Source organism: Polaromonas sp. P1_H6, from assembly GCF_056405195.1.
The window spans coordinates 1-56236 of the sequence record NZ_JBFUCN010000004.1 but is presented as its reverse complement, the minus strand read 5'-3'; the positions used below and the strand labels follow the sequence as shown (position 1 = coordinate 56236).

53 protein-coding genes and 1 tRNA gene (1 of these 54 cut by a window edge) are annotated in these 56236 nt (G+C 65.0%); 42 read left to right on the top strand and 12 right to left on the bottom strand.

Annotated elements, in window-relative coordinates:
• A protein-coding gene (gene nadA / locus AC1D1F_RS05025) for a quinolinate synthase NadA (protein WP_477677612.1) crosses the window boundary here: on the top strand, positions 1–296 show its 3' portion. The gene continues 820 nt to the left of window position 1, outside the view; the window shows 296 of its 1116 coding nt (coding positions 821–1116); its start codon lies off the left edge, out of view; it ends in the stop codon at positions 294–296.
• Between the two features lie 6 nt (positions 297–302).
• Positions 303–2051 carry an aminodeoxychorismate synthase component I gene (gene pabB / locus AC1D1F_RS05020; RefSeq protein ID WP_477677611.1) on the top strand — a complete coding sequence of 583 codons (1749 nt, stop codon included), beginning with the start codon at positions 303–305 and terminating at the stop codon, positions 2049–2051.
• A 12-nt stretch (positions 2052–2063) separates the two neighbouring features.
• On the opposite strand, the gene AC1D1F_RS05015 is transcribed toward pabB, so the two are convergent.
• The 4 genes from AC1D1F_RS05015 to AC1D1F_RS05000 are packed head-to-tail and all read right to left on the bottom strand — an operon-like array spanning position 2064 to position 5252.
• The gene (locus AC1D1F_RS05015; protein ID WP_477696344.1) at positions 2064–2423 is read right to left on the bottom strand and encodes a 5-carboxymethyl-2-hydroxymuconate Delta-isomerase; all 360 of its coding nucleotides are present in this window, start codon (positions 2421–2423) and stop codon (positions 2064–2066) included.
• A 40-nt stretch (positions 2424–2463) separates the two neighbouring features.
• Complete coding sequence (nadB, locus tag AC1D1F_RS05010; protein WP_477700663.1) at positions 2464–4077, bottom strand: L-aspartate oxidase; 1614 nt, start codon at positions 4075–4077, stop codon at positions 2464–2466.
• Positions 4078–4098: 21 nt separating this feature from the next.
• On the bottom strand, positions 4099–4980 hold the full coding sequence (locus AC1D1F_RS05005) for a segregation and condensation protein A (RefSeq protein ID WP_477677608.1): 882 nt from the start codon (positions 4978–4980) through the stop codon (positions 4099–4101).
• A 44-nt stretch (positions 4981–5024) separates the two neighbouring features.
• Complete coding sequence (locus AC1D1F_RS05000; RefSeq protein WP_477677607.1) at positions 5025–5252, bottom strand: DUF3460 family protein; 228 nt, start codon at positions 5250–5252, stop codon at positions 5025–5027.
• Positions 5253–5394: 142 nt separating this feature from the next.
• Between AC1D1F_RS05000 and bamE the strand changes: the two genes are divergently transcribed.
• Positions 5395–5916, top strand: coding sequence for an outer membrane protein assembly factor BamE domain-containing protein (bamE, locus tag AC1D1F_RS04995; RefSeq protein ID WP_477677606.1), 522 nt, complete (start codon positions 5395–5397; stop codon positions 5914–5916).
• 109 nt (positions 5917–6025) lie between these two features.
• Here the strand turns inward: bamE and AC1D1F_RS04990 are convergent, their stop codons facing one another.
• Positions 6026–7696, bottom strand: coding sequence for a SulP family inorganic anion transporter (locus tag AC1D1F_RS04990; RefSeq protein ID WP_477678460.1), 1671 nt, complete (start codon positions 7694–7696; stop codon positions 6026–6028).
• A 243-nt stretch (positions 7697–7939) separates the two neighbouring features.
• Between AC1D1F_RS04990 and AC1D1F_RS04985 the strand changes: the two genes are divergently transcribed.
• Entirely contained in the window at positions 7940–9709 is a 1770-nt protein-coding gene (locus tag AC1D1F_RS04985; RefSeq protein WP_477678459.1) for a sensor domain-containing diguanylate cyclase, read from the top strand.
• A 38-nt stretch (positions 9710–9747) separates the two neighbouring features.
• Here the strand turns inward: AC1D1F_RS04985 and metG are convergent, their stop codons facing one another.
• Entirely contained in the window at positions 9748–11826 is a 2079-nt protein-coding gene (gene metG, locus AC1D1F_RS04980; RefSeq protein ID WP_477678458.1) for a methionine--tRNA ligase, read from the bottom strand.
• 456 nt (positions 11827–12282) lie between these two features.
• Between metG and apbC the strand changes: the two genes are divergently transcribed.
• From apbC to AC1D1F_RS04885, 19 genes are all read left to right on the top strand, one after another.
• The gene (gene apbC / locus AC1D1F_RS04975) at positions 12283–13374 is read left to right on the top strand and encodes an iron-sulfur cluster carrier protein ApbC (RefSeq protein ID WP_477677848.1); all 1092 of its coding nucleotides are present in this window, start codon (positions 12283–12285) and stop codon (positions 13372–13374) included.
• A gap of 28 nt (positions 13375–13402) precedes the next feature.
• On the top strand, positions 13403–14344 hold the full coding sequence (locus AC1D1F_RS04970) for a LysR family transcriptional regulator (protein ID WP_477677847.1): 942 nt from the start codon (positions 13403–13405) through the stop codon (positions 14342–14344).
• Positions 14345–14625: 281 nt separating this feature from the next.
• A complete protein-coding gene (locus tag AC1D1F_RS04965) occupies positions 14626–16263 on the top strand; it encodes an OFA family MFS transporter (protein ID WP_477696342.1) in 1638 nt (545 codons plus the stop codon).
• 87 nt (positions 16264–16350) lie between these two features.
• Positions 16351–18174, top strand: a complete 1824-nt coding sequence (locus AC1D1F_RS04960; RefSeq protein WP_477696341.1) for an NADH-ubiquinone oxidoreductase-F iron-sulfur binding region domain-containing protein — start codon at positions 16351–16353, stop codon at positions 18172–18174.
• On the top strand, positions 18171–21041 hold the full coding sequence (gene fdhF, locus AC1D1F_RS04955) for a formate dehydrogenase subunit alpha (RefSeq protein WP_477696340.1): 2871 nt from the start codon (positions 18171–18173) through the stop codon (positions 21039–21041). The genes AC1D1F_RS04960 and fdhF overlap by 4 nt, the downstream gene beginning before the upstream one ends.
• Before the next feature lie 46 nt (positions 21042–21087).
• On the top strand, positions 21088–21675 hold the full coding sequence (locus tag AC1D1F_RS04950; RefSeq protein ID WP_477677843.1) for a DUF3305 domain-containing protein: 588 nt from the start codon (positions 21088–21090) through the stop codon (positions 21673–21675).
• On the top strand, positions 21668–22360 hold the full coding sequence (locus AC1D1F_RS04945; RefSeq protein ID WP_477677842.1) for a DUF3306 domain-containing protein: 693 nt from the start codon (positions 21668–21670) through the stop codon (positions 22358–22360). The genes AC1D1F_RS04950 and AC1D1F_RS04945 overlap by 8 nt, the downstream gene beginning before the upstream one ends.
• On the top strand, positions 22287–24416 hold the full coding sequence (locus tag AC1D1F_RS04940; RefSeq protein ID WP_477677841.1) for a 4Fe-4S binding protein: 2130 nt from the start codon (positions 22287–22289) through the stop codon (positions 24414–24416). Before AC1D1F_RS04945 ends, AC1D1F_RS04940 begins: the two co-directional genes overlap by 74 nt.
• A gap of 29 nt (positions 24417–24445) precedes the next feature.
• Positions 24446–25063, top strand: coding sequence for a TorD/DmsD family molecular chaperone (locus AC1D1F_RS04935; RefSeq protein ID WP_477677840.1), 618 nt, complete (start codon positions 24446–24448; stop codon positions 25061–25063).
• Positions 25064–25262: 199 nt separating this feature from the next.
• On the top strand, positions 25263–25469 hold the full coding sequence (locus tag AC1D1F_RS04930; RefSeq protein ID WP_477696339.1) for a formate dehydrogenase: 207 nt from the start codon (positions 25263–25265) through the stop codon (positions 25467–25469).
• A 59-nt stretch (positions 25470–25528) separates the two neighbouring features.
• Positions 25529–28504, top strand: coding sequence for a formate dehydrogenase subunit alpha (locus AC1D1F_RS04925; protein ID WP_477696338.1), 2976 nt, complete (start codon positions 25529–25531; stop codon positions 28502–28504).
• Between the two features lie 12 nt (positions 28505–28516).
• A complete protein-coding gene (gene fdh3B, locus AC1D1F_RS04920) occupies positions 28517–29137 on the top strand; it encodes a formate dehydrogenase FDH3 subunit beta (RefSeq protein ID WP_007873612.1) in 621 nt (206 codons plus the stop codon).
• Positions 29134–29364 (top strand): hypothetical protein, encoded by a 231-nt coding sequence (locus AC1D1F_RS04915; RefSeq protein WP_477677509.1) that lies wholly within the window; start codon positions 29134–29136, stop codon positions 29362–29364. Before fdh3B ends, AC1D1F_RS04915 begins: the two co-directional genes overlap by 4 nt.
• 14 nt (positions 29365–29378) lie before the next feature.
• Positions 29379–30566, top strand: coding sequence for a formate dehydrogenase subunit gamma (locus AC1D1F_RS04910; protein ID WP_477677510.1), 1188 nt, complete (start codon positions 29379–29381; stop codon positions 30564–30566).
• A 13-nt stretch (positions 30567–30579) separates the two neighbouring features.
• Entirely contained in the window at positions 30580–30966 is a 387-nt protein-coding gene (locus AC1D1F_RS04905) for a hypothetical protein (protein WP_477677511.1), read from the top strand.
• A gap of 63 nt (positions 30967–31029) precedes the next feature.
• Positions 31030–32013, top strand: coding sequence for a formate dehydrogenase accessory sulfurtransferase FdhD (locus tag AC1D1F_RS04900; RefSeq protein WP_477677512.1), 984 nt, complete (start codon positions 31030–31032; stop codon positions 32011–32013).
• The gene (locus AC1D1F_RS04895) at positions 32010–33539 is read left to right on the top strand and encodes a C13 family peptidase (protein ID WP_477677513.1); all 1530 of its coding nucleotides are present in this window, start codon (positions 32010–32012) and stop codon (positions 33537–33539) included. Before AC1D1F_RS04900 ends, AC1D1F_RS04895 begins: the two co-directional genes overlap by 4 nt.
• Before the next feature lie 57 nt (positions 33540–33596).
• A complete protein-coding gene (locus AC1D1F_RS04890; RefSeq protein ID WP_477696337.1) occupies positions 33597–36158 on the top strand; it encodes an ABC transporter permease in 2562 nt (853 codons plus the stop codon).
• A gap of 689 nt (positions 36159–36847) precedes the next feature.
• A complete protein-coding gene (locus tag AC1D1F_RS04885; protein WP_477696362.1) occupies positions 36848–37279 on the top strand; it encodes a group II truncated hemoglobin in 432 nt (143 codons plus the stop codon).
• An 11-nt stretch (positions 37280–37290) separates the two neighbouring features.
• On the opposite strand, the gene AC1D1F_RS04880 is transcribed toward AC1D1F_RS04885, so the two are convergent.
• The gene (locus tag AC1D1F_RS04880; protein ID WP_477679010.1) at positions 37291–37947 is read right to left on the bottom strand and encodes a Smr/MutS family protein; all 657 of its coding nucleotides are present in this window, start codon (positions 37945–37947) and stop codon (positions 37291–37293) included.
• A 9-nt stretch (positions 37948–37956) separates the two neighbouring features.
• Positions 37957–38634 carry a RadC family protein gene (gene radC, locus AC1D1F_RS04875; protein WP_477679011.1) on the bottom strand — a complete coding sequence of 226 codons (678 nt, stop codon included), beginning with the start codon at positions 38632–38634 and terminating at the stop codon, positions 37957–37959.
• Positions 38635–38797: 163 nt separating this feature from the next.
• Here radC and AC1D1F_RS04870 point away from each other — a divergent pair, with 163 nt between their 5' ends.
• The 13 genes from AC1D1F_RS04870 (at position 38798) to AC1D1F_RS04810 (ending at position 47578) form a co-directional block, all read left to right on the top strand.
• Positions 38798–39289 carry an FKBP-type peptidyl-prolyl cis-trans isomerase gene (locus AC1D1F_RS04870; protein ID WP_477679012.1) on the top strand — a complete coding sequence of 164 codons (492 nt, stop codon included), beginning with the start codon at positions 38798–38800 and terminating at the stop codon, positions 39287–39289.
• Positions 39286–40287, top strand: a complete 1002-nt coding sequence (gene ispH, locus AC1D1F_RS04865) for a 4-hydroxy-3-methylbut-2-enyl diphosphate reductase (RefSeq protein WP_477684508.1) — start codon at positions 39286–39288, stop codon at positions 40285–40287. Before AC1D1F_RS04870 ends, ispH begins: the two co-directional genes overlap by 4 nt.
• Positions 40288–40299: 12 nt before the next feature.
• Entirely contained in the window at positions 40300–41241 is a 942-nt protein-coding gene (locus AC1D1F_RS04860; protein ID WP_477679013.1) for a threonine/serine dehydratase, read from the top strand.
• A gap of 47 nt (positions 41242–41288) precedes the next feature.
• Positions 41289–42629 (top strand): serine--tRNA ligase, encoded by a 1341-nt coding sequence (serS, locus tag AC1D1F_RS04855; protein ID WP_477696363.1) that lies wholly within the window; start codon positions 41289–41291, stop codon positions 42627–42629.
• Positions 42630–42664: 35 nt separating this feature from the next.
• Positions 42665–42752: transfer RNA gene (locus AC1D1F_RS04850), tRNA-Ser, on the top strand.
• Positions 42753–43213: 461 nt separating this feature from the next.
• Entirely contained in the window at positions 43214–43594 is a 381-nt protein-coding gene (locus AC1D1F_RS04845; protein ID WP_477677962.1) for a hypothetical protein, read from the top strand.
• Between the two features lie 5 nt (positions 43595–43599).
• Entirely contained in the window at positions 43600–44070 is a 471-nt protein-coding gene (locus tag AC1D1F_RS04840) for a hypothetical protein (protein ID WP_477677963.1), read from the top strand.
• A gap of 86 nt (positions 44071–44156) precedes the next feature.
• Entirely contained in the window at positions 44157–44510 is a 354-nt protein-coding gene (locus AC1D1F_RS04835; protein WP_477677964.1) for a hypothetical protein, read from the top strand.
• A 90-nt stretch (positions 44511–44600) separates the two neighbouring features.
• Positions 44601–44990, top strand: coding sequence for a hypothetical protein (locus AC1D1F_RS04830; protein WP_477677965.1), 390 nt, complete (start codon positions 44601–44603; stop codon positions 44988–44990).
• A gap of 69 nt (positions 44991–45059) precedes the next feature.
• Positions 45060–45407, top strand: coding sequence for a DUF2185 domain-containing protein (locus AC1D1F_RS04825; RefSeq protein ID WP_477677966.1), 348 nt, complete (start codon positions 45060–45062; stop codon positions 45405–45407).
• A 659-nt stretch (positions 45408–46066) separates the two neighbouring features.
• Complete coding sequence (locus tag AC1D1F_RS04820; RefSeq protein ID WP_477677967.1) at positions 46067–46480, top strand: hypothetical protein; 414 nt, start codon at positions 46067–46069, stop codon at positions 46478–46480.
• Positions 46481–46564: 84 nt separating this feature from the next.
• Entirely contained in the window at positions 46565–46993 is a 429-nt protein-coding gene (locus AC1D1F_RS04815) for an ACT domain-containing protein (protein ID WP_477677968.1), read from the top strand.
• Positions 46994–47182: 189 nt separating this feature from the next.
• Positions 47183–47578 (top strand): YkvA family protein, encoded by a 396-nt coding sequence (locus AC1D1F_RS04810; RefSeq protein WP_477677972.1) that lies wholly within the window; start codon positions 47183–47185, stop codon positions 47576–47578.
• Positions 47579–47619: 41 nt separating this feature from the next.
• Here the strand turns inward: AC1D1F_RS04810 and AC1D1F_RS04805 are convergent, their stop codons facing one another.
• On the bottom strand, positions 47620–48858 hold the full coding sequence (locus tag AC1D1F_RS04805; protein ID WP_477677969.1) for an O-antigen ligase family protein: 1239 nt from the start codon (positions 48856–48858) through the stop codon (positions 47620–47622).
• A gap of 182 nt (positions 48859–49040) precedes the next feature.
• Positions 49041–49982: a LysR substrate-binding domain-containing protein gene (locus AC1D1F_RS04800; protein WP_477677970.1), complete on the bottom strand. Its 942-nt coding sequence runs from the start codon at positions 49980–49982 to the stop codon at positions 49041–49043.
• A 132-nt stretch (positions 49983–50114) separates the two neighbouring features.
• Here AC1D1F_RS04800 and AC1D1F_RS04795 point away from each other — a divergent pair, with 132 nt between their 5' ends.
• The 4 genes from AC1D1F_RS04795 to AC1D1F_RS04780 all read left to right on the top strand — a co-directional run bounded on the left by AC1D1F_RS04795 (position 50115) and on the right by AC1D1F_RS04780 (position 52977).
• The gene (locus AC1D1F_RS04795) at positions 50115–50897 is read left to right on the top strand and encodes a maleate cis-trans isomerase family protein (RefSeq protein ID WP_477696365.1); all 783 of its coding nucleotides are present in this window, start codon (positions 50115–50117) and stop codon (positions 50895–50897) included.
• Positions 50898–50978: 81 nt separating this feature from the next.
• Positions 50979–51974, top strand: coding sequence for a Bug family tripartite tricarboxylate transporter substrate binding protein (locus AC1D1F_RS04790; RefSeq protein WP_477679289.1), 996 nt, complete (start codon positions 50979–50981; stop codon positions 51972–51974).
• Between the two features lie 224 nt (positions 51975–52198).
• Positions 52199–52549 (top strand): hypothetical protein, encoded by a 351-nt coding sequence (locus AC1D1F_RS04785; RefSeq protein WP_477696366.1) that lies wholly within the window; start codon positions 52199–52201, stop codon positions 52547–52549.
• Between the two features lie 209 nt (positions 52550–52758).
• Complete coding sequence (locus tag AC1D1F_RS04780) at positions 52759–52977, top strand: hypothetical protein (RefSeq protein ID WP_477678858.1); 219 nt, start codon at positions 52759–52761, stop codon at positions 52975–52977.
• A 22-nt stretch (positions 52978–52999) separates the two neighbouring features.
• Here the strand turns inward: AC1D1F_RS04780 and AC1D1F_RS04775 are convergent, their stop codons facing one another.
• Positions 53000–53173 (bottom strand): hypothetical protein, encoded by a 174-nt coding sequence (locus AC1D1F_RS04775; protein ID WP_477678857.1) that lies wholly within the window; start codon positions 53171–53173, stop codon positions 53000–53002.
• A 15-nt stretch (positions 53174–53188) separates the two neighbouring features.
• Positions 53189–53503 carry a helix-turn-helix domain-containing protein gene (locus AC1D1F_RS04770; RefSeq protein WP_477678856.1) on the bottom strand — a complete coding sequence of 105 codons (315 nt, stop codon included), beginning with the start codon at positions 53501–53503 and terminating at the stop codon, positions 53189–53191.
• A gap of 144 nt (positions 53504–53647) precedes the next feature.
• Between AC1D1F_RS04770 and AC1D1F_RS04765 the strand changes: the two genes are divergently transcribed.
• Positions 53648–54499 (top strand): XRE family transcriptional regulator, encoded by an 852-nt coding sequence (locus tag AC1D1F_RS04765; RefSeq protein WP_477696367.1) that lies wholly within the window; start codon positions 53648–53650, stop codon positions 54497–54499.
• Positions 54500–54615: 116 nt separating this feature from the next.
• Positions 54616–55977, top strand: a complete 1362-nt coding sequence (locus AC1D1F_RS04760) for a sensor histidine kinase (RefSeq protein ID WP_477678854.1) — start codon at positions 54616–54618, stop codon at positions 55975–55977.
• Positions 55978–56236 lie beyond the last annotated feature (259 nt).

The following is a 56236-nucleotide window of genomic DNA, read 5'->3' as shown; positions in this document are numbered from 1 at the left end:
CCGACAACGGCATGCTGCACAAGCTGCGCACGCTGAACCCCGGCAAGACCTTTATCGAAGCGCCCACCGCCGGCAACAGCGCCACCTGCAAAAGCTGCGCGCACTGCCCCTGGATGGCCATGAACGGCCTGGCCGGGCTGGCGCAGGTGCTGGAGACCGGCACGAATGAAATCACCGTCGATGCGGCGCTGGGCCAACGCGCCCGTTTGCCGATTGACCGCATGCTGGCCTTTACCGAAGCCCTCAAGGCGGGGCGGCCGGTGGCGGGGCTGGTGCCGCACATAGGCGCGGCCTGATCTGACGTGACCGGCAGCCTCTCCGCCCTTATCGATTTCGCCGATCCCCAGCAGTCCGACGGGCCGCGCCTGCGGCAGGCCTTCGGCGCGCCGCGCGAAGTACTGGTGGCACATCGGCCCGAAGAGGTGCGCGCGGTGCTCGATGCCGCGCAGGCGGCGGCGCAGCGCGGCGCCTGGTGTGTGGGCTACCTGCGCTACGAGGCCGCCCCCGCTTTTGATGCCGCGCTGGTGGTGCACCCGGCCGACGGGCCGCTGGCCTGGTTCGCGGTGCATGAGCAGGCGCTGCCCTGGCCGCAGCCGACACAACAGGCTTCGCCGCAGCTGCAATGGCAAGAGGCGATGGCGCGCCCGGCCTTCGACGCCGCCCTGGCCGAACTGCAGCGCGCGATTGCCGCCGGCGAGTATTACCAGGTCAATTTCACGGCGCAGATGCGGGCTGCGCTGAAGGGCGATGCCGGCAGTGCGCTCGCCCTGTTCCAGGCCTTGCAACGCGCCCAGCCCGGCGGCTATGCGGCGTTTCTCGACATGGGCGAGGAGCAATTGCTGTCAGTCTCGCCCGAACTGTTTTTTGACTGGCGTGAAGGCCTGCTGCTGGCCCGGCCCATGAAAGGCACGGCGCCGCGCGGCATCAATCCCGCGGACGATGCCGCGCAGGCTGAGGCCCTGCGCAACTCGGCCAAGGAGCGCGCGGAAAACGTGATGATCGTCGACCTGCTGCGCAACGACCTGTCGCGCATCGCCGAGCCTTTCAGCGTGCGTGTGCCGCGCCTGTTTCACACCGAGGCCCTGCCGGCGGTGTGGCAGATGACTTCGGACGTGGAGGCGCGCACGCGGGCCGGCTGCAGCCTGGCCGATGTGTTTGCCGCACTGTTCCCCTGCGGTTCGGTCACGGGAGCGCCCAAGGTGCGGGCCATGCGGGCGATCCGTGAACTCGAACGCGGGCCGCGCGGGGTGTACTGCGGTGCCATCGGTGTGCTGCGGCCGGGCGGTGCGGCGACTTTCAACGTGCCCATCCGCACCGTGAGCCTGCGTGGCCTAGAAGCGCGCTGCGGCATCGGCAGCGGCATCACCTCGGGTTCCGTAGCCGAAGGTGAATGGCAGGAGTGGCGCCACAAGCGGGCCTTCCTGGAGCGTGCCAGCATGCCTTTTGACGTCCTCGAAACCTTGGCCCTCGAAGCGGGCCGGTTACGCAACAGGGATCACCATCTGGCGCGCATGGCGGTTTCCGCGGCCCACTTTGGCCGCCTATGGGAGGCGGCGCAGGCCCACGCCTGCCTTCAGGATCTGGCACAGGCGCACCCGCAAGGCCTCTGGCGTGTGCGCCTGCTGCTCAACGCCGACGGAAAATTCAGCGCCCAGGCCTATGCCATGGAAGCGTCGCCGGCCCAGGTGCGCTTGCAGCTGGCCGAGCGTCCGCTGGACGCGGCTGACGGTGAGTTTGTGCGCTTCAAAACCACGCACCGCGCCCACTACGACGCTTTCACGCCGGCCGCGCCGGACGTGTTCGACTGCGTGCTGTGGAATGCGCGGGGCGAGATCACCGAATGCACACGCGGCAACATCGCGATGCGGGTGAACGGCCGCTGGGTCACGCCGCCGCTGGCCTGCGGGCTGCTGCCGGGCGTGGGCCGCGCGCTGGCCTTGCAGGAAGGCCGGCTCAGCGAAGCCGTCGTGCGGGTCGACGAATTGGCAAGGGTAGAGGCCTGGGCCTTTGTGAACAGCCTCAGGGGCTGGATAGACGCGACCCTGGCCTGAACCCGGCTTGCCTTAAAGCTTTTCCTTGACGTAGGACGCGCGGTCCATGTCCACCATCTCCACGCTCAGTTGCACCATCAAGCCGGCGGGCCGGGGGCTCAGGCGGCGCAGCACTTCGGCGATGCGCGCACCCAGGTCTTTTTTGGCTTCAGGCGTGCGGCCCGACAGCAGGCGCAGTTGCGCGTGCACAAAGGCGCGTGAGGCCGGCGTGTTGCCGATCTCAAAATCGTCCAGCGCCACCAGGCGGGTTTTCAGGTCGGACTCGTCCTGGATTTCAGGGCTGGCGGTGAGTGCCTGGTTCAGGGCCTTCAGCACTTCGGCCTTGGGGAAGCCGGCCAGGTTGCTGGAGTATTCAACGATCAGGTGAGGCATGTAAGTTCCAGATTGGGAAGTGATAAAAAATCGGGAAGGATCAGCTTCCGGGCGGCACCAGTACGGTGGGGATGGCCTGTTCAGCGATGCCGGGGTAATCGCGGCTGAAGTGCAGGCCGCGGCTTTCGTGCCGGCCATGGGCCGAGCGCACGATCAGGTCGGCCACCTGCACCAGGTTGCGCAATTCCAGCAGGTCGCGCGTGACGCGGAAGTTGGCGTAGAACTCCTGGATCTCGGCATCCAGCAGCGCGATGCGGTGCGCCGCGCGCTCCAGCCGTTTGGTGGTGCGCACAATGCCCACGTAATTCCACATGAAGCGGCGCAGCTCGTCCCAGTTGTGCGAGATCACCACGGCCTCGTCGGCGTCGGTGACCTGGCTTTCGTCCCAGGCGGGCAGGGCCGGCGTTTCGGCGGTGGCTTCGGCTTCAATCGCGGTCGCCGCGGCGCGCGCCAGCACCACACATTCGACCAGCGAGTTGCTGGCGAGCCGGTTGGCGCCGTGCAGGCCGGTGCAGGCGGTCTCGCCGATCGCATACAGGCCCGCCACATCGCTGCGGCCTTGCAGGTCGGTCAATACGCCACCGCAGGTGTAATGCGCGGCCGGCACCACCGGAATCGGCTGGCGCGTGATGTCTATGCCGAGTTCGAGGCAGCGCTTGAGGATGTTGGGGAAATGTTCCTGTAAAAACGCCGGGCTCTGGTGCGAGATGTCCAGGTAGACGCAGTCCAGGCCGTGCTTTTTCATTTCGAAGTCGATGGCGCGCGCCACCACGTCGCGCGGCGCGAGTTCGGCACGTTCGTCATGCGCCGGCATGAAGCGCCCGCCGCCGGCCGAGGGCGGCAGCAGCAGCTTGCCGCCTTCGCCGCGCACGGCTTCGGTGATCAAAAAGGATTTGGCCTCGGGGTGGTAGAGGCAGGTCGGGTGGAACTGGATGAACTCCATATTGCCCACTCGGCAGCCCGCGCGCCAGGCGGCGGCAATGCCGTCGCCGGTGGCGGTGTCGGGGTTGGTTGAATAAAGGTAGACCTTGCCCGCGCCGCCCGTCGCCAGAATCGTCTGGCCAGCGCCGAAGGTCAGCACCTGGCCGCCGGCCGTGTCGAGCACATAGGCGCCGTGGCAGCGTTTGCCGGACCGCTTGAGTTGGCGGTCGGTGATGAGGTCGACCAGCATGTGGTGCTCAAACAGCGTGATGCCCGGCGTGGCGCGCACCCGCTCTATCAGCGTGCGCTGCACGGCAGCGCCGGTGGCGTCGGCCGCGTGCACGATGCGGCGCTGGCTGTGGCCGCCTTCGCGGGTCAGGTGCAGCTCGCCTGGGTGCTCGCCGTCTTCAGAAAACGCCACACCCAATTTACGCAGCCAGGCGATGGCCCCGGGCGCGCCCTGCACCACGGCCTGCGTGGCCGGCAGGTCGCACAGGCCGGCGCCGGCGACCAGGGTGTCTGCTACGTGCTGCGCCAGCGTGTCGCCTACAGCCAGCACGGCGGCCATGCCGCCCTGGGCCCAGGCGCTGGAGCCGTCATTGAGTTCGCGTTTGGTGACCACCGCCACGCGCCGTCCCGGGGCCAGCAGCAGCGCGGCGGCCAGGCCGGCCMGGCCGCTGCCGATGATGAGGACGTCAAAGGCGTGCTGCGGCGGGGCCGGCAAGCGTGTCATTGAAGGATGAAGGGTTGGGGCCTAAGCCGGCGTGTACGCCAGGCGCACATAGATGGGCGCGAAGGCCTCGGCCTGCGTGACTTCGAGCAGGCCTTCCTTGGAGAGCTCCAGCAGCGCGATAAAGGTCACGACCAGCACCGGCATGCCGCGCGCGGCGTCGAACAGCTCTTCGAACTCCAGGAACTTGCGGCCCTGCAGCTTGCGCAGCACGATACTCATGTGTTCTCGCACCGAGAGTTCTTCGCGGCTGATCACGTGGTGCTGGATCAGGCGGGCGCGCTTGACGATGTCGCGCCAGGCTTCCTGCAGGTCGACCACGTTGACGTCGGGAAAGCGCGGCTGCAGCGACTGCTCGACATAGACCTGGGCGCGCAGGAAGTCGCGGCCGAACTGCGGCACTTCGTTGAGCTTGTGGGCGGCCAGCTTGATCTGCTCGTACTCGAGCAGGCGGCGCACCAACTCGGCGCGTGGATCTTCAGGTTCCTGGCCCTCGGCCACTTTTTTGGGCGGCAGCAGCATGCGCGACTTGATCTCGATCAGCATGGCCGCCATCAGCAGGTATTCGGCCGCCAGCTCGAGGTTGGTGGCGCGAATCTCGTCGACGTAGGTCAGGTACTGGCGTGTGACCGCCGCCATCGGGATGTCGAGGATGTTGAAGTTCTGCTTGCGGATCAGGTAGAGCAGCAAGTCCAGCGGGCCCTCGAAGGCCTCGAGGAAAACCTGCAGTGCATCCGGCGGGATGTACAGGTCGTGCGGCATGGCGAACAGCGGCTCGCCATACAGGCGGGCCAGCGCGACCTGGTCTATCACCGCGGGCATGTCCGTGCCTGGCGCCTCAGGCTGCGCCTGGCCGGCGGCCGGCGGCAGTTCCTGGGGAGCGGGAGGGAAATGGGGCTGGGACATGAAAAAAGCAGCGGCTGCGGTCGTCGCGAAGGGCTGTGGCGCCCTTATTTGCCGTTGGGGTGGCTGCTGGTGCCGTAGACGTAGGGCTGCTGGGGTACGCGGGCTTCGCCGTATTCGGCCTGCTCGGTCCGGTTCAGGTTCTTGTCCCACAACAGGGCGCGCCCGGCGCGCTGTTCGGCCTCCAGCGTGGGCTTTTGGGCCTTGAGCTGGTCGATGAATTGCGTCGTGTCGGAGGTGTAGTCGGAGCGACGGAAGATGTTGAGGAGGGCCATGGGGTCTAAACTGCCTGAAACGTATAGTGGGCTGATTTTACCGGGGTCTGCCATGCCTTCCTTGTTTCCGTCCTTTTCGCCCTTGTTACCGGCCCAAAAGGGCGGTTCCCCCGCCTTTTCATCAAGAAGGATGTTTGCCTGTATGGGTCTGCTGTCATTTGTCCTGGGCCTGGTGGGCTGCGACCCGCAGCGCATCGCCGAACTCGAGGAGGGCGTGGCCACCGAAGCCGACGTGCGCGCCCGCTTCGGCGAGCCCGAAAAAATCTGGACCGCGGCTGACATGGCCGACACGCCCCTGCCCGGCGCGGCCGCGGCGCCGGGCGCCCGCACCTTTGAATACAACCGCCAGCCGCAGGGCCAGGTCAATTACATGATCACGATAGGCGCCGACGGCAAGATGAGTGCGCTCAGGCAGGTGCTCACGCCGCAGAACTTTGAGAAGGTGCTGCCCGGCATGCGCATGGAGCAGGTGCGCAAGATGCTCGGCAAGCCCATGAAGGTCACGCCCTATGCGCTCAAGCAGGAAACCCATTACGACTGGCGCTACCTGGCCCCGCCATCGACGGCGCGCATCTTCACGGTGGTGTTTGACGCCGACCTGAAGGTCAAGGGCACGGCCTCGGTGGACGAGGAGAGCATCAGCCCCTCCGGCGGTACCCGCTGAGTCGCTCACAAAACCCTCCTGGCGTTGTTGCGCCGCCTTGCCGTGCTGGTGCACTGTCTGCGGCGGCGCGCCTAGCCAGGACCGCTTCGCTGGGCTTTGTGAGCGGCTCTTAAACAGTCTCGATTTTTGCCAGGAAGCCGGAGCGCTCCATCACGGCCAGCGGCTGGGCATTGAGCCCCGCGACCACCAGCCGGCCGCCGCGCAGCACGATGGCCTTGTGCAACTGCTCGAGCACGTCCAGCCCCGAGGTGTCCAGCGACTGCAGCGACTGCACATCCAGCCGCACGACCAGGCCCTTGGGCGCGCTTTCCACCACGCTCAAGATGGGATCGAGCTTGGCCACCGCGCCGAAGAACAGCGAGCCGTAGAGCCGGAAGCTCGCGGTGTCGGCGTCGCGCGAGACCTCGACCACCTGGAACAGGCTGCTCATGCGCTTGACGAAGAGCACGCAGGCCAGGATCAGCCCGACCTGCAGGGCCACCGTGAGGTCGAAGACCACGGTCAGGAAAAACGTGCCCAGCATGATGAGCCGGTAGTGGCTGCTGGCCTGGGGCAGGCGGGCGAACTCGCGCCATTCACCCATGTTCCAGGCCACGTAAAGCAGGATGCCGGAGAGCACGGCCAGCGGCACGTGCACGGCCAGCGGCGCGGCGGCCAGCACGATGACGACCAGCGTGAGCGCATGCACCAGGCCGGAGACCGGCGACGTGGCACCGGAACGCACATTGGTCACGGTGCGGGCAATCGTGCCGGTGGCCGGCATTCCGCCGAAAAAAGGCACGACGAAGTTGGCCACGCCCTGGGCCATCAGCTCCTGGTTGGGGTCATGGCGCGGCAGGCCCGAGACCTGGTCGGCCACGCGCGCGCAGAGCAGCGACTCCACCGCGCCCAGCATCGCGATGGTGATGGTGGGCGCCACCAGCAGGCGCACCGTTTCCCAGGAAAAATCCGGCAGCGCAAAGGAGGGCAGGGCGCGCGGGATGCCGCCGAAGCGCGTGCCTATGGTCTCCACCGGCAGTGACAGCGCGTAGCTGAAGGCCGTCAGCGTCACCAGCGCCACGATGGGGCCGGGCATGCGCGAGGCCATGCGCGTGGCGCGCTTGAGCTGCACGCCCTCGACCGCCTGCATCATGCGTATCAGCCGCATGGTGAAGCCGCCGGCGCCGCGCGACTGCGTGTCGAACAGCCGGGGCCAGATGAACAGGCCCAGCAGGCAGATGAGGCCCAGGCCCAGCGCATAAGGGTTGAAGCTGTCCAGGTGGCCGCCCAGGACCTTGATCTGCGAGAAAAAATCGGCGGGCATTTTGGGCACGACCAGGCCCAGCAAATCCCTGACCTGCGACAGCGCGATCAGCACCGCGATGCCGTTGGTGAAACCCACGACGATGCTGACCGGCACATAACGCACCAGCGTGCCCAGCTTCAGCAGGCCCAGCAGGAACAGCAGCACGCCGGCGCAGGCGGTGGCGATCAGCAGGTTGGCCAGGCCGTAGCGCTCGAGGATGCCGTAGACGATCACGATGAAGGCGCCGGCCGGCCCGCCGATTTGCACCGCTGAGCCGCCCAGTGAGGCGATCAGCGCGCCGGCGATGATGGCCGTCCAGATACCGGCCTCGGGCTTGAGGCCGGACGCGATCGCAAAGGCCATGGCCAGCGGCAAGGCCACAATACCGACGGTGACGCCGGCCCCGGCGTCTTTCAGAAAGCGCTCCCGCGTATAGCCCGCCAGCGCTGAAAACAGGCGGGGGCGGAAGGACGCGAGGTAGGCGGGCCAGTGCATGGGTCCCCGATTGTGGCGCTGCGAGTTGTCGGACGAAGCGTCCTTTGCGTGACTTTTTTCCATTGTTCGCAATGTAAAGATTCGTTACATTAAAGGCGAGAATTAGACCTAATTGATTACTTTTTAGGGGGCTTACTGACTCAAAGCTTGTCGGCTAGGTCAGGATACGCCTCGGCATGTTCGGCATGCTTTTTTCGGGGGACGTGATTGCCTGTTGTTGTTTCTTCGCTGGTACTGCCGCGCTTGCCATCCCTTGCCGCCTTCCTGGCCGCTTTGCTGCTGGCCCACGCCATGGCGCTGGCGCAGGAAGTTCCTGTTTCCCCAGCGCTAGACGCTCCCGCCGGTATCCCCGCCACAAACCCCGCAGCCGTGGTGACTGGCCCTTTCAAGGCCGGGCGCGGCGTCATGGGCGAGGGCCAGGTGCTGGTCGACAACTCGGGCACGCTGACCTTCGAGCAGGTTCGCAGCAAGTTTGATGCCGGTGAGGGCAGTCCCGTCGAGTCAGGGGCCATCATGCCCACCGGGGGCGGGGCGGCGCTGTGGTACCGGCTGGCCTTGCCGGCGGTCGGTGAGCCCACGCCACTCATGCTCACCGTTCCCCATCCCAATATGGACAGCGTGGACCTGTACCGACCCGCGCCTGGGGCATCCGGCGCCGGTGCCTGGCAACTCGAGCGTTCGGGCGACGCGGTGCCCGTCTCGGCCTGGCCGGTGCGCCATCTGACGCCGGCGTTCGAGCTCCTGCTGCAGCCCGGCGAAACCCGGCCCACCTACCTGCGCGTGGCGCACAACTATCCCATCAGCGTGCCCTGGCAACTGTCCGACCCCGACAGCTTCCACGAACAGTCCAAGGAGGCGCACCTGCTGCTCGGGGTGTACATAGGCCTGGTGCTGCTGATCGCGCTGATGAGCGCGCTACATGCCGCGTCCTGGCGCGACGGCATCCATCTTTTTTTCGCGGGCTATGTGCTGGTGGTGGCAGCGGGCCAGCTGGCGCTGACCGGGCTGGCCGGTGAATTCCTCTGGCCGGGCAGCGCCTGGTGGAACGACAGTGCGCCGGTCGCCATGACGCTGGCCACCGCCGCGTTGCTGCACCTCTTTTTACGGCAGATGGTGGTTGACCGCGACGCACCCTGGCTGTCACGCGGCCTGCTGATGATGACGCTGATAGGCGCGGGCATCCTGGCGGCTTTCCTGGTGATGGGCAACAAGTCCTCCTTCAACCTTGCCACCCCTTATTACCTGGGCAGCATGGCCGTCTACCTCAGCGTGGCCGGCTGGTATGTCTGGCGCCGGCCCCTGGTCGGCATGTGGGTGCTGGCCGCCATGGTCTGCCTGACGGTGGGTTCGGTGTTTCCCATACTGCGTACGCAGGGCCTGCTGCCGCTGGGGGTGGCCACGCAGTACGGCGCGCAGATAGGCGCGGCATTCGAGATCCTGCTGCTGGTGGTGGCCCTGTACCTGCGCAGCCGTGAAAAGCGCGACAACCAGGCCCGCGTCGGCGCGCTCACGCGCGTGGACCCCTTGACCGGGCTGGGCAACCACCGTGTGTTGCTGCTGCGGCTGGACGCCCTGCTGGTGCGCCAGCGGCGCGACCCGGGCGCCGGCGCGGTGATGCGCGTGCGGCTGGGCAACGCCATCGACATCCGCCAGGATTACGGCATGGAAGCGGCGCAAAGCGCGGTGGTGCAGGCCGGGGCCTGCGTGGCGGGGGTGGCCAGCGACGGCGATACCGTGGCGCGGCATCGAGACGGCGATTTTCTGCTGATCCTGCAGGGCCACCTCACGCGCGACGAACTCACGCAGATGGCGCAGCGCCTGATCGCCCGCGGCCTGGCCGACAGCCCCAGCCTGCCGCCCGGCACCATGATGCAGTTCAGGATCGCCGTGGCCGAGGCGCCTTTCAACCAGCCCGACGCCGAGCAGTTGCTGCACGCCATGGGCGATGTGCTGAGGGAGCTGTCTGGCCGTTCCGGCACCGGCCTGCGCTTTATCAGCGCGGCGGCAGGCTGAGGCCGGGCGGCGCGGAAAGCGCTCGCCCTGTCCGCGGCTTAGTGGATGCGCATGCCCGGCATCGCGCCCGGCAGCGGTTCCAGCACATAAATACCCGGCTGGGCTTTTTCATCGGCATGGCTGGCGGCCAGCACCATGCCTTCGCTGATGCCGAACTTCATTTTTCGCGGCGCCAGGTTGGCGACAAGCACCGTGAGCTTGCCGACCAGGTCTTCGGGTTTGTAGGCCGAGGCGATGCCGCTGAACACATTGCGCATGCGGCCCTCGCCGGCATCCAGCGTCAGGCGCAGCAGCTTGGTCGAGCCTTCGACCGCTTCGCAGTTGACGATTTTCGCGATGCGAAGGTCGACCTTGGCGAAGTCGTCAATCGTGATAGTGGGGGCCAGCGCCTCGCCGCCCGGCAGGTCCGTGGGCGCGGCTGGTGCGGCTTCGGCCTGGGCCGGTGCTTCAAACAGCGCATCGAGCTGCTTGACGTCGACGCGCTGCATCAGGTGCTTGTAGTCGCCGATCACATGGCCCTTGCCCAGCATGGCGCCGGCGTCGGCAAAACCCAGCGGGCCGACCTTCAGGAAAGCCTCAACCTGCGCGGCCAGCGCGGGCAGCACAGGCTTGAGGTAAATCGTGAGCAAGCGGAAGGCTTCGATGCAGACGGTGCAGACGTCCTGCAGGCGCGCGTCCATGCCGTCCTGCTTGGCGAGCTCCCAGGGTTTGTTTTGGTCCACATAGGCGTTGACGCGGTCCGTCAGCAGCATGGTTTCGCGCAGGGCCTTGGCGAATTCGCGGCTCTCATACAGCGGCGTGATCACGTCCTTCGCGGCGCGCAGCGCGTCCAGCAGCGCGGCGCCGTCGGCCGACACTTCGCCGAGTTGGCCCGCAAAGCGCTTGCTGATAAAACCCGCGGCGCGGCTGGCGATATTGATGTACTTGCCCACCAGGTCGCTGTTGACGCGCGCCATGAAGTCGTCGGCGTTGAAGTCGATGTCCTCGTTACGCGCATTGAGCTTGGCGGCCAGGTAGTAGCGCAGCCATTCGGGGTTCATGCCCAGGCTCAGGTACTTGAGCGGGTCCAGGCCGGTGCCGCGGCTCTTGCTCATCTTCTCGCCGTTGTTCACGGTGAGGAAACCGTGCACAAACACGTTGTCTGGCGTCTTGCGGCCGCTGAAGTGCAGCATGGCCGGCCAGAACAGGGTGTGGAAGGTGACGATGTCCTTGCCGATGAAGTGGTACTGCTCCAGGCCGGGCGTGGCCATGTAGGCGTCGTAGTTCTCGCCGCGCTTTTCGAGCAGGTTTTTGAGCGAGGCCAGGTAGCCGACCGGCGCGTCCAGCCATACATAAAAATACTTGCCCGGCGCATCGGGGATTTCAATGCCGAAGTAAGGCGCGTCTCGGCTGATGTCCCAGTCGCCCAGGCCTTCGCTCTTCGTGCCGTCGGCGTTCTCGCGCACCGAGAACCACTCCTTGACCTTGTTGGCGACCTCGGGCTGCAGCTTGCCGTCCTGCGTCCATTTTTCGAGGAATTCCACGCAGCGCGGGTCGGACAGCGTGAAGAAAAAATGCTCCGAGCTCTTGAGCACCGGCTTGGCGCCCGACAGGGCCGAATAAGGATTGATCAGGTCGGTGGGCGCGTAGACTGCGCCGCAGACCTCGCAGTTGTCGCCGTACTGGTCCTTGGAATGGCAGTTGGGGCATTCGCCCTTGATGAAGCGGTCGGGCAGGAACATGTTCTTCTCGGCGTCGAAGAACTGCTCTATGGTCTTGGTGGCGATCAGGCCGGCTTTTTTGAGGTCCAGGTAAATCTGCTGCGCGAGCTGGTGGTTTTCCGGGCCGTCGGTGGAATGCCAGTTGTCGAAGCTGATGTGGAAACCGTCCAGGTAGGGCTTGCGGCCCGCGGCGATGTCGGCCACGAACTGCTGCGGCGTCTTGCCGGCTTTTTCGGCGGCGATCATGATGGGTGCGCCGTGGGCGTCGTCGGCGCCCACGAAATTCACGGCATGGCCCTGCATGCGCTGGAAACGCACCCAGATGTCGGCCTGGATGTATTCCATGATGTGGCCGATATGGAAATTGCCGTTGGCATAGGGCAGGGCGGTGGTGACGAACAGGCGGCGCTGGGACATGGTTATCTTTGTAGGCTTAATGAGGGTAGAACCTGTTCACGGTCTAAACGGGGCCGCGTTGGGGTGCAATCGGGATGAGTGGGCCGACCGGGCACGTCGCATGGGCTAATGCCCATGCAAGGGACTGGGTGGCTCAATCGCCCGATTTCACCCCAACCCGGAGGGCAAGCGCCTTCTCGGGCGGTCTGCGGCGTTGCGGCGCTAACCCATAGCTGTGCTATGGGTGTCGCACCGCGCCTTGCATCCCATCCCGAGAAGGTGCTTGCGCGGCCCCGTTTAGACCGTGAACAGGTTCGAACCCGCGATTTTAAGTCGCCCAGGGGCTACGTTGCCCCGCCAAGCCCCCATGACCCCAGTGGGCGCCGCCACGGCGTTAGACTTCAGGCCAAGCCCCCCGCAGGCCCGCCGCTCCCCCAGCGCCGGCCCACCCCGACAGATTCAACGGAGTATTTCCCCATGTCCCTGGACACACAGGCAGTCCTGAATGCCGCACAGACCGTGCTCGACCCGAATACCGGCAAGGATTTCGTCAGCACCAAGGCGCTTAAAAACCTGCAGCTCAGCGGCAGCGACGTGTCCTTTGATGTCGAGCTGGGCTACCCGGCCAAGAGCCAGATTGCCGGCCTGCGCAAAAGCCTGATCGCCGCCGTCAAGGGCGTGGCGGGTGTGGGCAACGTCTCGGTCAACGTCACGGTGAAGATTGCCAGCCACAGCGTGCAGCGCGGCGTGCAGCTGCTGCCCAACGTCAAGAACATCATCGCGGTGGCTTCCGGCAAGGGCGGCGTCGGCAAAAGCACCACCGCCGTCAACCTGGCCCTGGCCCTGGCGGCCGAGGGTGCCAGCGTCGGCCTGCTCGACGCCGACATCTACGGCCCCAGCCAGCCCATGATGATGGGCATAGAAGGCCGGCCCGAGAGTGTGGACGGCAAGAACATGGAACCCATGGAGAACTACGGCATCCAGGTGATGTCCATCGGTTTCCTGGTCGCCCAGGACGAGGCCATGATCTGGCGCGGCCCCATGGCCACCCAGGCGCTGGAGCAGCTGCTGCGCCAGACCAACTGGAAAGACCTGGACTACCTGATCGTCGACATGCCGCCCGGCACCGGCGACATCCAGCTCACGCTGTCGCAGCGCGTGCCCATGACGGGCGCGGTCATCGTCACCACACCGCAGGACATCGCGCTGCTCGACGCCAAGAAGGGCATCAAGATGTTCGAGAAGGTCGGCGTGCCCATCCTGGGCATCGTCGAGAACATGGCGGTGCACATCTGCAGCAACTGCGGCCATGCCGAACACATCTTCGGCGAGGGCGGCGGCAAGAAGATGGCGGCCGACTACAAGATGGACTACCTGGGCGCGCTGCCGCTGGACATGCAGATCCGCCTGCAGGCCGACAACGGCCGGCCCACTGTGGTGGCCGACCCGGACGGCGAGGTCGCCGGCATCTACAAGGCCGTGGCGCGCAAGATGGCCGTCACCGTGGCGGCCAAGGCCAAGGACTTCTCCGCCAAGTTCCCGACCATCACCATCAGCAAGAACACCTGAAGCGCACCAGGCGGCGAGGCGCACCCCCATGAACCTGCTGGCATCCCTGCGTTACCTGGCCGCTCTCGACGAGCACAAACATTTCGGCCGCGCGGCGCAGGCTTGCCACATCACCCAGCCGGCGCTGTCCAACGCGCTGCGCGCGCTGGAGCGCGAGTTCGGCACCGTCATCGTGCGGCGCGGGCGCAACTTCGAAGGCCTCACGCCCGAAGGCGAGCGCGTGCTGCTCAGCGCCCAGCGCATGCTGCATGAGCGCGAAATGCTGCAGCAGGAGCTCGACAGCGGCATCGGCAAGCCGCAGGGCAGCCTCAGCATAGGGGCAGTGCCCACCGCCATGCCGGTTGCCGCGCGCTTTTGCGCGCTGCTGCAGGCGCGCTACCCCGGCATCTCGCCGACGGTGCGCTCCATGAGCTCCAACGAGCTGGAAGCCGGCCTGGAAAGCCTGTCCCTGGACATGGGCCTGGGCTATACCGACCGGCTGCGCGCCAACGGGCCCAGCCTGCGCCAGATCAAGCAGTACACGGAGCACTACTTCTTTGTTCGCCGCGCCGCCAAGGCGAGCCAGGACCTGATGCAAATAGGCCCCAAGATCACCTGGGCCGAGGCCGCGAAACACCCCCTGTGCCTGCTCACGCGCGAGATGCACAACCGCACCATCGTCGACAAGGCCTTCCAGGAGGCTGGTGAAGCCTGCGAGCCCGTCATCCAGACCAACTCCATCCTCACACTCGCGCTGTCGGTGGCTGAAGGTAATGTCTGCACCGTGATGCCCGGCGCGCTGGTCGGCGCGGTGCGCGGCTACCGTGAACTCGAAGCCCTGCCCCTGGTCAGCCCCGAGGTGCGCACCAGCATAGGCTTCATGGCCCAGGGCGGCGACCCTTCCCGCACCCTCGAAGCGGCCCTGGCCCTGGCCCAGGACGCAGGCTGGCTGCGCCACGCCGCAGCCCACAGCGGCTTGCTCAGCGTCTAGCCGCTTCCAGCGAATCTCCCCCACACCCCAGCAAGGGGCTCCCACACCAGCAGGGGCCGCGGAACCGGCTTTGCCGGGCCGCAGGCGCAGCGGCCCCCTACGTGAGGAAAGGGGCAGCGCGCCGCAGGCTCGAAGTGCGCGACCGTGGGGGCTCTATTGATTTAGTTTTTGAATGGGGGCATGTCTCGATTCAATTTGACCGTGTTGCCGTGTGGCCGCGACACTTCGCGCACCTCGATCAGGGTGGGAAATACATAAGCAATAACACGGAGATGAAAGACATGTCAGGATTTCTCGATAAAGAGCGCATCATTGCCGGCCCCGGCTTCAACCGCTGGCTGGTTCCCCCCGCCGCGCTGGCGATTCACCTGTGCATAGGCATGGCCTACGGTTTTTCGGTGTTCTGGCTGCCGCTGTCCAGGGCGCTGGGCATCAAGGAATCCATCAAATGCGGCCCTGAAGTCGGCTTTTTCGCCGAGCTGTTCACCACCAGCTGCGACTGGAAAATTTCCACGCTGGGCTGGATGTACACCCTGTTCTTCGTGCTGCTGGGCATTTCAGCGGCCACCTGGGGCGGCTGGCTGGAACGCGCCGGCCCGCGCAAAGCCGGTGTGGTGTCGGCTGTCTGCTGGTGCGGCGGCATGCTGATATCGGCGCTGGGCATTTACCTGCACCAGTTCTGGCTCATGATCCTCGGCTCCGGCGTCATTGGCGGCATAGGCCTGGGGCTGGGCTACATCTCGCCGGTCTCCACGCTGATCAAGTGGTTCCCGGACCGCCGCGGCATGGCCACCGGCATGGCCATCATGGGCTTCGGCGGCGGCGCGATGATAGGTTCGCCGCTGGCGGCCGACCTGATGAAATATTTCGCGACGCCGACCAGCGTTGGCGTGATGCAGACCTTCGTTGTCATGGCGCTCGGCTATTTCGTCTTCATGATGGCCGGCGCTTTCGGCTACCGCGTGCCTGAAACCGGCTGGAAGCCCGAAGGCTGGACGCCGCCGCCCGCGAGCAACAACACCATGATCACGCAGCGCCACGTGCACGTGAAAAAAGTCTGGGGCATTCCCCAGTTCTGGCTGATCTGGATGGTGCTGTGCATGAACGTGAGCGCCGGCATCGGCGTGATCGGCATGGCCTCGCCCATGCTGCAGGAAGTCTTCGGCGGCTCGCTGATCGGCGTCGCCAAGAAGTTCGGCGAGCTCGACAAGACCCAGCTGGCGGCCATTGCCGGCGTCGCCGCGGGCTTTACCGCGCTGCTGAGCCTGTTCAACATCGGCGGCCGCTTCTTCTGGGCCAGCCTGTCCGACAAGCTGGGCCGCAAGATGACCTATGTGGTGTTCTTCGTGCTGGGCGGCGTGCTGTATTTCAGTGTGCCGGGCAGCGCGGCGGCCGGCAGCATTTTGCTGTTCGTCGGCGCCTTCTGCGTGATCCTGAGCATGTACGGCGGCGGCTTTGCCACCGTGCCGGCCTACCTCGCCGACATCTTCGGCACCCAGATGGTGGGCGCCATCCACGGCCGCCTGCTGACGGCTTGGGCCACGGCCGGCATCCTGGGCCCGGTGGTGGTGAACTACATGCGCGAATACCAGCTCGGCCTTGGCATCCCGCGTGAACAGGTCTATAACCAGACCATGTACATCCTGGTGGGCATGCTGGTGATAGGCCTCATCTGCAACCTGCTGGTGCGCCCGCTGAACCCCAAGTGGTTCATGACGGACAGCGAACTCGCGGAAGAAAAACGCCTGGCGCACGAAAAAGCCGCAGCCTCCGAATTGCACCGCGCCAACGGCGGCAATGGCGGCAACGGCAGCACGGTCAGCCCCGCGGTGGTGGTGCTGGCCTGGCTCGCGGTGGGCATTCCCCTGGCCTGGGGCATCTACCGCACGCTGCAAAGCGTGGCCAAGTTTTTTGCCTGAGCATTCCTTTACCGATTGATTGACGATTTTTAGTTTCAAGCCAAGCCGTCCCCSCGCCCGCGCGCGGGGACGTCGGCCAAGCCAACAATGAACCATCCTGGTCGCAGTCCCGAAGTCAAAGCCGTCGCCGTCGCCACGGTCGACGAAATGCGCGAGCGCATACGCCGCAAGAGCAAACTCAAGGGGCGCCAGGCGGATGACCAATCCCTGGACGAGGTGCGCGCGCTGATAGGCGCGCGGCCGCAGGCGGGCCACAGGCGCGACCTGTTGATCGAGCACCTGCACACGCTCAATGACGCTTACCGCTGCCTGCACGACAGGCACCTGGTGGCTCTGGCCAAAGAGATGAACATCCCGATGGCCGAGGTCTACGAGGTCGCCACTTTTTATCACCACTTTGAGGTGGTGCGCGGCGACGCCCAGGCCCCGGGCCTGACGGTGCGGGTCTGCGACGGCCTGGCCTGCGAGCTGGCTGGCGCTCAGGATCTGCTGGCGCGCCTGCCGGCGCTGCTCGGAAGCCAGGACGTGCGCGTGATCGCCGCGCCCTGCATAGGCCGCTGCGAGCAGGCACCCGCCGTGGCGGTGCACCAGCAGGCCGTGCCTTTTGCGACGTTGGAGGCCGTGGTTTCCGCGGTCGGCCAGGCCCCGGCGCCCGCAAGCACGGCGCAGGCCGCCGCTCCTTTCATCGCCGCCGATTTCGCTGAACACAGCGTGACCGGTACGGGCACCGGCGAGGTGGCCGCGATGCCCGAGTACACCGGCTACGCGTTGTACCGCGCGCACGGCGGCTACGCGCTGGCCGCCGCAGTGGTCAACGGCGAGGAAGACGCGGAACGCATCATCAAGTCCATGGAAGACTCGGGCCTGCGCGGCCTGGGCGGCGCGGGTTTCCCGGCCGGCCGAAAATGGCGCATCGTGCGCGATCAGCCGGCGCCGCGCCTGATGGCCGTCAACATCGACGAGGGCGAACCCGGCACCTTCAAGGACCGGAGCTACCTGGAGCGCGACCCGCACCGCTTCCTCGAAGGCCTGCTGATCGCGGCCCAGGTGGTGGGCGTGGAGGCCTGCTACATCTACCTGCGTGACGAATACCATGACTGCCGCGCCATCCTGCAGGCCGAGCTGGCCAAACTGTGCGCGGACCCGCCCTGCGAGCTGCCGCTGATCGAACTGCGGCGCGGCGCGGGCGCCTACATCTGCGGTGAAGAGTCCGCGATGATCGAAAGCATAGAAGGCAAACGCGGTGAGCCGCGCATGCGTCCGCCCTACATCGCGCAGGTGGGCCTGTTCGGCCGGCCGACGCTGGAGCACAACTTCGAGACCCTGTACTGGGTGCGCGATATCGTCGAAAAAGGCCCGCAGTGGTTCAGCGGCTTCGGCCGCAACGGCCGCAAGGGCCTGCGCAGCTTCAGCGTGAGCGGCCGCGTGAAGCAGCCCGGCGTCAAGCTGGCGCCGGCCGGCATCACCGTGCGGGAACTGATCGCCGAATACTGCGGCGGCATGGCCGAGGGCCACGACTTCTACGCCTACCTGCCCGGCGGCGCCTCGGGCGGCATCCTGCCGGCCTCGCTTGGCGACATCCCGCTGGACTTCGACACCCTGCAGCCTTATGGCTGTTTCATAGGCTCGGCCGCCGTCATGGTGCTGGGCCACCAGGACCGCGCGCGCGACGCCGCCCTCAACATGATGAAGTTCTTCGAACACGAAAGCTGCGGCCAGTGCACGCCCTGCCGCGTCGGCACGGCCAAGGCCGCGAAGCTGATGCAGGCCGAGCACTGGGACGGCGACACGCTCGAAGACCTCAATGTTGTGATGACCGACGCTTCCATCTGCGGCCTGGGCCAGGCCGCGCCCAACCCGGTGCGCAGCATCCAGAAATATTTCCCGCACGAGATTGGAGCCACCGCATGAACGCTCCCGCCAAACTGGTTGAAGTGACGCCGCAGACCGTCGAGTTCAAGCTCGACGGCAAGACCGTCCATGCCTACGAAGGCGAGACCATTTTCAAGGCCGCCGCGCGCCACGGCGTGGACATTCCCCATCTTTGCTACAAGGACGGCCTGCGGCCCGACGGCAACTGCCGCGCCTGCGTGGTCGAGGTCAAGGGCGAGCGCACGCTGGCGCCCAGCTGCTGCCGCAGCGCCACTGCCGGCATGGAGGTGCAGGCGCAGAGCGAACGCGCGCTCAAGAGCCAGAAGATGGTGCTTGAGATGCTGCTGTCCGACATGCCCGACGCCGGCTACAAATGGAATGAAAAAGACGAGTCGCTGCAGCACGGCGAACTCAGCGAATGGGCGGCCCGCATGGAGGTGCAGGTGCGCCCCCAACTCAAGGCCCTGCGCCGCGAGCAGCCAAAGGCCGACGTCTCGCATCCCGCCATGGCGGTGAACCTGGACGCCTGCATCCAGTGCAACCGCTGCGTGCGCGCCTGCCGCGAAGAGCAGGTCAACGACGTGATCGGCTACGCCATGCGCGGCTCGCACAGCGAAATCGTGTTCGACCTGGACGACCCCATGGGCGACAGCACCTGCGTGGCCTGCGGCGAATGTGTGCAAGCCTGCCCGACGGGCGCGCTCATGCCGAAATCCCAGGTTGGTTCGCAAGTGGTCGACAAAAAGGTCGACTCGGTCTGCCCCTTCTGCGGCGTCGGTTGCCTGCTGACCTACAACGTCAAGGACAACAAGATCGTCAGCGTGGACGGGCGCGACGGCCCGGCCAACCATTCGCGCCTGTGCGTCAAGGGCCGTTTCGGCTTCGACTATGCCCACAGCCCGCAGCGCCTGACGGTGCCGCTGGTCCGCAAGGCCGGCGTGGCCAAAGACCCCGAGGCGCTGCAACATCTCAACCGCGACAGCGCCGACTGGTCCGAGGTGTTCCGCGAAGCGAGCTGGGAAGAGGCCCTGGCCCTGTCGGCCGGCGGCCTCAAGGGCCTGCGCGACACGCACGGCAAGAAGGCGCTGGCCGGTTTTGGCTCGGCCAAAGGTAGCAACGAAGAGGCCTACCTGTTCCAGAAACTGGTGCGCATCGGCTTCGGCTCCAACAACGTGGACCACTGCACGCGGCTGTGCCATGCCTCCAGCGTCGCGGCGCTGCTTGAGGGCGTGGGCTCGGGCGCGGTGAGCAACCAGGTCAACGACGTCGAGCATTCGGACCTGATCTTCGTGATCGGCTCCAACCCCACGTCCAACCATCCGGTGGCCGCCACCTGGATGAAGAACGCGGCCAAGAACGGCGCCAAGATCGTGCTCGCCGACCCGCGCATCACCGACATCGGCAAACACGCTTGGCGAACGCTGCAGTTCAAGGCCGACACCGACGTGGCCATGCTCAACGCGCTGATCCACACCGTGATCGACGAAGGCCTGGCCGACCAGGACTTCATCAGCAAGCGCGCCAGCAACTACGAGGCGCTGAAGGAAAACGTCAAGGGCTACAGCCCCGAGGCCATGGAGCCCATCTGCGGTATCCCGGCGCAAACCCTGCGCGAGGTAGCTCGCGAATTCGCCAAGGCCAAGGGCGCGATGATCCTGTGGGGCATGGGCATCAGCCAGCACGTGCACGGCACCGACAACGCACGCTGCCTGATCGCGCTGGTCACGGTGACTGGCCAGATCGGCAAGCCCGGCTCCGGCCTGCACCCGCTGCGCGGCCAGAACAACGTGCAGGGCGCCAGCGACGCGGGCCTGATCCCCATGATGTTCCCCAACTACCAGCGCGTGGACAACGCCGGCGCGCACGCCTGGTTCGAGAAATTCTGGGACACCCCGCTGGACGAAAAGCCCGGCTACACCGTGGTCGAGATCATGCACAAGGCACTCGCGCCCGACAGCGACCCGCACAAGGTGCGCGGCATGTACATCATGGGCGAGAACCCGGCCATGAGCGACCCCGACCTTAACCACGCGCGCCACGCGCTGGCCAGCCTGCAGCACCTGGTGGTGCAGGACATCTTCATGACCGAAACCGCCTGGCTCGCCGACGTCGTGCTGCCGGCCACCGCCTGGCCCGAAAAAACCGGCACCGTCAGCAACACCGACCGCATGGTGCAGCTGGGCAAGCAGGCGGTCACGCCGCCCGGCGAGGCCAAACCCGACCTCTGGATCATCCAGCAGATCGCCCAGCGCATGGGGCTTACCTGGAACTACGCGGGCGAGCATTCGGGCGTGGCGGCCGTCTACGAGGAAATGCGCCAGGCCATGCACGCGGCCATCTCGGGCATCACCTGGGAGCGCCTGGAGCGCGAGTCCAGCGTGACCTACCCTTGCCTCACCGAAGACGACCCCGGCGCGCCCACCGTCTTCATCGATCGTTTCGCCACCAACGACGGCCGGGTCCACCTGGTGCCCGCCGACATCATCCCGGCCAACGAGCGGCCCGACGCGGACTACCCTTTTGTGCTGATCACCGGGCGGCAGCTCGAGCACTGGCACACCGGCAGCATGACGCGCCGCGCCACGGTGCTCGATGCGATTGAGCCCATGGCCACGGCCTCGCTGTGCGGCGACGACCTGGCGGAGCTCGGGCTGCAGGCCGGCGACGTGATCACCGTGCAGTCGCGGCGCGGCCAGGTCGCCATCCACGTGCGCCGCGACGACGGCACGCCGCACGGCGCGATCTTCATCCCCTTCGCCTATTACGAGGCGGCCGCCAACCTGATGACCAATGCCGCGCTGGACCCCTTCGGCAAGATCCCGGAGTTCAAGTACTGCGCCGTCGCGATACGCCGCGGCGGCCAGGTGTCGGCGACCCAGGGTTATGGCGAAGGGGTTGCCCGCTAGAGGGTCTTTGCCGGCGGGGGGGCATACCCCGCCGTACACTGCGGGCATGCCTGATTTCCAGCTGCGCTCTCCCGAAACAGACGCCGCCACGCCCCGGCCCTGCACGGCGGTGGCCGTCGTCATGCGCCGCGAGCGCATCGACAACCGCTGGCAACCGTGGCGCTGGTCGCTGGCCGACGTCGTGCCGCATGAGGACGGCTTCGGCCCCGCCCCGCGGCTGCTGTTGAAAGACGAACGCGAAGAGCGCTGGCTGCACCCGGGCTTTCTGGTCGAACTGTTCACCGACGACGCCGAAGGTTATTACCTCAACGCCAGCACTGAGCAGCCCTGCTTCTGGGTGGTGTGGCGCATGGAAGAGGAAGCGCGGCTGGCCGAAGAGCCCGTGGCCATTCCCCAGATCGTCACCTTGAGCTACCACGATGCCGGCCGCTGGCTGGACGCGCAGGAAACCGTGGAGCAGGTGCCCGCGCCGCCCGAGGTCGTGCAGTGGCTGCAGGCATTCGTCGACAAACATCACGTGCTGGAGCCCAAGCGCCGGCAACGGCCGCAAAGCTTCAAGCCGCTGAGCGACCGCTTCGGCAACCCGGCCAGCGTGAGCACCGGCAAAAAATCCGGCGGAGGCGGCCATGGCTGAGGAAGCCGGCTTCCTGGGTCGCTGGGCACGCCGCAAGGAAGAGGTGCGCCAGGGCAAGGCTTTGGAGGAACCGGCCGTTGCCGTTCCAGTCACCCCGGTCGACCCCGCTACACCCCCAACTGTGGCGCAGACCACAAGCCCGGCGCCTGACCCTGCCGCTACGCCCGATGCAGCGCCTCCCAAAGTGCTGACACTCGACGACGCCCGGCTGCTGACCAAAGACTCCGATTTCAAGCCCTTCATGGCCGGCGGCGTAAGCCCCGAGGTGCGCAACGCGGCCATGAAAAAACTCTTCGCCGATCCGCACTTCAACGTGATGGACGGCCTGGATACCTACATCGACGACTACAGCAAGTCGGAGCCGATTCCAGAGTCCATGTTGCGGCAGATGGCCAGCGCGAAGTTTTTGGAACTGTTTGGCGACGAGGATGAGGACAAGAAAGATGGCGCGCAGGACGACGCGGCCCCGCCGCGGGAAAGCGCCAATAACCCCACGGATGAAACCGTGGCACAGTCCTCCTATGAAACGCCGGACATAGGCCCGCAGGGGCCGTCCGGTCCGCCAGAGACCAGCCAACCCGTGCCTCCCGTGGCCGGTAGCCAACAAGACCATGCCCACACTGATTTGCGACTGCAACCAGACCATGCCGCTCCAGCCCCAGGCGCTGGGCGCGGCGCTCAATGAGAGCCTGACGCTGCATTCAGCGCTGTGCCGGCGCGAGGCGGGGGCCTTCCAGAAGGCCGTGCAATCGGGCGACGACGTGGTGGTTGCCTGCACCCAGGAAAAGCGCCTGTTCGCCGAGGTCGGCGCGCAGACCCAAGGTGCCACGTCGGTCGTGAAGTTCGTCAACATCCGCGAGACCGGCGGCTGGAGCAAGGACGCCTCCGCCGCCATGCCGAAAATTGCGGCACTGCTGGCCGCGGCCCAACTGCCCGATGCCGAGCCTGTGGCCACGGTTACCTATAAGAGTGCCGGCCGCCTGCTGATCGTCGGCGCGCTGGACCAGGCCGAGCAAGTAGCGGCGCTGCTGGCCGACACGCTGGAGGTGACGATCTTCGCGCAGGGCGTTTCCGTCGCGGCGCAAGCTGGCCTTCCCGCGCAGGAGCGCAAATACCCGGTGGTCAGCGGCGAGCGGCTCGCGCTCAGCGGCTGGCTGGGCGCTTTCAAGGCCAGCTGGGACAAGACCAATCCCATAGACCTGGACCTGTGCACGCGCTGCAATGCCTGCGTGGCCGTATGCCCCGAAGGCGCGATCGACCTGAGCTACCAGGTGGACGCCGGCAAGTGCACATCCCACCGTGACTGCGTGGCCGTCTGCAAAGTGGCCGGAGCGATTGACTTCAACCGCGAGCCGCAAACACTCACCGAGGCGTTTGACCTGGTGCTCGACCTGGGCGCCACGCCGCTGATCACCTTGCATGCGCCGCCGCAAGGCTACTTCGCGCTGGACGCCTCCGCCGGCCTGGCCTCGCCCGGCCTGCTGGCCACGGTGGTCAAGCTGCGCGACATGGTGGGTGAATTCGAGAAGCCCAAGTTTTTTGCCTACAAACAAAAGCTCTGCGCCCACAGCCGCAACGAGACCGTGGGCTGCAATGCCTGCATAGACATCTGTTCAGCGGGCGCCGTCAGCAGTGAGAAAAAGCGCCAGCAAATCGTCGTCAACCCCAACCTCTGCGTCGGCTGCGGCGCCTGCACCACCGTGTGCCCGACGGGTGCGCTCACTTACGCTTATCCGCGCGCGAGCGAACAGGGCGTGCGCTTCAAGACCTTGCTGTCGGCCTACGCCAAGGCGGGCGGCACGCAGCCCGTGATGCTGTTCCACAGCCAGGATGGCGGCCAGCAGGCCGTCGAGGCCCTGGGCCGCGCCGCGCGCCTGCAAAAAACCGTGCGCGGCGTGCCCGCCAACGTGATCCCGCAGGCGCTGTGGCACACGGCCAGCCTGGGCCTGGACCTCTGGCTCAGCGCCATCGCTTTCGGCGCCGCGCAGGTCGCCGTGCTGGTGACCTGTGAAGAAGCACCTGCTTATCTCGAAGGCCTGACGCAGCAGATGGGCGTGGCGCAAGCCCTCATGAACGGCCTGGGTTATGCGGGCGTTCACTTCCAGCTGCTGCGCACGCAAACCGGTGATCTCGCTGGCCTGGACGCCGGCCTGCAGGCCCTGGCCCGCAACCGCCCCGCCGTGCCCGCGAGCCCCGCGCGTTTTGCCGTCGCGCAGGAAAAACGCAGCACGCTGGACATGGCGCTGGACCACTTGATGGCGCAAGCGCCCGCGGCCCTGCCTGAAGCGATTGCGCTGCCGGCCCAGGGCTCGCCCTTCGGCAGCCTGGTGGTCAATGCCGACAGCTGTACGCTGTGCCTGAGCTGCGTCAGCGCCTGCCCGGCCAGCGCGCTGCAGGACAACCCGGAGCGCCCGCAACTCAAGTTCATCGAGAAAAACTGTGTGCAGTGCGGCCTGTGCGCCACCACCTGCCCCGAGGACGCGATCACCTTGCAGCCGCGCCTGCTGCTGACGCCGCAGCGCAAGGAGGCGAGGGTGCTCAATGAAAGCGCGCCCTACCATTGCATACGCTGCGCCAAGCCCTTCGGCACGCTCAAGGGCATCGAGTCCATGCTCGGCAAGCTGGCCGGCCATGCGATGTTCCAGGGCGCCGCGGCCGACCGCCTCAAGATGTGCGGCGACTGCCGCGTCATCGACCTGTATTCCGCCGACAACGAAGTCAGGATCACCGACATCCGCTGAGCACCCGACCACAAAAACAAGACGCCGCCATGACACCCGCCTCTCTCACCGCCTCCGCCCTGGATGAAGAAACCGCGCGCGCCGAGGTCTACGGCCTGCTGGCCGCGCTGTACTATGCCGCGCCAACGGCTGAACTGTATGAAAACCTGCGCGTCGCCGTGACGGCCGCGCCCGCCGAGGGCGCGCTGCTGGAAAGCCCCTGGGGCGAGCTGGTGGCTGCGGCGCGCGCGCAAGACCTGGAGGCCGTCGCCCGCGAGCACGATGCGCTGTTCGGCGGCGTGGGCAAGCCCGAGGTATACCTCTTTGGTTCTCATTACCTCAGCGGCTTCCTCAACGAAAAACCGTTGGCCGCCTTGCGCACCGAACTCGCGGCGCTGGGCCTGGCGCGCGACGAGGCCATGCCCGAAACCGAAGACCACGTGGCCTACCTCTGCGAAGTCATGCGCTACCTGATCGCCGGCGACGACGTGGCCGTGGCCAACCTCACGCGGCAGCGCGAGTTTTTCGCGCGCCACCTGCAGCCTTGGCTGCCCTTGATGTGCGAGGCCGTCGCGCAACACCCCAAGGCGCGTTTTTACGCGGCGCTGGCGGCTTTCACGCAGGCCTTCATGAGTGTCGAGGCCCAGGGTTTCGACATGCTGGGCTGAGGGTCGGGCGAAGTTTTCTCAAATTGAGACCGCCCGCGGCAGGCCGAGCCACGCGGGCTTGCAGGGATCATAAGAGGGCCTATCGTTTTCCCTAGCCCCCCGGATTGAGTCGGGCAATCCATTGTGAAGCAGGTCCCTCTGACGTACAGTACTATGCAAACGGTTGCATACCGAGCAAGCCTTCCCCTTGGAGAACACCATGCAGGACAGCCAGCCAAAACCCTCGCGACGGGGATTCTTTTTCGGCGCCGCCGCCACGGGTGCGGCCGCAGCGGCCGTCGTGGCCCTGCCCGGCGTGCCTGCCCTCCAGGCCGAACTCCCCGCGCCCAAGCCGGCCCCTGAAAAAGGCGGCGGCTATAGCCTCTCGGAACACGTCCAGCGCTACTACAAGACCACCCGCGTCTAGCCGCTCGTTCGCCCGCTTCGCGCCCCGCCCCCCGGTTTCACTTTTCCACGGAGAGCTTCATGCTGCTCACGAAAAAATCCTCCGAAGTCCATCCCGCGCACCGCGCCGGTTCCGCGCGTTTTGTGCAGAGCCTGTCGCGGGGCCTGTCGAATGCCTTGCCCACCATGGACCGCCGCGCCTTCCTGCGCCGCTCCGGCCTGGGCGTCGGCGTGGGCCTGGCCGCGACGCAGCTGACGCTGGTCAAAAAAGCCGAGGCCGCCGCGCCCGGCGCCGCGGCCGACGGGACCGGCAAGATCGAAGTCAAGCGCACGGTGTGCAGCCACTGCTCGGTCGGCTGCGCGGTCGACGCCGTGGTGGAAAACGGCATCTGGGTGCGCCAGGAGCCGGTGTTCGATTCGCCCATCAACCTCGGCGCGCATTGCGCCAAGGGTGCCGCGCTGCGTGAGCACGGCCACGGCGAGTACCGCCTGCGCTACCCGATGAAGCTGGTCAACGGCAAGTACGAGCGCATCAGCTGGGACACGGCCCTCAATGAAATCAGTGCCAAGCTGCTCGAGTTGCGCAAGGACAGCGGTCCCGATTCGGTGTACTGGGTGGGCTCCTCAAAGCACAGCAACGAGCAGTCCTACCTGCTGCGCAAGTTCGTGAGCTTCTGGGGCAGCAACAACTGCGACCACCAGGCCCGCATCTGCCACTCGACCACGGTGGCCGGCGTTGCCAATACCTGGGGCTACGGCGCCATGACCAATTCCTACAACGACATGCAGAACAGCAAGTGCGCGTTGTACATAGGCTCCAATGCCGCCGAAGCCCACCCGGTCAGCATGTTGCACATGCTGCATTCCAAGGAAACCGGCTGCAAGCTGATCGTGGTGGACCCGCGCTTCACGCGCACGGCGGCCAAGGCCGACGAGTATGTGCGCATACGCTCGGGCTCCGACATTCCCTTCCTCTTCGGCGTGCTGTACCACATCTTCAAGAACGGCTGGGAAGACAAGAAATACATCAACGACCGTGTCTACGGCATGGACAAGGTCAAGGCCGACGTGATGGCCAAGTGGACGCCCGACAAGGTGCTCGAAGCCTGCGGCGTGGACGAAGCCACCACGCTCAAGGTGGCCACCATGATGAGCCAGAACCGTCCCAGCACGATTGTCTGGTGCATGGGCCAGACGCAGCACACCACGGGCAACGCCATCGTGCGTGCCTCCTGCATCCTGCAACTGGCGCTGGGCAATATCGGCAAGTCCGGCGGCGGCGCGAATATTTTCCGCGGCCACGACAACGTGCAGGGCGCGACCGACGTCGGCCCCAATCCCGATTCGCTGCCCGGCTACTACGGCCTGGCCGAAGGTTCGTGGAAACATTTCGCCAAGACCTGGGGCGTCGACTTCGACTGGATCAAGGGCCGCTACGCCTCCGCCGCGATGATGGGCAAGCCCGGCATCACGGTCTCGCGCTGGATTGACGGTGTGCTCGAGAAAAACGAGCTGATAGACCAGGATTCCAACCTGCGCGGCGTGTTCTTCTGGGGCCATGCGCCCAACTCGCAGACGCGCGGCCTGGAAATGAAGCGCGCCATGGACAAGCTGGACCTGCTGGTCGTGGTGGACCCTTACCCTTCTGCCACCGCCGCCATGGCCGCCATGCCCGGCAAGGCCGAAGACCAGAACCCCAAACGCGCGGTCTATCTGCTGCCGGCCGCGACCCAGTTTGAAACCAGCGGCTCGGTGACCGCCTCCAACCGCTCGCTGCAATGGCGCGAAAAAGTCATAGAGCCGTTGTGGGAAAGCCGCAGCGACCACATGATCATGCACCAGTTCGCCGAAAAGCTCGGCTTCGCCAAGGAGCTGTCGAAGAACTACAAGATGCAGAAGGTCAAGGGCATGGACGAGCCCGTGCCGGACGACATCCTGCGTGAGATCAACAAGTGCGTCTGGACCATTGGCTACACCGGGCAGAGCCCCGAGCGCCTGCAGGCGCACATGCGCAATATGCACCTGTTCGACGTCAAGACACTCAAGTCCAAAGGCGGCAAGGACAAGGTCACCGGCTACGACACCACGGGCGACTACTTCGGCCTGCCGTGGCCTTGCTGGGGCAACCCGGAGCTCAAGCATCCAGGCTCGCCCAATCTTTATGACACCTCCAAACACGTCATGGACGGCGGCGGCAACTTCCGCGCCAATTTCGGCGTTGAAAAGGATGGCGTCAACCTGCTGGCCGAAGACGGCTCGTATTCCCAGGGCGCCGAGATCACCACCGGCTACCCCGAATTCGACCACCTGCTGCTCAAAAAACTCGGCTGGTGGGACGACCTGACCGATGCTGAAAAAACCGCGGCTGAGGGCAAGAACTGGAAGACCGATGCTTCCGGCGGCATCATCCGCGTCACCATGAAGCTCCACGGCTGCCATCCCTTCGGCAACGCCAAGGCGCGCGCGGTGGTCTGGAACTTTCCCGACGCGATTCCGCAGCACCGCGAGCCGCTGTACGGCAACCGTGCCGACCTGCAGGCCAAGTACCCGACGCATGACGACAAGAAAGCCTTCTGGCGCATGCCCACGCTGTACAAGACCATCCAGCAGAAAAACATCGCCGACAAGGTGCATGAGAAATTCCCGCTGGTCCTGACCTCGGGCCGCCTGGTCGAATACGAAGGCGGCGGGGAAGAAACCCGGTCCAACCCCTGGCTGGCCGAGTTGCAGCAGGAGGCCTTTGTGGAGATCAATCCCAAGACCGCTTCCGATCGCGGCATACGCAACGGCGAGCGCGTCTGGCTGGCCAGCCCGACGGGTGCGCGCCTCAACGTGCAGGCCATGGTGACCGAGCGCGTCGGCCCTGACACGGTATGGATGCCCTTCCACTTCTCGGGCCGCTGGCAGGGTGCCGACATGCTGGCCTACTACCCCAACGGCGCGGCACCGGTGGTGCGCGGCGAGGCCGTGAACACCGCGACAACCTATGGTTATGACAGCGTCACGATGATGCAGGAAACCAAAACAACCGTCTGCAATATCGAACGTGCGGCATAAGAGGAGCAAGACATGGCAAGAATGAAATTTGTCTGTGACGCCGAGCGCTGCATCGAATGCAACGGCTGCGTCACCGCCTGCAAGAACGAGAACGAAGTCCCCTGGGGCGTTAACCGGCGCCGCGTGGTGACACTCAATGACGGCGTTCCCGGCGAGAAATCCATTTCGGTGGCCTGCATGCACTGCAGCGACGCGCCATGTATGGCCGTCTGCCCCGTCAACTGCTTTTACCGCACCGACGAGGGCGTGGTGCTGCATGACAAAGACATCTGCATAGGCTGCGGCTACTGCTCCTATGCCTGCCCCTTCGGCGCGCCGCAGTTCCCGGCGGCCGGCACTTTCGGCGTGCGCGGCAAGATGGACAAGTGCACCTTCTGCGCCGGCGGCCCCGAGGTCAACGGCAGCCAGGCCGAGTTTGAGAAATACGGCCGCAACCGCCTGGCCGAAGGCAAGCTGCCGGCCTGCGCCGAGATGTGTTCCACCAAAGCCCTGCTGGCCGGCGACGGCGACGTGGTCGCCGATATCTTCCGCAACCGCGTGGTGCAGCGCGGCAAGGGCGCCGAAGTCTGGGGCTGGGGGACAGCCTACGGATCGAAACAAGCGGGCCAGCCGCCCGCGGGAGCCAAATCATGAAGCGCCTCGCGATGCTGGTTTGCCTGGCGGCCGCGCTGACCGGCTGCGGCGAAAAACCGCAGACCCTGGGCGCCGCGCGAAACGACGGCGCGGCTTTCCAGGGCACCGACAACGCCTTCGCGGCGCCCGGCTGGACCAAGGGCGACAAGACCAGCTGGGAGCAGGGCCTCAAGGCCCGCGCGCAGAACAGCCAGAACGAATACACCAGGACGGGTACGTCGAAATAGCGACCGGAGGCCTTATGTTGTTTGCCCGACCCGTTCTTTTTCTGCTGGCAGCCGGCCTTGTCGGGCTGGCGGCCGCGCAGTCCCCTGCGCCGGCAGCCGCGCCCCAGTCCCCTGGTGTCGCCGCGCCCGCACCGGCCGCAGCGGGCGGCATCCAGGGCCAGAATATTTTTGAGGTCAAGCCCGACGCCAGCGCCGACCCCAACTACGCGAAGCAATCCAACGGCGAACGCGCCAAGGTGCAGCCCGGCAACAACGCGCCCCTATGGCGCCAGGTGGGCGAGGGCGTCACCGGCTACAGCAGCCTGCCCAAAAGCGAGGCGCCCGAAGCCGGCAACCTGATCCAGCCCTTTGTGCAATACCCCGGCTCGCGCCTGACCAACGCCGGCGAGGCCTGGCGCCAGGTGCGCAACCACTGGATCATTCCCTACGGCGGTTCGCTGTTCCTGATCGTGCTGCTGGCGATCGCGATTTTTTACTTCAGCAAGGGCTCGATCAAAACCCATGGCGCCGACACCGGCCGCAAGATAGAGCGCTTCACGCCTTTCGAGCGCGCGGCGCACTGGTCCAACGCGATCGCGTTCTCCATCCTGGCCATTTCCGGCCTGGTGATGGCCTTCGGCAAGTTCTTCCTGTTGCCTGTCATAGGCGGCGCGCTCTTCGGCTGGCTGACCTGGACGCTCAAAACCATGCACAACTTCGCCGGCCCGCTGTTCGCGGTGTCGCTGGTGATCGTGTTTTTCACTTTCCTGCGCGACAACTGGCCGCAGAAAGGCGACCTTCGCTGGCTGGCCAAGGGCGGCGGGCTGATCAAGGGCGACGAGCCGCCTTCGAACCGTTTCAACGCGGGCGAAAAACTCATCTTCTGGGGCGGCGTGTTCTTCCTCGGCATCGTGGTCGTGTCCTCGGGCTTTGTGCTCGACAAGCTGCTGCCCGGCCTGGTCTATGAGCGCGCCACCATGCAGGTCGCGCACATGGTGCATGCCGTGGCCACGGTGCTCATGATGTGCATGTTCCTCGGCCACATCTACCTGGGCACCATCGGCATGCAGGGCGCCTATAAGGCCATGCGAACCGGTTATGTCGACGAGACCTGGGCCAGGGAGCACCACGAATACTGGTATGACGAGGTCAAGGCCGGCAACATCCCGGCCCAGCGCAGCACGCCGCCGGTGGATCCGCCGGGCCAGATCGCACAGGCATAGAAAGGACTCCACGATGAAAAAACTCCTGATCCTGGCCACGCTGGCCGCCGCGTCGGCCACGGTGCTGGCCAAGCTGCCGCCGCTGAGCGACGAGGCCAAGGCCAAGGCCGCCGAAGCTGCCGCCAAAACCGCGTGGACCGGCAAGGTCGATGCCTACCAGCTGTGCAAGTCGCAGGACAAGGTGGCCGCCGCCTATTACAAGTCCGCCAAGGCCGCCGGCAAGGAAACCAAGCCGCCGGCGCCTGCGCCCGCCTGCGCTGACCCGGGCCCCTTTGCCTATACGCCGCCGCAAGCCAAACCGCTGGAAGCCGCGGGCGCGCATTCGCCGGCCGGCACGGCCGCCAGCCCGCCCAGCACCAAGCAGCCTGATGCGGTAGGCAACCCCGCCAAGAAATCCTGACCCTTTTCACTCCCGAAGAGCCGACTCCGCAAGGGGCCGGCTTTTTTGTTGTAGTCTTGCCGCATGCCCGTTTCGACACCTCTCCTGCCGCGCCTGACCCATGCCCAGGCGCCCCTGACCTGCGAGGTGGAGGCCGTCAACGAATACGGCGAAACGCAGCGCATCTCCATCCCGGCCGAGCGCGCGCTCACGGTGTACGTCGACAAGCGAGAGCTCGTGACGCTGATGACGCTGGGCGCGCACCCCGAGCTGCTGGTGCTGGGCTACCTGCGCAACCAGCGGCTGGTCAAGGATGCGGCCGACATCGACTCCATCACCGTGGACTGGGACGTCGGCGCTGCCGCCGTCAAGACGCGCCATGGCATCGAAGACATTGAAGAAAAAACCGCGCGCCGCGTGGTTACCACGGGCTGCGGCCAGGGCAGCGTGTTCGGCGGCCTGATGGACGAGGTGGAGGGCATCGTGCTGCCCCGCGATGCACGCATCAGCCAGGGCCAGCTTTATGCCCTGGTCAACACCATCAGGCTCAAGGAAACGACGTACAAATCCGCCGGCTCGGTGCATGCCTGCGCGCTGTTCGCGATGACGGCCGGTGATCCCGAGATGCTGCTGTTCGTGGAAGACGTTGGCCGCCACAATGCAATAGATACCATAGCGGGCTGGATGGCCATGCAGAATGTGGCCCCCACGCTTGTCGCTTCGCGTACTGCGCTGCCCCCCGAGGGGGCGCTGCGCCTGCGGCCCGGCAAAGCCGGTTCCGCGGCCCCTGCTGGGGAAGAGGGGAGCTGGGAAGGCCTGGTGTTTTATACGACCGGCCGCCTCACCAGCGAAATGGTCATCAAATCCGCGCAGATGGGCGTACCCATCGTGGTCTCTCGCAGCGGCATCACGCAGATGGGCCACCAGGTCGCGCAGGCCGTGGGCCTGTGTGCCATAGGCCGCGCCACCAACAAGCGCTTCGTCTGCTACGCCAACCCGCAGCGGCTCACGCTGCAGCCCGAACTCGCCGGCGCCAGGCCGGCCCCTTTTTCCACCGCGCCGACATGACCGCTACCGATACCGACGTCCAGCCCACGCTTCCCGGAATTCCCGAAGCGTTGCCTATGCGCGGCAAGCCGGGCGCCGGCCTCTCGCTGCTGCGCTGGGTGGGCGAGGGCCTGCGTGCGGGAGTGTTCCTGAAACCTCGCGTGGCGGGGAGCGCGCCCACGCCGCTGCAGGTGCTGCTGCTGACGGTGCTGGTGCTTGGCCTTGAACTGGCGTTAGCCCGCCTGGAAGTGGCCGGCCCCGCGCGCCTGGACCTGCAGGCCTGGCTGTCGGGTTGGTGGACCGCGGGCGTGTTCCTGGGCCTGGCCTGGTGGGCCCTTCCCACGCTGGACACCGCACGAGCGGGCAGCCCGGATGAATCCGCCGGCGAAGGCTTGAGCGGGATCGCCGCCTGCTTCGTTTTGTGGCTGCTCTCCTCGCTTCCGGCGACGGTGCTGTACCAGGGGGTCATCGCTGCTTTCGCCCAGGGTTGGGTCAAGAGTTCGGTGTTCTCGTCGCCCTGGGTTTACTGGGGCTTTTACGGCCTGTTCGTCACCTGGGGCGTAGGAACGGCCGTCGTGCTGGTCTGGCGCTTTGCCGGGCCGGGCTGGCGCACGGCGATGTTCGCGCTGGTGCTGGTAGTCTCCAGCGGCCTCATGGCCTGGCAATTCGAGGTCCGCACCTGGCAGCAAGACTACGCCGCGCGCGGCGACGCCGACGACGGGCCCCGGCTGCAACTGAGCCAGCAGACCTTCGAGGTGCAGCAGGCGCTCTGGGAAAAGACCATGGCCGCCATCGCGCATGAGCGCCCCGGCGTCACCGACGTGTACGCCCTGGTGTTCGCCCCCTATGCCTCGGAAGACGTGTTCCTGCGCGAAAGCACCCTGGTCAGCCGCGTGCTGGCCGAGCGTTTTGACGCCGAAGGCCGCGTGGTGCACCTGGTCAACCACGCCACCACCACGCAAACCCACCCCTGGGCCACCGCGCTGAACCTGGAGCGCGCCATCGACGCGATTGCCCAGCGCATGGACCGCGAGAAGGATGTACTGGTGGTCTATATGACCTCGCACGGCGCCGGCGACTTCAAGCTGGCCGCCTCCCACTGGCCGCTGGAAGTGCCGCCCGTAAGCCCGGCCGAGCTGCGCGAGGCGCTCGACAGGTCGGGCGTGCGCAACCGCGTGATCGCGATTTCGGCCTGCTATTCCGGCGGCTGGGTCGATGCGCTGGCCGGCGACACCACCCTGGTCATGACGGCGGCCGACGCCACCCACACCTCCTACGGCTGCGGCCGACGCTCCGAGCTCACCTTCTTCGGCCGCGCCCTGTTCGACGAGCAGCTGCGCAAGACGCATTCCTTCGAGCAGGCCTTTGCCCGCGCCGTGCCGCTGATCAAGCAGCGCGAGATCGACGCCGGCAAGGAAGATGGCTTTTCCAACCCGCAGATCCGGGTCGGTGCCGGCATCGCGCCGGTGCTGCGCGCGCTGGAAAAACGCCTGGACGCGCTGCCGTCGGCCGCCGCTGCCGCGCCTGGGGCCGCCGGCCGTCCATAACCCGGTTCGAAACCCGGCCATCGCCCAGGGCTGCGCACTTTGCGTTATGGTCGGCGCATGAACACCCTTTTCCTCAAGCTCGGCTGGAAAACCATGCTGCGCGACCTGCGCGCGGGTGAGCTGCGCCTGCTCATCGTGGCTGTCACCCTGGCCGTCGCGGCGCTGACGGCCGTCGGCTTTTTTGCCGACCGCCTCAAGGGCGGTTTGCAGCGCGATGCACGCCAGCTGCTGGGCGGCGACGCCGTGGTCCGCAGCGACGGCCAGACGCCTGCCGCTTTTATCGCGAAGGCGCAGGCGCTGGGCCTCAAGGGCATTTCCACCGTCACCTTTCCCACCATGGGACGCGCTACCGAAGCCGACGGCGGCGCCAGCAAGCTGGTGGCCTTCAAGGCCGTGCCCGAAGGCTATCCCCTGCGCGGCAGCATGAAGGTGGCCGGCAGCCCCGAAGAGCCCGGCGCCGACACAAGCGAGGTGCCCGCCCCCGGCACGGCCTGGGCCGATGCCTCGCTGCTCGACGCGCTGGGCCTCAAGCTCGGCCAGACGCTGCTCATGGGCGACGCCGGCTTCAAGCTCACGCGCATCATCGTGCAGGAACCGGATCGAGGCGCGGGCTTTATCAGCTTTTCGCCGCGCGTCATGGTCAATGAGGCCGACGTCAAAGCCACCAACCTGATCCAGCCCGCCAGCCGTACCAACTACCGTTTTGCCGTCGCCGGCGACGACAAGGCGGTGAAGGCCTACGTCAAATGGGCCGACGCGGAAATCAAGAAACCGTTTGAACAGTCGGGGGTGCGCGGCGTGCGCCTGGAGTCGCTCGAATCGGGCAGCCCCGAGATGCGGCAAACGCTGGACCGCGCCGAAAAATTCCTCAACCTCGTCGCGCTGCTCGCGGCTCTGCTGAGTGCGGTGGCGGTAGCCATTGTGGCGCGCGGCTTCGCCGCCAAGCACCTGGATGACTGCGCCATGCTGCGCGTGCTGGGCCAGCCGCAGCGCACCATCGCGCTGGCGTATACGTTTGAGTTCGTGCTGGCGGGGCTGTTTGCCAGCGCGCTCGGCGTGGTCCTGGGTTTTGCCGTGCATTACGGTTTTGTGCTGCTGCTGGCCGGCCTGGTCGAAACCGCGCTGCCGGCCGCCACCTTCTGGCCCGTGCTGTTCGGCATGGGCATGGGCCTCACGCTGTTGCTGGCTTTCGGCCTGCCGCCCGTGCTGCAGCTAGCCCAGGTGCCGCCGTTGCGCGTGATCCGCCGCGATGTCGGCAACCTGAAGCCCGCCTCGCTGGCCGTGCTGGGCGTGGGCATGGCCGGTTTCGCGGCCTTGCTGGTGGCCGCCAGCAGCGACCTCAAGCTGGGCCTGATCGCCGTGGGCGGCTTTGCCGGTGCGGTGCTGGTGTTCGCCGTGGCGAGTTTTGCCGCCGTCAAGCTGCTGCGCGCCAGCGTGCATGAGGCGACCGCGCCGCGCTGGCTGGTGCTGGCCACGCGCCAGCTCTCGGCCCGTCCGGTGTACGCCGTGGTGCAGACCAGCGCGCTGGCCGTCGGCCTGCTGGCGCTGATGCTGCTGGTGCTGCTGCGCACCGACCTCATCAGCAGCTGGCGCAAGGCCACGCCGCCCGACGCGCCCAACCGTTTTGTCATCAACGTGCAGCCCGAGCAGGGCGAGGCCTTCCAGCAGGCGCTGCGCGACGGCGGCGTGAAAAAATTCGACTGGTATCCCATGATCCGCGGCCGCCTGGTCGCGGTGAACGGCAAGCCCGTCACGCCCGACGATTTTGAGGACGACCGCGCCAAGCGCCTGGTCGACCGTGAGTTCAACCTCTCCAACAGCGCCGACATGCCTTCGCACAACCAGGCCAGCGGCGGGCGCTGGACGCCCGGCGAAAAAGACGCCGTCAGCGTCGAGGATGGCCTGGCCAAGACCCTGGGCCTCAAGCTCGGCGACACCCTGCGCTTTGACATAGGCGGGCAGACCAGCGAGGCCAAAATCACCAGCCTGCGCAAGGTCGACTGGGGTTCGATGCGCGTCAACTTTTTTGTGATGTACACGGTGGCGAAATTGCCGGCCGACGTTCCCGTGTCCTTCATCAGCGCCTTCCGCGCGCCCGAGCCGGTTGCGGCGACGCCCGGCCAGCCGCGCCCGCAGAGCTTTGACAACACCTTGGTCAAAGCCTTTCCCAACATCACCAACGTCGACATGAGCAGCACGCTGGCCCAGGTGCAGCGCGTGTTGGACCAGGTGATCCGCGCGGTCGAATTTTTGTTCGGCTTCACGCTCGCGGCCGGCCTGGTCGTGCTGTTCGCCGCCATCACCGCCACCCGCGAAGAACGCGCCCGCGAATTCGCCATCATGCGGGCGGTGGGGGCGCGGGCCTCCTTGCTGCGGCAGGTGCAGCGGGCTGAGCTGGCGGGGGTTGGGTTGCTGGCTGGATTTTTAGCTTCCATCGTCGCGCTGGCTGTGGGATGGGGGTTGGCGCGGTTTGTGTTTGAATTTAACTGGACGGGGTCTTGGACTGTGCCTTTGCTGGGGAGCCTGGCTGGGGCAGTGTTGGCGTTGGCTGCTGGGTGGTGGGGTTTACGGTCTGTTTTGAATACGCCTGTGGTGGAGACGTTGCGGAAGGCGCAGTAGAGGGCCGGTTCTTGCTCCGGCTGGGCGCTCGCTGCTGAGAGTGGCTGGCCGGGGTCGCCCGGCGGCGACTCACTTTTCTTTGCTTCGCCAAAGAAAAGTAAGCAAAAGAAAGGCGACCCGCAGTCTGGGTCCCCTACGCTGCGCTTCGGGGCAACCTGCGGTGCTCGACTACGGCGGGGTCTCGCGCAAACTCGCCTTCGGCTCAAACAAGCGCGATCCCTGATCCGCCTACGTCTGCGCTCCTCGGCCCAGCCAGGACGGGGCAATCGGGATCGGGGAAAGAAGACAGAAAACGAAAATACCAAGAAGACAAATACAAACAAGGACTCGCCGTGGCGAGTCCTTGTTTCTTAGGTATTGGTATTCCTTCCCCACCCCTTGTGGATGCGCCGAGGAGCGGAGGTCCAGACGGATCAGGGATCGCGTTGTTTGAGCCGAAGGCGAGTTTAGCGAGACCCCGCCTGGACCGAGCACCGCAGGTTGCCCGTAGCGAAGCGAAGGGACGCAGCAACCAGGGTCGCCTTTTCTTTTGCTTACTTTTCTTTTGGCGAAGCAAAAGAAAAGTGAGTAGCCGCCGGGCTACCCCCGGCCAGCAGACCTCAGCAAAGACCACACCGTCGGAACAAGAAAAGACATCAACATTACCCCTCCAAATCCGCCTTAAAACCCCCTCATTCGATAATCCACGTATGCAGATAGAAGAACGCCCCCCCGGAACCCCCCCATTCGAAACCCCCTACGCCTGGATAGGCGGCGAGGACCGCGTCAAGGCCCTGGTTGAGCGCTTCTATGATTTGATGGACCTGGAACCGGGCTACAAAGCCCTGCGCGCCGCGCACGGCAGCACACTCGACAACGCCCGACAACGCCTGTTCTGGTTTTTATGCGGCTGGCTGGGCGGGCCGCAGTACTACACCGACCGCTTCGGCCACCCGCGCCTGCGCATGCGCCACATGCCGCAATCCACCGGTGGCGGCTCCATCGGGATCGCCGAACGCGACCAGTGGCTGGCTTGCATGGACCAGGCCATGCGCGAGACCGGGGTGGATGAAGGCCTGCGCGCGCGGCTCAATGCGTCTTTTTTCCAGACCGCGGACTGGATGCGCAACCGGGGGGAGTAGGCGCGCGGCCTCTAGCCCTGCGCGAGCAGCACCACGAGCGCCCCGGCACCTCCCTCCGCCGGCCGCGCCTGCACAAAGGCCAGCACTTCCTGCTTCTGGATCAGCCAGCTTTGCACCTTGCCCTTGAGCACCGGCGTCTTGCCGGGCGAGCCCAGGCCCTTGCCGTGCACCACGCGCACGCAGCGCCAGCCCACCTTGTGGGCGTCCTTGATGAAAAGCGCCAGTGCTTCGCGCGCGTCCTCGCGGCGCAGGCCGTGTAAATCGAGCTGGCCCTGGATGCTCCAGCCGCCGCGGCGCAGCTTGCGCACCACGTCGGGCCCCATGCCGGGCCGGCGGAAGCTCAAGGCCTCGTCGGTGTCCAGCAGGGTCTCGACGTCGAACTCGTCGGAGATCGCTTCGCGCATCACCGCGAGCTCGTCGCGCTGCTGTTGCACGGGAATGGGTGCGGCCTGCTGTAGCGGCAGCGAAGCCTTGTGGCCGGGCAGGTGTTTGGCGGGCAGGGCCTTGACGGCGCCGACGGCGCGCGAGAACAGCTCTTTTTCGGCCCTGGCTTTGGCCGCAGCGGCGGCTTTTGCGGCGGCGGCTTCTTTTTCAAGCCGGGCCCGGGTTTCGATCTCCCGCTTGACGGCCTTGAGGTCCTGCAGGCTTTTGAGGGCGGGCGCTTTCATGGCTCAACCTTACAGCAATCCCAGCTCAGCCATGGACACGGCCTGGGTGCTGGTCACCACGAAGTGGTCGAGCACGCGGATGTCCACCAGCGCCAGCGCCGACTTGAGGTTGCGTGTGAGCGCCTCGTCGGCGCGCGAGGGCTGGGCCGAGCCGCTGGGGTGGTTGTGGGCCAGCACCACGCTGGCGGCGTTCAGGGCCAGGGCGCGGATGACGACCTCGCGCGGGTAGACCGAAGTTTGCGTCAGCGTACCGCGGAACAGTTCCTCGAGCGCGATCATCCGGTGCTGGCTGTCCAGGAACAGCATGGCGAACACCTCGTGCGGTCGGTTCCCCAGCTGCAGCTGCAGGTAGTCGCGCACCGCCTGGGGTGTGTCGAACACGGTTTTCTGGCTGAGGCTTTCGGCCAGCGCGCGGCGCGCCAGCTCCAGCACGGCGACCAGTTGTGTCCGCTTGGCCGCGCCGCCCAGGCCCTTGATGCGTTTGAGGCTTTCGGCCGTGGTGTGCAGCAGCCCGGCCACGCCGCCGAAGGTGTCCAGCAGCTCCTGGCCCATCTGCAGCACGTTTTTGCCGGGAATGCCGGTACGCAGCAGCAGGGCCAGCAGTTCGGCATCGCTGAGGGCGCCGGGGCCGCGCGCCAGCAGTTTTTCGCGGGGGCGGGTGTCTTGGGGCAGGTCTTTCAGGATCATGGGTCGATCTCTTCTTATGGGTTGGCGGGAGGGAGCCAAGGGACTCCTCCCGCAAAAAAGGCCAAAAAACCGGGTTTGGCCCGGCCGGGCCGTCCTTTCTACAATAGAGGCAGTTTACAAACACCGGCCCGCCGTTCCGGCCGGCCCCGAAAGCCTCCGCCCTATGCCCACCACCGTGGAACTCTCCGCCCCTCCTTTGGTCCAGCCGGGCTCTTTCCTGACCCTGCACTATCGCATGGCCGGGCCGTCCGTGAACGGGAAACCGGGCGCCGACATCATCAACACCTTCGAAGGCAAGCCCGCCACGCTGAGCCTGGGCACGGGCGAACTGTCTCCGGCCATCGAGCAGCGCCTGCTGGGCCTGCCCGAGGGCACTCGCGCTACCTTCGAATTGCCGGCCGGCGAGGCCTTTGGCGAGCGCAATCCCGAGCTGGTGCAGTGGGTGGCGCGCAAGCTGCTCAATGAGCTGGGCGACCCGGACGAGCAGTACAAGGTCGGCGACGTGGTGCAGTTTCCCACGCCCGACGGCATGGGCCAGTACGCCGGCGCGGTGCAGCAGGTCAAGCCCGGCGGTGACGCGGTGCAGTTCGACTTCAACCACCCGCTGGCCGGCCAGCCGGTCGTGTTTGAAGTGCAAGTGATTGGCGTTTTATGACTGGATCAAAATTGCTTCCCCAGGAAATCCTGCTCGCCGAGCCGCGCGGCTTCTGTGCCGGCGTCGACCGCGCGATCGAGATCGTCGAGCGCGCCCTGACCAAGTTCGGCGCGCCGATTTACGTGCGCCACGAGATCGTGCACAACACCTACGTCGTCAACGACTTGAAGCAAAAGGGCGCGATCTTCATTGAAGAACTCGACGACGTGCCGCCCGGCGCCACGCTGGTGTTCAGCGCCCACGGCGTGAGCCAGGCGATCCAGAAAGAGGCCGAGCGCCGCGGCTTCCAGATCTTCGACGCCACCTGTCCGCTGGTGACCAAGGTGCACGTCGAAGTCGCCAAGCTGCACAAAGAGGGCTACGAATTCATCATGATCGGCCACAAGGGCCACCCCGAAGTCGAAGGCACCATGGGCCAGCTCGACAGCGGCATCCACCTGGTGGAAGACGTGGCCGACGTCTGGCGCATCAGCCCCGGCCAGACGGAGCGCCTGGCGGTGGTCACGCAGACCACGCTGAGCGTGGACGACGCGGCCGAGATCAGCGCCGCCGTGAAGCAGCGCTTTCCGCAGGTGCGCGAGCCCAAGCAGCAGGACATCTGCTATGCCACACAGAACCGGCAGGACGCCGTCAAAGTGCTGAGCCCGCAGGTCGACATCCTGATCGTGGTCGGCAGCCCGACCAGCTCCAACAGCAACCGCCTGCGCGAACTCGCCGCCAAGCTGGGCACCGAGGCCTATATGGTCGACGACGCCAGTGAACTGAAAGAGTCGTGGTTCGAGGGCAAGGGCCGGGTCGGCCTCACGGCCGGCGCCTCGGCGCCCGAGATTCTCGTCAAGCAGGTGATAGACCGCATCAAGGCGCTAGGCGCGGTGTCGGTGCGCAAGATGGACGGCATCGAGGAAACCATCAAGTTCCCGCTGCCCAAGGGCTTGAAGCTCGACGCGCAGGGCCATGTGCTCGAAATCAACGACAGCCAGCTTCACCAACTCACCTGATCCCCTTCCTTCATGACCGATCGCGACAACATCGAGCGCTGCCTGCGCACCTTCAAGGCCGGCTACGGCCATTTCATCCACCAGACCCCGCTGTGGCAATTGCCCGGCAAGGCGCTGGGCGTGGACTGCGCCGAAGTCTGGCTCAAGCTCGAACACCTGCAGACGGGCGGCAGCTTCAAGGCGCGCGGCATGCTGAATCGCCTGCTGTCCAATACCATCCCCGCCAGCGGCGTGATCGTCGCCTCGGGCGGCAATGCCGGCATTGCCACCGCGGCCGCGGCCCGCGAGCTGGGCGTGCGCTGCGAGGTGTTTGTGCCCGAGGTCTCCACCCCCGCCAAACGCGCCAAGCTGGCTGCGCTGGGCGCCGAGGTGGTGGTGACGGGCGCGGCTTATGCCGATGCCCTCAAGGCCTGCCTGGCCCGCCAGCAGGAAACCGGCGCGCTGCTCACGCACGCTTATGACCAGCCCGAAGTGCTGGCCGGCGCCGGCACCCTGGCCGCGGAGATCGAGCAGCAGGGCGGCGTGCCCGACTCGGTGCTGGTCAGCGTGGGCGGCGGCGGCCTGATAGGCGGCGTGGCCGGCTGGTTTGAACAGCGCAGCCGCGTGGTCGCGCTGGAGCCCGAACTCGCGCCTACCCTCTTCAAGGCCCGCGAGGCCGGCGAACCGGTGGACGTGGCCGTCGGCGGCATCGCCGCCGATTCGCTGGGCGCCAAACGCATAGGCAGCCTTTCCTGGGAAGTCACGCAGGCCCATGTGCGCGACGCGCTGCTGCTGACCGACGAATCCATACGCGCGGCCCAGCTCTGGCTCTGGAAAGAGCTCAAGCTGGCCGTCGAGCCCGCCGCGGCCCTGCCGCTGGCCGCGCTGCAAACCGGCCGCTACCGCCCGCGCGCCGACGAAAAAGTCTGCCTCATCATCTGCGGCGCCAACCTGGACCCGGCCAGCCTGAACTGAGCCGAACGGGCCATGGTGGCTACCCTCGCACAAAATACAATGGCCCCATGCTAGACATCAACCTGCTCCGCAAAGACCTGCCCTCGGCCATCGCCCGGCTGGAAACCCGCAAAACCCCGCAAGCCTTCCTCAACGTGGAGGCCTTCCAGGCCCTGGAGGCCGAACGCAAGGCCCTGCAGATCCGCACCGAAGAGCTGCAGAACCAGCGCAACACGCTGTCCAAGCAGATCGGCCAGCTCAAGTCCAAGGGTGAAGACGCCAGCGCCGTCATGGCGCAGGTCAGCGCCTCCAAGGCCGAACTCGAAACCTCGGCCGCCCGGCTGGAGCAGATCCAGGCCGACATGCAGGCCCTGCTGCTGGCCGTGCCCAACCTGCCGCACGAGAGCGTGCCTCAGGGCATCGGCGAGGCCGGCAATGTCGAGGTGCGCAAATGGAGCCCGATCGAAGGCCCCGGCGGCGAACCGGCGGCCTTTGCCTTCGAAGTGAAGGACCACGTCGACGTCGGCCAGCCCCTGGGCCTGGACTTCGAACTCGGCACCAAGCTGACCGGCTCGCGTTTTACCGTCATGAAGGGCCCGCTGGCCCGCCTGCACCGCGCGCTCGCGCAGTTCATGCTCGACGTGCAGACCCAGGAGCACGGCTACACCGAGTGCTACACGCCCTACATCGTCAACGGCGATTCGCTGCGCGGCACCGGCCAGCTGCCCAAGTTTGAAGAAGACCTGTTCGCCGCCAAAAAGGGTGGGCAAGAGGGCGCGGCCGAAGCCGAAAGCACGGCCTTGTACCTGATCCCCACCTCGGAAGTGCCGCTGACCAACTTCGTGCGCGACGAGATCGTCGCCGAAGCCGAACTGCCGCTGCAGTTCACCGCCCACACGCCGTGCTTCCGCTCGGAAGCCGGCAGCTACGGCCGCGACACGCGCGGCATGATCCGCCAGCACCAGTTCGACAAGGTCGAGATGGTGCAGATCACCCACCCCGACAAAAGCTACGAAGCGCTGGAAGCCATGACCGGCCACGCCGAAGTCATCCTGCAAAAGCTGGGCCTGCCTTACCGCGTCATGCTGCTGTGCACCGGCGACATGGGTTTCGGCGCCGCCAAAACCTACGACCTCGAAGTCTGGCTGCCCGCGCAGAACACCTACCGCGAGATCAGCTCGGTCTCGAATTGCGAAGCCTTCCAGGCGCGCCGCCTGCAAGCCCGTTTCAAGAACGCCCAGGGCAAGAACGAATTCGTCCACACCCTCAACGGCTCGGGCCTGGCTGTAGGCCGCACCCTGGTCGCCGTGCTCGAGAACTACCAGCTCGCCGATGGCTCCGTCACCGTGCCGGAGGTGTTGCAGCCTTATATGAACGGAATCAAGGTGCTGGTGCCGGCCGGGAAGTAGGCCTTCCACAGCTGTTAGAATCCTCATTCCACATTGGAGAGGTGGCAGAGTGGCCGAATGTACCTGACTCGAAATCAGGCGTACCGCAAGGTACCGTGGGTTCGAATCCCACCCTCTCCGCCAAAATTGCATCCAGAGAAATCCAGGTTGATCTGAGAAATGCCTTAAAAGCCCCGCTAGCCGGGGCTTTTTCGTTTCAGGTAGTCGGATTGGCCTTTTGACATCCAGGCATAGAGCGGGAGGCTTAGCCCGGTTCTTTTCGACGAGGGCTGACATGACACCAAGCGCAGCGACTGGCACCCAAGGATGCAGCCGGGCCGGGTTATTAGGCGCGATAGGTAAACACAACTGAAGCGGTGCTTGGGCTGCGCTCGTCCATATTGAGGAGGCGGTGACCACACCGTCCACATAGAATTGGGTTGCGGGCTTGCCCCCTTTTTATCGACTGAGTCAAACTCGCTATGGGCAATAAGTCTTTTAATAATAAGCACTTGGCTGGGTTTTCAGCGGCCAGGTTATACGGCAGGTGCGATGTTATGCCGCGGACCTTGCGGTATACATTCCTTTAGCCATCAGTCAACGACATGCCCACACAACTTGCACTTCGCATAGCTTCAGGCCCGTCAAATTCGGTGATCGTTGCAGCATTGCGCAAGATCGCTGACATTGGAATCTCCGCCTTATCCACGGCACTGGCCAAGGGTGAGCCGATTCCTGTTGGCACTCTCTTTGATCGCGGGCATGCCGAAAGGGAAAGGCTGGTGATGTCTCTCCTCGAGGAAATCACTGAAAAGGGCGCAGGCTTCGAGATACTCCTCGACGGGCAGCTGGAATCGCTCGAGTACCTCCGCAACCGATGTCGCGCCTGGCATGAGATAGCCTACGACATTCAAATGGAAACGGACCTAGAACTGGGAGAGCCAAGCGAGGAAGCACTGCGATGGGCGACTGGCAACTTCGAGTAGACGCCATGCGCAACGAAGACGTCGCCTTCATCTCCGGGTTCCTCCGCGCCTTTGCGCTAGCAAATGCCAGCGTGAACTACGGGCCCGACTTCTGGCTGTCGGTCGTTCCGATCAATGGGGATCAGATCGAGAGCGTGACTGCCTATCACCAACACACTAGGCTTCAATACGAAAAGATCTACAAGCAGTTCGATCTAAAGCCGACGATGCGGGTTTTGGAGAGGTGGCAAACCAAACTCCCCTCACTTATCAGGAAGTGGCTCTTCGAAGGGGAGTCGTGCATTCGGTTTGAAGACGATCAAATATCCAAGAAGAACTGCATAGTTGAGCAGTTGGAGAAGAAGATCAGGGAGTCGCTGACTGGCGAAATTCGCATGTGGGAACTCACCATCTTTTTCAGCGAGAACGAAGCAGACGACTGGCTCATAGAAGATTCTGATGGGCTGTACCACTTGCACCTGGGGTGGAGCGATTGATCCCCAAGGCGCCTAACCCTTCAATCGAGAGGATGTCACCCGGCAAGCCGGGCGCCGCCTCTCATCTCAAACGTTAAAGCTCATTCATGGTCAATCTCCAGCACTTCTCCAAGAAGGCCGGCTTCTTCAAGAAGGAGCGGGCACTTGCGGTCGTTGTGACCGTTGGCGACCAAGTCACCCCGCAACAGGACTTCGCGCAGTTCCGCGAAGGCTTCACGGCGTGGATGCGCGAATTCGGTTCCTCATGTAAGGAGGTTCTCTTCACGTTCATGGCTCGCGACACCAAGCAGTCTCACGTACTTGAGTTTTTCAAGCTGCTACTGAATGACGCCGAGGTGAGTGAGATCTTGAGTACGGTGCAGATGAATCTCCAGTTTCCCTCAATGAGTGCAGCGGTCGCGGACGAAATGAATGCCCGCATCTATGCGAAAGAGCTTTAACTTGTCAATCGACACGGACCCAAAACAGCAGAAAGCGGCTTCGCCGCAAAGTGTTGTGGGCCGGTCATCTTTACGTTAGAGGTCTTGGACGTGAAGCACTACTCGGGATCCGTCATCATTCACGAAACCATGTCTCTCGATGACGTGGCTATCGAATTGAACCGCTTCCTTTCGCCGGTCGAACTCCTCGAAACAGATAGGTTCGATGAGGTGCCTGGCTTCGTGGCGGACGTTTCGGATAGCGTGGAGTTTGTCCTTCAGGGGACTCCGCTCGATTTGCCACCTTATGCGCCGGCCTCTGACAGGTACAACTACTTCTACTTCAGCTGTTCGGATCAAGACATTGGAGCCTTGCCGGCCAGCCTGAGGGGCTTGCCCCTTAATGCAGGGGTTGGCAAGAACGGCTATTGCGACGTGAACGAATACTTGTATGAGCAGCTTTCTCGCCAAACTCGTCTCGTCTGCGAGCGAGACCTGTAACCCCTCCGTCAAGGGGACATCTTGCGCCCTGGTGCAAGATGTCCTAATGTCAAACGTTAGGCACCCATCATGAAGAAGACATATGCGCTTAGCGCGAGCGAGATAAAGCCGATCGCTGTAGGGTTCGGCGGATGCATTGCCACCGACATGATTACGGTGGAAGGAAGGCCGGTCGGGTATATGGTGCGCGAACCGACTTCGCGCCCAATGGATAGTGGGTGGTGCTTTATGTCGGGAGACGAATCGCAAGAGTACATGGATGATGATTCGAATCACGCCATCTACGATGTCAACACAATTGCGAACTACTCTCCCGATATCACCCCCTTTCTCAGCGCTCAGCCACGTAGTGCATTTGCTCGCGATCCGCACTCCGGCAAACTTGTTCAGGTCCCCTATGAAGAGCCGCATGAGTAGCCCTTCGTGCGGTGCCTCCAACGTTAGAACTCAAAAATTAAAGGGGGTAAGGTGAAAATTTTTAATCGAACGACTGCTGGCTGTCTATGTGTACTTCTGGCTTCTTGTGCTGCGCCGCCGTTGTCGGAGCAACTCGTTGGGCGTGCAATTCCGCCGGCGACCATCCAGCAGGAGGTGAACGGGGTAGAGATTGAGTTCAGCGCGGACAAGAAGTACGAAACGAATAACGGGGTTCCTTTCTCCGGCGACCCACTCGTGTGTTCGCAGGGCAAGGTTTCTCGCGTAAACGGCGCGAATCAGAATGCAAACAGGATCACTGTGAAGCCGTCGGAGGAGCTTGCTGTTACGTCTGTCATCGCCTGGGTGAATACGGGCTTTCGGCAGGTGTGCGGCCCTTTTGTAGCCTTTACACCCGAGCCTGGCGCCAGGTACGTGGTGGTGAACGAACGTATTGGCGGAAAGGGAATATCGGCACTTTGGACCGGCATGGCACGTCAAACTTGCAAGGTGTCTGTGTACCGTGAGGTCTCGACCGGATTGACGAGCGTGGCAACGCGTCCTGTGAGGCAAGGTGAGTGCCGTGTGCCTGAGCTCTAACAGGTCAATCGACACGGACGTTCTGTCAGCCACCGGTCATCTCCAACGTTAAGGTGCACACAATGCAGCTCGCTAAGTTTGCGATTTTCGGCATATCCGGTCTGATGGTCCAGAGCGTTCTGGCATGCTCTCCGCCGCCTCCGAAAATGGGTCCAGACGGAAAATATGTCAGCCCCCCGTACAAGTACAACTACGTGGCGACAGTCGCGGGGCAGCGAGACGTTGTCGTCCCTTTTGGTCGAGCTCAGACACCCAAGTCGATCCAAGCTCTTGAGCTTGAAGTGCTGGAAAGCTCCAGCGCTGAAGTTGCCGTTGGGTCACGTCAAGTGGTTTTCTATCCGGGTATCGGCGCTGACTGCTCATCTGAGCCGCGCTCATACACCCTGGATGGCTATCCGTTGGGAACGAAGGTGACGGTGCGCGCCGATAGCATCGACGCCGGCTTCGTCGAAAAGGCCCGGGACCGTGCGCCTTAACATGTCAATCGACACGGACCCACAACAGCAGGCTGCGGCTTCGCCGCGTGTGTTGGTGGTCCGGTCATCTTCACGTTGGGCGTCATGAGTCACTCCGTCACGAACCTCGCTGAGCTTCTTCAAGCAATGCAGCCCAAGTTGAACGAGGGGGTCTATGTCTTCACCTCTATCTCACCGAGCACCAATATCAGCTCACTTGAACCGATTGGCATGTTTCGAGAAGCAGAAGGCCTCACGCTCATCGTCGAGGAACAGCGGGCTCGAAAGGCAGAACTTCCCGTCTTGTTCCGCGCGGCATGGATCACGCTCACGGTGCACTCCGATCTCCAGGCCGTGGGCCTCACTGCCGCAGTCGCCACCGCGTTGGCCCAGGCCAACATAAGCTGCAATGTCGTTGCCGCGGCGTTTCACGATCACATCTTTGTACCCGTCGCGTCCGCCAACGAAGCACTTTCCGTCTTACAGCAGGTTCAACACGGTAGCAGCGGGAGCATCGATCCTCCGGTCAAATGACGCCCAACCCTTCAATCGAGAGGACGTGCCTCCGGCAAGTTTGTGGGGTTTGGTCTTCTTTTTATTGACCAGAGTGAAACTCCGCCCCGCCACCCAGGCGCATTTGCCCAGGGAAAAACGGCCTCCTCCAAACTTGACGCGGAATCCTGCAAAAGAGCATTGCGCAAGCGCTGTGGCATGCTTGCGGACATGGCCGTCGGCGACACACTCAAGAGCTGGGCGAAACGGATCAAGCGCGACGCGGTAACGCTCTGGTTCGCCGGCAAACACCCGGCAACGCCCTGGTATGCGAAGGCGCTTGGCGTCTTCGTGGTGGCTTATGCGCTCAGTCCCATCGATCTGATCCCGGACTTCATCCCGGTGCTTGGCTACGTGGACGATGTCCTGCTTCTCCCGGGGCTGATCTGGCTGGCCATCAGGCTCCTGCCACCCGAGGTCGCCGCCGATTGCCGCAAGCAGGCCGATGACTGGATGAAGACGCAGGGGGCCAAGCCGAGCAGCCGGGCCGGTGCATTCCTGATCGTGCTGATTTGGATAGCAGCCGGGGCGGCTCTCTGGATCTGGCTTGTTCAACCCCGGCTATAACCGTCATCAGATCGCCTTCCCCAGGCGTGAATGGGGTAGGTTCACTCCCCAGCGGCCTTGGGGCTGGGTGCGCTGCCCGCTTCAGGCCGAGCTTCGCCGGCGCCCTGCAAATGCGCAAACAGCAATCCCCACAGGAAATAGGCGAATATGCCGGGATAGGGTTGCCTGAGCGTCACTTTGAAATTGCTGTCGACCAGCACAATGAAGGCCGTCAGGCCCGCCAGCCACCAGATTTCAGCGGGCAGGGACTGCCGTTGTTGCCAGACCTTGCGCACGGTAAAGCCTATCAGTGCCACCACGGGCAGCAGCCCGATCAGGCCAAAGTTGTAGACGAGGTCGAGATACCAGTTGTGCGCGCTGGTGATGACTTCCCGTGAAGGGGGCTTCGTATGGCCGAACAGCAAGGTGCGTGGGCTCTGCGCTATCCAGCCGCCGTACAGCTTCCAGTCATCGAGGCGCTGGGCCATGTTGCCGGGTAATTTCCCCTCGGCCACGTCACGGAACTTTTGCACGTAGGCATTGGCGTTGCCAAACCTGTCCGTGTCTCCCTTGACGTGGCCGTAGTACAGGCTGCCCAGGAATACCGCCGCCGCAATGCCGGCCACCACCGATAGAAGGCCTGTCGCATGGCCGTGGGAGCGCTTCAAGATCGCCGTGCCGAAAAACAGCAGCATGAATCCCGCGTAAAGGCCAACGGCCAGGAAGGAGCCGCTGGCGAGCACATACATTCCCGTGATTGCCGCCAGGACGCGCATGAGGGCCTTTTGCCTGTCCCACTGGTGCACCATGACGAAGGCGAATGCCACCGCAAGAACGATGGGCACAAACTGGATGTGCTGGTAAATGCTGAATGCATACAAGTAGTTCGTCAGCATCAAGCCGCCTTGAAACCAGCCGGCAAGCAGTTGCAAGGGCAAAAGCACCAGCAGCACCCAGAGAAATGCTTTCGCAATCGTTTCGCGCTGCGCGCCCAGAAGCAGCCCGAGCATGAAGCCCATGGTGGGCAGCAGGGTTTGCGCGGCGTACAGGAGCTTTGCCGTTTTGCCATCCGGCGCCTCTCCCGCGAAGGCGAAAGACACGGCGATGGCGGCCATGAAGGAGGCTATGAAGATCATCGCCGGCTTTGCCGGGCCAAAGCGGCGTGCATGCGCAAGGATGCCCAGCAGGCATGCGGCGATGGAAATCGGCAAGGGTAGCGACCCCAGGATTCCGCGCGAATCGTAAATCGGGTCCAGGTCCCGATAAATGCCGTGGGAGAGCTGGATAAACAGTGGAAACAAAAGCGTTACAGCGAGCAACCAGGTCAAGCCGGGGGATGTTTTTCGGATCATGGCCTATTGTTGCAGGACGTTGCGGCAATGCCCGGTGGCATCGGCTTCGCGTCCTTTGGCGCGCTCCCGCGCATCGCCGCCACAGCCAAAAAAGCGCGGGACAAACCGTGCACTGAAGTTGGCGGCGCCCCTCAGCGCCCCACCCATGGCGGCAGACTACCGGCCCAGTCCACCAGCAGCTTGATGAACTCCGCCACCGCCGGCGCGGCGTCGTCGGTGCGCCAGAGCGCATACACATCGCCGTTGATATCGGGCGCCTTGGCCTGCGATCCTTTGGCCCCGGTCCGCGTTGCGGGTCCAAGCCGGCAAATGCCGACGGCGTCGGCCCTGAGTTGCGCCATGGAGGCGGGCACCAGTGCCACGCCGAGGCCGGCAGCCACGAGGTTCAGCGCCGCGGGTACCTCGACGACCTGCTGCGCGATCTTCGGCGCAAAGCCCGCCCACAGGCAGGCTTCAAAAAGGCGCGCGGCAAAAGGCGAGGAGTCCAGCCGCAAAAACACAAAATCCTCGTCGCGCAAATCGGCCAGGCGGAGCTTGCGGCGTTGCGCCAGCCTGTGGCCGGGCGGCAGGGCCACGACCACCGGGTCGCGCCACAACAGCGCGGCGCTGACCTGGCTGTCCTTGAGCGGGTTGCGCGAGACGCAGAGGTCCAGCCGCCCGTCGCGCAGGGCCTGCAGATGGTCGGACGGTTTCATCTCGTGCAGCACGAGTTCGACGGCCGGCCGCTGCAAACGGAACTGCTGGATGAACTGGGGAAAGGGCCCAAGAAAATGCGAGCCGGCCAGCCCCACCTGCACGCGCCCCTGCAGGCCGCTGGCGACGCGGGTCACGTGGCTGCGTGCTTCCTCCAGCCGCGCCAGCACGGCCTGCGCGTGGGGCAAGAAGGCCTTGCCGGCTTCGCTGAGTATCACGCTGCGGCTGGTGCGGTGAAACAGCCTGGCCCCGAGCTCGGCTTCCAGGGCGGCGATCTGGAAACTCAGGGGCGGCTGTGACACATGCAGGCGACTGGCGGCGCGGGTAAAACTCAGCTCGTCGGCGAGCACGGCGAAATAACGGATCTGGCGCAGTTCCACGGGTGGCCTTTGCGATAAGGGGGAGGGCTATCTATCTGGTTTGGGTATTGATCTATCCTGATTATGTATTTGTTTGTATGGATAAGAGCGCGAAGAATCGGGGCCTGAACCGTCACCAGGAAACCAACACCCATGCAAGCCGCTGAAGGCCAGGCGCCAGACAACTACCGCAACTACCGGGTCGGGCTGATCGTGCCCAGCTCCAACACCACCATGGAAACCGAGATCCCGGCCATGCTGCGCGCGCGCGAGCAGGTGCTGCCCGAGCGCTTCAGCTTCCATTCCAGCCGCATGCGCATGAAGTCGGTGACACGCGAGGAACTGGCGGCGATGGACCGCGACTCCGACCGCTGCGCGCTGGAGCTGTCGGATGCGCGCGTGGACGCCATGGGCTACGCCTGCCTGGTCGCCATCATGAGCATGGGCCTGGGCTACCACCGCGAGTCGCAGCGCCGCCTGCATGAGGTCACGGTGGGCAACGGCCTGCCGGCGCCGGTCATCACCAGCGCCGGCGCTTTGGTCGAGGGGCTGCAGGCCCTGGGCGCCAAGCGCGTGTCCATCATCGCGCCCTATATGAAACCGCTGACGCGCATGGTGATCGACTACATCGAGAACGAGGGCATTGAAGTGATCGACAGCGTTTCGCTCGAGATCCACGACAACCTGGCCGTGGGCGCGCGCGACCCAAAAGCGCCGGCAGAGTTGTGGAAGCAGCTCAACGTCAAAGGCGCCGACGCCATCGTGGCCTCGGCCTGCGTGCAGATGCCTTCGCTGGCTTCGGTGCCGCTGATCGAGGCAGCCAGCGGCCTGCCCGTGGTGTCCAGCGCGGTCTGCACCACCTACGCGCTGCTGAAAAGCCTGGGGCTCGAGCGGCGCGCGCCGAATGCCGGTACGCTGCTGTCGGGCCGCTATTAATTATTGTGGGTGACTGGCCGTTAGTCATTCACCATTCATCGCTATTCATCGATATCAATCATCACAACAAGGAGGCTGACCATGAACGCTTTTCCCCCAACGTCCACCCTGCGCCGGCTGCTTGCCGGCACGGGCGCGGCCCTGCTTGCAGCTGTCGTCAGTAGCGCCGCATGGGCCCAGGCCTATCCCAGCAAGCCCATCACGCTGGTGGTGCCCAACCCGCCGGGCGGTTTTGTCGATGCCTCGGCGCGCATCCTCTCGGACTCGCTGGCCAAGGTCACCAGCCAGGCCGTGGTCGTGGACAACCGCGGCGGCGGCAGCGGCAACGTGGCCTACCAATTCGTGGCACGCGCCAACCCCGACGGCTACACGCTGCTCAATTCCTACTCGGCCTACCATGTCGGCAACCCGGCCCTCACGCCCAAGCTGCCTTGGGCGCAAAAGGATTTCGTGCCGGTCGCGCTGATCACGGTGGCCACCAATGTGATCACCGTCCACCCGTCCGTCCCGGTGAACAACCTGGGCGAGTTCATCACTTACCTCAAGGCCAATCCCGGCAAGCTCAGTTATGCGAGCCAGGGCAACGGCTCGCTCTCGCACATCGGCACCGAGATGTTCAAGCTGCAGACGCAGACCAGCATGGTGCACATTCCCTACCGCGGCTCCGGCCCGGCGCTGCAGGACGTGCTGTCGGGCCAGGTGCAGGTCTTCATCACCACGCCGCCGTCGGTGATGGGCCATGTGCAGACCGGCAAGCTCAAGGGCCTGGCCGTGGCCGGGAAAACCCGCCACCCCGCACTGCCCGCCGTTCCGACTGCCACCGAAGCCGGCCTGAAAGGCTTCGAGCTGGAAGCCTGGGTCGGCATCTTTGCCCCCGCGGGAACGCCCGCCGACGTGGTGGGCAAGCTCAGCGGCCAGATCAAGGCCGCCCTTGAATTGCCTGAAACCAAAACCCGCGCCGACGGCGCCGGCGTCGAACTGCGCTACCAGCCGCCCGCCGCGCTGGATGCCCTGGTCAAAAAGGAAACGGCCTTCTGGGCCAAGACCATCAAGACGGCGGGCATCAAGGCTGAGTGAGGTTCGGGCCGCGCCCTGGGAGGCGGTCACCGGGAACCGGGCCAAGCCCGGTTTTTTTGCGCCTGGCGGTTTGGCCCTCTGAGCGCTCCGCGCGGCCAAAAAAAAGCCCGGGACAAACCGGGCGTGGAAGCTGGCAAGGCCAGCAAGGGAGGGAGCGGCTCATGACAAGCCGCGATATGAATATAGCTTCTCAGTTCTTCGGGCCTTGTAGGAGAATGCCGAAAATGCATCCCTTGATGGTCTCCAATCCCAACTCGGTAGTCGATGAACTGATAGACCGCATCGCGGCCATCGTGATGCGAACCTATGAGGTGGAGCAGTTGCTGCCGGGGGGGAGCCAGGAACGGCTTTCGCTGGCGGCCCATGAACTCATCAGCGCGATCTCGACGGACACCGGGCGGATCGATTTTTCCTGCGAACTGACGCTGGAAGCCACGGAGCGCCGCAGCTCTTTTCTGGTCAAGGTGCAAGGCCAGGCCGCGTATGAAAGTCCGGTCTGGCGCGTCAACGAGATCTATGAGGTGGTGGTGGATCCGCTGGACCGGGGCCCGACCGGGTTCGGCTCCCTGCAATAAGGACACGGGCACGCCGCGAACTGCCGGTTTGTGCTCTCAATAGGTCTTAAGTACCAGCTTTCTCCCTGCCTTCTCCCTATTGTGTGTATCAGATGGGCCAATGAAGATGTTTTCCTACACGGCTTGCCGGGGCTCGAGGTCTAAAGTGGCTGTATAGGCACTGGCGTCCTCGCAACGGCGAGGTGAACCGGAGCCACCAAGGAGGAAAAATGCTCGCACTGCTTAAAGTGAAGCTCCAGCCATCGGGTGAATACATCCTCAAGGAAGCGGGTCAGGACATGACCTTTAACCAGACCATAGGCCCCGTCTCGGACGCGGGCCAGTTCTACAAGCGCGTCGCATCGCGTATCGCAGAGCTGTCGCGCGCCGGCATGCAGATCAAATACATAGACCATTCAGAAGAGGATTCGGGGCCCGGGGCGCTCTGAGTCCTTGCCGGCCCGGCCTTGTCTAGGCCAGGACGAAATGCAGCAGCCTGATGGGATGCAGTTGCTCTTCGCTGAAGTTGGCCTTGTCCATGGCGGCTTTTTCGAGGTCTTCGCGCCCCAGTTCCACCAGAACCACCTCGTTGTCATGGGTGCGCAGGTAAATGCGCAGCGTGATGTCCTTGCCTGACAGGAGCATCGGATTTCCGCGGTTTCAAGACCTGCGGGACCGGCTGCGGCCGGGCGCGACCGGCATGGTCACGGCCAGCTTGCGGGTTTGCCGGAAAGCCAGGGCGCGCGCCTCGGGGTCCTGGTAGCGCGAGGGCCACAGGGTCTCGGGCGTGGTGTCCAGCGCTGCGGCCACCATCTGCTCGGCCGCCAGCCAGGGACTGACGAGCACGCGCTGGATATGGCTGTAGCCGTATGCCTGGGCGACTTTACGAAGGCTGGTGCCCCGCTTGCGCAAGGCAGCAATGACGTCGGCGGGGTGCATATCTTCCTGTGAGGTTGTTGCTTTATTTGTGCTCATGTCCACTATTCTGAGCTTGAAAGCACTGAAGTCAAGCCTGTTTATGCCCATGATTATGAGTGTTGCTTATATTTCTATGCAAATTTCGCACAGCGCCGGGATTCCCGTTTGCGCTTCTGTGTTCATTGACACAAAATAGTGTTCATGAGCACAAAAGAGACGGCCCCGACCGTACAGGACCCCCACCAGCCGTATCCGTTCGCTTCGGTATCGCCCGTCAAGGCCGACGAGCCGGTGGCCTGGTACCGCTACCACGCCGCGGCGGCTGCGGACAAGGCCGAGGTGAAAACCGTGCGGACCGAGGCGCGGACGGTGTTCATGCAGCAGTTCGGCCAGCGCTGCCGGGCCGCGCGCGGTGCGCGCGAGATCAACGATGTGGCCGCGGCGGTGGGCGTGCACCGAAACACCATCTGGAACGTGGAACGCGGCGACAGCCTGCCGGACGCGTTCGAGCTCGAGGTGCTGGCCCGCGAATACAACACCACGCCGACGCAGTTGCTGGGCGGTGAGGGGCAGGACGCACCCCCCTCCACTGCGGTGCCGCACGGCGTGCGCGCGGTGCAGGCCGACGAATTGATCTACGTGCCGCTCTTCGACCTGCGCGAACAGGCTGAGGGCGCTGCCTTCACCGACGCCGACTCGGTGCTGGCCATGCGGCCCTTCGACGCGCAGTTCATCCGCTACGACCTGGGCATCGCGCACGACGACCTGGCGATGTTCGGCGTGGTGGGCACGGCCATGGAGCCGTGGCTGCATGCCAAGGATGCGGTGCTGGCCGACCTGCGCGACCGCGACGCGCTGACCGAAGGTGTGCACCTGATACGCCTGGACGGCGCGCTGCTGATGAAAAAACTGCAGCGCCTGCCGGGAAAAATCCTGCGGGTCAGCAGCTACAACCCGACCTACGAGCCGTTCGACATCCAGGGCCACGAGTCGGCCGACCGCGACTTCGCGGTGCTGGGCCGGGTGCGCTGGGCCGGCGTGACCTTCAACTGATTCTCTCTGCGTGGAGGAGGGCGGCGCGCCGCGCGCGCTGTTGCGTCTTTGCCGCGCCGTGCGCCGGCAGGCGCGGGCAGCGGGCGGAGCCGGCCGACAGGCCCTAAACTCGGCCCATGGACTCCCCCTCAACGACACGGCCGGCCCGTAGCGTCGCCGACCTCTCGCGCGAGGAGTGGGTGGAGATGCGGCTGATCCACATCCTCATGCGCTATGCGCGGCCGGCGCTGCATTCGGCGCTGGTGTTGATCGTGGTCATGGTGGCTGTTCTCTACCACCATGTGGACACGCTGGCCCTGGGCCTCTGGGCGGCGGCGGCGGTGGCCGTGACCGTGGTCCGCTACGGCGTCGTCGGCATCTACCACCGCAGCCTGGCGGGCGTCAGCGGCCCGCGCCTGCATGCCTTCATGGCGCGCTACGGCTGGACCTGGTCGGCCAGCGCCCTGGTCTGGGGCGCGTCCATGTTCGTCTATTTCCTGCGCGCGCCGGTGTACGACCAGTTCCTGTGCATGGTGGTGCTGGTGGGCATGGCCGGCTTCGCGGTGGGCACGTTTTCGTCCTGGCTGCCGTGCTTCAGGGGTTATGTGAACGGCCTGGGTATCTCGGTCGTGGCCGCGCTGTTCTACGAACTCGTCGTGGAGCGCGGGCTGCCCTCCACCTTCAACACCTACGGCATGCTGGCGCTGGTGCTGATCTACTGGGCCGTGATCCGCATCTCGGGCCAGCGCTTTCACGAGGTGCAGCGCGTCAACCTCGAACTGCAGTACGACAACTCCTCCCTGATCAAGTCGCTGACCGAGCAGAGCCGGGCGGCCCTGGAGGCCGTGGAAATCAAGAACCGCTTCATCGCCAGCGCCGCCCACGACCTGCGCCAGCCCGTGCATGCGCTGGACCTGTACGCCGGCTGGCTGGCCGCGGAGCCCGAATTCGTCGAGCAGATCACGCCCAAGATCGTGCGCTCCACCAAGGCCGTCACGGACCTGTTCAATTCCCTGTTCGACCTGGCCGGGCTGGAAACCGATCCGCTCAGGGTCAACCTGCAGGAGGTGGAACTGGCGGGGCTGCTGCAGGACCTGGAGGCGCAGTACGCGCCTTTTGCCCGCGAGCGCGGCCTGCGCCTCAGGATACGCGCGGCGCCGGGCAAGGTCAGGTCGGACCCGGTGCTGCTGCAGCGGCTGGTCGGCAACCTGCTGTCCAACGCGCTGCGCAACACGCACCGCGGCGGTGTGCTGATGGCGGTGCGCCGGCGGGGCGGTGTGCCGCGCATCGAGATCTGGGACACCGGCGTGGGCATCGCCGCGGAGCACCAGCAAGCGATCTTCCAGGAGTTCTACCGGATTCCTTTGCAGGGCACCGAAGAGGGTTTTGGGTTGGGGCTGGCGATTGTTTCGCGGCTTAGCGAAGCGCTGGGCCATCCTGTGGGGTTGGCGTCCCGGGCTGGGAGGGGGAGTGTTTTTTGGGTTGAGCTACGGAGCTAGCGGGGTCTTGCGCCGGCGGGGTGCTTCCTCTGTGCTCTCTTCTTAGTTCTGCTGGCCGGGGGTTGCCCGGCAGCAAGTAACTTTCTTTTGCTTCGCCAAAAGAAAGTCACCAAAGAAAAGGCGACCCGCAGTCTGGGTCCCTACGCTTCGCTACGGGCAACCTGCGGTGCTCGACTACGGCGGGGTCTCGCGCAAACTCGCCTTCGGCTCAAACAAGCGCGATCCCTGATCCGCCTACGTCTGCGCTCCTCGGCCCAGC

Excerpts from the sequence above, each read along its gene's own strand:
- AC1D1F_RS05015 (WP_477696344.1), bottom strand. The coding sequence starts at position 2,423 with ATGCCTCACCTGATCGTTGAATACTCCAGCAACCTGGCCGGCTTCCCC.
- AC1D1F_RS04895 (WP_477677513.1), top strand. The coding sequence starts at position 32,010 with ATGACCGCTACCGATACCGACGTCCAGCCCACGCTTCCCGGAATTCCC.
- AC1D1F_RS04880 (WP_477679010.1), bottom strand. The coding sequence starts at position 37,947 with ATGAAAGCGCCCGCCCTCAAAAGCCTGCAGGACCTCAAGGCCGTCAAG.
- AC1D1F_RS04970 (WP_477677847.1), top strand. The coding sequence starts at position 13,403 with ATGAACCTGCTGGCATCCCTGCGTTACCTGGCCGCTCTCGACGAGCAC.
- AC1D1F_RS04915 (WP_477677509.1), top strand. The coding sequence starts at position 29,134 with ATGAAGCGCCTCGCGATGCTGGTTTGCCTGGCGGCCGCGCTGACCGGC.
- serS (WP_477696363.1), top strand. The coding sequence starts at position 41,289 with ATGCTAGACATCAACCTGCTCCGCAAAGACCTGCCCTCGGCCATCGCC.
- AC1D1F_RS04910 (WP_477677510.1), top strand. The coding sequence starts at position 29,379 with ATGTTGTTTGCCCGACCCGTTCTTTTTCTGCTGGCAGCCGGCCTTGTC.
- AC1D1F_RS05005 (WP_477677608.1), bottom strand. The coding sequence starts at position 4,980 with ATGTCCCAGCCCCATTTCCCTCCCGCTCCCCAGGAACTGCCGCCGGCC.
- AC1D1F_RS04780 (WP_477678858.1), top strand. The coding sequence starts at position 52,759 with ATGCTCGCACTGCTTAAAGTGAAGCTCCAGCCATCGGGTGAATACATC.
- AC1D1F_RS04785 (WP_477696366.1), top strand. The coding sequence starts at position 52,199 with ATGCATCCCTTGATGGTCTCCAATCCCAACTCGGTAGTCGATGAACTG.
- metG (WP_477678458.1), bottom strand. The coding sequence starts at position 11,826 with ATGTCCCAGCGCCGCCTGTTCGTCACCACCGCCCTGCCCTATGCCAAC.
- AC1D1F_RS04815 (WP_477677968.1), top strand. The coding sequence starts at position 46,565 with ATGAGTCACTCCGTCACGAACCTCGCTGAGCTTCTTCAAGCAATGCAG.
- AC1D1F_RS04900 (WP_477677512.1), top strand. The coding sequence starts at position 31,030 with ATGCCCGTTTCGACACCTCTCCTGCCGCGCCTGACCCATGCCCAGGCG.
- AC1D1F_RS04950 (WP_477677843.1), top strand. The coding sequence starts at position 21,088 with ATGCCTGATTTCCAGCTGCGCTCTCCCGAAACAGACGCCGCCACGCCC.
- AC1D1F_RS04945 (WP_477677842.1), top strand. The coding sequence starts at position 21,668 with ATGGCTGAGGAAGCCGGCTTCCTGGGTCGCTGGGCACGCCGCAAGGAA.
- AC1D1F_RS04885 (WP_477696362.1), top strand. The coding sequence starts at position 36,848 with ATGCAGATAGAAGAACGCCCCCCCGGAACCCCCCCATTCGAAACCCCC.
- apbC (WP_477677848.1), top strand. The coding sequence starts at position 12,283 with ATGTCCCTGGACACACAGGCAGTCCTGAATGCCGCACAGACCGTGCTC.
- AC1D1F_RS04835 (WP_477677964.1), top strand. The coding sequence starts at position 44,157 with ATGGTCAATCTCCAGCACTTCTCCAAGAAGGCCGGCTTCTTCAAGAAG.
- AC1D1F_RS04935 (WP_477677840.1), top strand. The coding sequence starts at position 24,446 with ATGACACCCGCCTCTCTCACCGCCTCCGCCCTGGATGAAGAAACCGCG.
- ispH (WP_477684508.1), top strand. The coding sequence starts at position 39,286 with ATGACTGGATCAAAATTGCTTCCCCAGGAAATCCTGCTCGCCGAGCCG.
- AC1D1F_RS04760 (WP_477678854.1), top strand. The coding sequence starts at position 54,616 with ATGGACTCCCCCTCAACGACACGGCCGGCCCGTAGCGTCGCCGACCTC.
- AC1D1F_RS04870 (WP_477679012.1), top strand. The coding sequence starts at position 38,798 with ATGCCCACCACCGTGGAACTCTCCGCCCCTCCTTTGGTCCAGCCGGGC.
- AC1D1F_RS04930 (WP_477696339.1), top strand. The coding sequence starts at position 25,263 with ATGCAGGACAGCCAGCCAAAACCCTCGCGACGGGGATTCTTTTTCGGC.
- fdhF (WP_477696340.1), top strand. The coding sequence starts at position 18,171 with ATGAACGCTCCCGCCAAACTGGTTGAAGTGACGCCGCAGACCGTCGAG.
- fdh3B (WP_007873612.1), top strand. The coding sequence starts at position 28,517 with ATGGCAAGAATGAAATTTGTCTGTGACGCCGAGCGCTGCATCGAATGC.
- AC1D1F_RS04905 (WP_477677511.1), top strand. The coding sequence starts at position 30,580 with ATGAAAAAACTCCTGATCCTGGCCACGCTGGCCGCCGCGTCGGCCACG.
- AC1D1F_RS04940 (WP_477677841.1), top strand. The coding sequence starts at position 22,287 with ATGCCCACACTGATTTGCGACTGCAACCAGACCATGCCGCTCCAGCCC.
- AC1D1F_RS04960 (WP_477696341.1), top strand. The coding sequence starts at position 16,351 with ATGAACCATCCTGGTCGCAGTCCCGAAGTCAAAGCCGTCGCCGTCGCC.
- AC1D1F_RS04860 (WP_477679013.1), top strand. The coding sequence starts at position 40,300 with ATGACCGATCGCGACAACATCGAGCGCTGCCTGCGCACCTTCAAGGCC.
- AC1D1F_RS04965 (WP_477696342.1), top strand. The coding sequence starts at position 14,626 with ATGTCAGGATTTCTCGATAAAGAGCGCATCATTGCCGGCCCCGGCTTC.
- AC1D1F_RS04770 (WP_477678856.1), bottom strand. The coding sequence starts at position 53,503 with ATGAGCACAAATAAAGCAACAACCTCACAGGAAGATATGCACCCCGCC.
- AC1D1F_RS04765 (WP_477696367.1), top strand. The coding sequence starts at position 53,648 with ATGAGCACAAAAGAGACGGCCCCGACCGTACAGGACCCCCACCAGCCG.
- AC1D1F_RS04795 (WP_477696365.1), top strand. The coding sequence starts at position 50,115 with ATGCAAGCCGCTGAAGGCCAGGCGCCAGACAACTACCGCAACTACCGG.
- AC1D1F_RS04840 (WP_477677963.1), top strand. The coding sequence starts at position 43,600 with ATGCGCAACGAAGACGTCGCCTTCATCTCCGGGTTCCTCCGCGCCTTT.
- AC1D1F_RS04810 (WP_477677972.1), top strand. The coding sequence starts at position 47,183 with ATGGCCGTCGGCGACACACTCAAGAGCTGGGCGAAACGGATCAAGCGC.
- AC1D1F_RS05000 (WP_477677607.1), bottom strand. The coding sequence starts at position 5,252 with ATGGCCCTCCTCAACATCTTCCGTCGCTCCGACTACACCTCCGACACG.
- AC1D1F_RS04890 (WP_477696337.1), top strand. The coding sequence starts at position 33,597 with ATGAACACCCTTTTCCTCAAGCTCGGCTGGAAAACCATGCTGCGCGAC.
- AC1D1F_RS04925 (WP_477696338.1), top strand. The coding sequence starts at position 25,529 with ATGCTGCTCACGAAAAAATCCTCCGAAGTCCATCCCGCGCACCGCGCC.
- radC (WP_477679011.1), bottom strand. The coding sequence starts at position 38,634 with ATGATCCTGAAAGACCTGCCCCAAGACACCCGCCCCCGCGAAAAACTG.
- AC1D1F_RS04990 (WP_477678460.1), bottom strand. The coding sequence starts at position 7,696 with ATGCACTGGCCCGCCTACCTCGCGTCCTTCCGCCCCCGCCTGTTTTCA.
- AC1D1F_RS04790 (WP_477679289.1), top strand. The coding sequence starts at position 50,979 with ATGAACGCTTTTCCCCCAACGTCCACCCTGCGCCGGCTGCTTGCCGGC.
- AC1D1F_RS04825 (WP_477677966.1), top strand. The coding sequence starts at position 45,060 with ATGAAGAAGACATATGCGCTTAGCGCGAGCGAGATAAAGCCGATCGCT.
- AC1D1F_RS04820 (WP_477677967.1), top strand. The coding sequence starts at position 46,067 with ATGCAGCTCGCTAAGTTTGCGATTTTCGGCATATCCGGTCTGATGGTC.
- AC1D1F_RS04775 (WP_477678857.1), bottom strand. The coding sequence starts at position 53,173 with ATGCTCCTGTCAGGCAAGGACATCACGCTGCGCATTTACCTGCGCACC.
- AC1D1F_RS04845 (WP_477677962.1), top strand. The coding sequence starts at position 43,214 with ATGCCCACACAACTTGCACTTCGCATAGCTTCAGGCCCGTCAAATTCG.
- bamE (WP_477677606.1), top strand. The coding sequence starts at position 5,395 with ATGGGTCTGCTGTCATTTGTCCTGGGCCTGGTGGGCTGCGACCCGCAG.